Raw genomic sequence first — 55,630 nt, forward strand, 5'->3', positions numbered from 1 at the left:
TTGCGCTGTTCAAAAGTGAGCCGCCGTAAGGGCGGAACCATAGGCGGCCGTTACCTAAATAACGGATATACCCCAATCAAAAAACCTTGACCCCAATCAAGGGGCGCTCACCCCGTTTTCCGTAATCTCACTGCATCTTGTGTCTACTCATTAATAAATCACTATATGTGGTGCCTGGAGCCCTGAAAATGCAACCCACGCTCACCCCGCTGTTCAGCACTCGCCTACACAAGCGCGACGGCAGCCTCGCCCCCTTCAACCCGGAAAAAATCCGCCAGGCGCTGATCGCCGCCGGCACCGCCACCGGCGAATATCAACCCGCCGATGTCGACCTGCTGCTGGGCGCCGTCCTCGCGCGCCTTAAGGGCATCGAGCAGTTGGACGTCGAACAGATCCAGGACAGCGTCGAACGCGTACTGATGGACGCCGGCTACTTCCTCTCCATGCGCGCCTACATCGTCTACCGCGAACAACACGGGCGCCTGCGTCGCGACCGCAAGACCCTGGTGGAAGTCGCCACCTCGATGAACGAATACCTCGACCGAGAAGACTGGCGCGTACAGGCCAATGCCAACCAGGGCTATTCCCTCGGCGGGTTGGTGCTCAATGTGTCGGGCAAGGTCACCGCCAATTATTGGCTCGATGAGGTCTACAGCCAGCAGATCGGCCGCGCGCACCGTGAGGCGGATTTGCATATTCACGACCTCGACATGCTCGCCGGTTACTGCGCCGGCTGGTCGCTGCGTTCGTTGTTGCACGAGGGCCTCAATGGCGTTGCCGGGCGCGTCGAAGCGGGGCCGCCCAAGCATCTGAGCAGCGCCCTGGGGCAGATGGTCAACTTCCTCGGCACCCTGCAAAACGAATGGGCCGGCGCCCAGGCGTTCAGTTCGTTCGACACTTACCTGGCGCCCTATGTGCGCAAGGACCAACTGAGCTACGCCCAGGTGCGTCAGGCGGTGCAGGAGTTCATCTACAACCTCAACGTGCCGTCGCGCTGGGGCACCCAAACGCCGTTTACCAACCTGACCTTTGACTGGGTCTGCCCGGAGGATCTGCGTGAGCAAATCCCGGTGATCGGTGGTGAGGAAATGCCGTTTGCCTACGGCGACCTGCAGGCCGAAATGGAGCTGATCAACCGCGCCTATATCGAAGTGATGCAGGCGGGCGACGCCAGGGGCCGGGTATTCACCTTTCCGATTCCCACCTACAACATCACCCACGATTTCCCCTGGGACAGCGACAACGCCGACCGCCTGTTCGAGATGACCGCGCGCTATGGCTTGCCGTATTTCCAGAACTTCCTCAATTCCGATATGCAGCCCAACCAGGTGCGCTCGATGTGCTGTCGCCTGCAACTGGACGTGCGTGAGTTGCTCAAGCGCGGCGGCGGGCTGTTCGGGTCGGCGGAGCAGACCGGCAGTCTGGGGGTGGTGACGATCAACTGCGCGCGCCTGGGCTATCTGTTCAAGGGGGACACCTCGGGCCTGCTGCAACGCCTGGACAGCCTGATGGACATGGCCATGGAAAGCCTGGAGGTCAAGCGCAAGGTGATCCAGCACCATATGGACGCCGGCCTCTACCCCTACACCAAGCGGTACCTGGGCACCCTGCGCAATCACTTCTCCACCATTGGCCTCAATGGCATGCACGAGATGCTGCGCAATTTCAGCGGCGATGAGCAGGGCATGCACACCGAGCAGGGCCGCGCGTTTGCCCTCAAGCTGCTCGACCATGTGCGTGCCACGTTGCTGCGGTTCCAGGAAGAAACCGGCCACCTCTACAACCTCGAAGCCACGCCGGCCGAAGGCACCACTTACCGCTTCGCCAAGGAAGACCGCAAGCGCTACCCCGACATCCTGCAGGTCGGCAGCGATGTCGCGCCGTATTACACCAACTCCTCGCAATTGCCGGTGGGCTTCACCCAGGACCCATTCGAAGCGCTGGAGCTGCAAGATGAACTGCAATGCAAATACACCGGCGGCACCGTATTGCACCTGTACATGGCCGAGCGGATTTCCTCGACCCAGGCGTGCAAGCAGTTGGTGCGCAAAGCCCTGGGACGTTTCCGCCTGCCGTACCTGACGATCACCCCGACGTTCTCGATCTGCCCGGTGCACGGCTACCTGGCCGGTGAACATGAGTTCTGCCCCAAGTGCGACGAAGTGCTCGCCCTGGCCGCTGCGCGATAAAGCGTTTTTCAACCCTCAAGGAGCTACACCATGCAAACATCCCAGCCACAACGTCAGCGCTGCGAAGTCTGGACCCGGGTGATGGGTTACCACCGGCCGGTGTCGGCCTTCAACCCCGGCAAACAGTCCGAGCACAAGGAGCGTGTGCATTTCACTGAAGCGGCCGCCGTGGCCGGGCGCCAATGAGTCGAGCGCTACGGGTCGGGGGCCTGGTGCCCCTGACCACCCTCGACTATCCCGGCATGCTTGCCTGCGTGCTGTTTTGCCAGGGCTGTGCCTGGCGCTGCCGTTACTGCCACAACCCGGACCTGATCCCGCCGCGCGCAAGCACTGAGGTGGATTGGCGCCGGGTGTTGCTGTTTTTGCAACGGCGTCAGGATTTGCTCGACGCCGTGGTGTTCAGCGGCGGCGAACCGACCTTGCAGGAAGGCTTGCCGGCGGCCATGGATGAAGTGCGCGCGATGGGGTTTCGGGTCGGCCTGCACAGCGCGGGGATCAAACCGACCGGTTTTGCCAACGCGCTGCGCCATGCCGATTGGGTCGGTTTTGATGTGAAGGCGCTGGCCGAAGACTGCCGCTCGATCACCCAGGTCAAGGGCAGCGGCGCCGCCAACTGGCGCAGCCTGGAGGCCTTGCTGGCCAGTGGCGTGGACTACGAATGCCGCACCACGGTGCACTGGCACCTGATCGACCCCGCCCGCCTGCTACTGCTGGCCCAGCGTTTGCAAGCCAGTGGCGTAACGCGTTTCGCCGTGCAGCTGGTGCGCACGGCCAGCATGCTCGACCCGCACTTGGCGCGCGCGCCGGTACAGGCGGCACTGCCCGAGCTATGGGGCCGACTGCGGGCGTTATTCCCCGCGTTTGTACTGCGAGGGTGATGCACGCCCTCAACAGGATTTTTATAGATGCTGCCCATGTTGGGCAGGCTTTCATCAGGGATATCAGAATGAAGCAATTAACCACGGCTCAACGCATTGTCATCGGTTTCGCGATTGCGCCGTTGGCCCTGGTCGGCTTGGTGTTTTACGCCCTGCACGACCTGGCAACCCTCAAGCAGCAATCGGAACAGATCGTGCAACAGGACTGGCCGAAAATCGCGCCGATCATGGTGATTGCCACCGGTGTGCGCGATAACGGGCGCAACACCCGCGACCTGCTGATCGACCAGGACAACCCACAGGCCCAGGCCGCCATCGGCACTACGCGCCAGCGCATCACCGACGCTTTCGGCGCCCTCGAACCGCTGCTCGATACCGCCGAGGGCAAGGCCGCGTATGCCACCTTGAAAACCCATCGTGAAGCCTACGTGGCCGCGTTTACCCAGGTGCAGGCGCTGATCAGACAGGGCGCCCGCGAGCAGGGGCTGGCGCAGCTCAAGCAACAGGTGATGCCGGCCGAACTGGAAGTGTTCAAGAGCCTGGATGCCCTGATGACCCTGCAGGGCCAGGTGTTCGCCGAGCGCCGGCAGGCGGCGCAGAGCCTGTATGACGAGGCGCGGCGCAACATGCTCGGGCTGTTCGTGCTGTGCCTGGCGCTGGTGATAACGGCTGCGGTGATGGTTACCCGCAGCGTGCTCCGGCCCTTGGGCGGCGAGCCGTCTGAAGCGGCGCGGGTGTTGAACCATATCGCCGAGGGCGACCTGACCATCGTGGTGCCCGTGGGCAACAGTGCCGAGGGCAGCGTGATGCGCAACCTGCACCGGATGCAGCAGAACCTGAACCAGATGGTGCGGCACATCGCGGCGTCGGTGGACGGCGTGGCCAGCTCCTCCGAGGAGTTGAGCGCGGTCAGCGGCCAGACCAGCAGCAGCTTGCAGGCCCAGGGCCAAGAGATCGAACAGGCCGCCACGGCGGTGAATCAAATGACCGCCGCGGTCGATGAAGTGGCGCGCAATGCCGTGAGCACCAGCGAGGCCTCGCGTCTGTCCGAGCAGACCGCCCAGCGCGGCCAGGCCCAGGTGCAGCAAACCGTGGCGTCGATCAACACCCTGGCCAACGGCGTGGTGGAAACCTGCGAACGCATCCAGCAACTGGCCGTGCGCGTGCAGGACATCAGCGGCGTGCTGGAGGTGATCCGCAGCATTGCCGACCAGACCAACCTGCTGGCCCTCAACGCCGCCATCGAAGCGGCCCGCGCCGGGGACGCCGGGCGCGGTTTTGCCGTGGTCGCCGATGAGGTACGTGCGCTGGCCCATCGCACTCAAACCTCGACCCAGGAGATCGAGCAGATGATCGGCAATATTCGCCATGACACCGAACACGCGGTGGCGGCGATGCACAGCAGCAGTGAGCGGGTGCAGACCACCTTGGGCGTGGCGCAGCGTTCGGGGGAAGCGTTGGAGGAGATCACTCGGTCTATTTCGCAGATCAACGAGCGCAACATGCTAATTGCCAGCGCCACCGAAGAGCAGGCGCTGGTGGCGCGGGAGGTGGATCGTAACCTGGTGGGGATTCGTAGTTTGTCCCAGCAGGTATTGCAGGGCGCATTGCATACAGAGACGGCAGGGCACGACTTGGCGGGGATGGCGGGGGCGCTGCATCAGATGGTGGCGCGGTTCAAGGTCTAGTAACCGACCGGTATTGTTCGTCGATCACAGTTCCACTGTGGGAGGGGGCTTGCTCCCGATGGGGGAGTGTCAGTGAGTGCATCGTTTGCTGACCCACTGCCATCGGGAGCAAGTCGAATCGTCGCACCGGGGCCTGTCATAAATTTTGTGTTCGGGCATAACATGTTGATAGAGGTGCATGTATGCCGACCAAAAAGAAACCGGCCCGTGAGGCCCCGCGAGACCTTCCATCCATTCCCCAAGAGCTGATCGACCAGTTCGTCAGCGGCCCGATGAGTGCCGAAGCCATTCAGGATGCCTCGATGGCGTTCAAAAAGGCGCTGATCGAGCGAGCTCTTGGTGCCGAGTTGGGCCACCACCTTGGCTACCCTCAGGGCGCGGAGCGCCCTGAGGAATCGAGTAACCAGCGCAACGGCAAGAGCGGAAAAACGGTGCTAACCGATGACGGTCCGCTGCGTTTGGACATTCCCAGAGACCGTGATGGAAGCTTTGCTCCGATTCTGATCCCCAAACACGAACGGCGTTTTACCGGCTTCGATGACAAGATTATCGCGATGTATGCCCGAGGCATGACGGTTCGCGAAATCCGGGCGTTTCTCTCTGAACAGTACGGAACAGACGTCTCTCACGATTTCATCAGCTCAGTCACTGACGCAGTGTTGGAGGAGGTTACCGCCTGGCAACAGCGACCGCTTGAACCGATGTACCCGGTAATTTTCTTCGATGCATTGCGAGTCAAAATTCGCGACGAAGGCCTGGTTCGCAACAAAGCGATCTACTTGGCACTGGGAGTATTGCCGGACGGAACGCGAGATATTCTGGGCATTTGGATTGAAACAACCGAAGGCGCCAAATTTTGGATGAAGGTCTTTAACGACCTGAAAACCCGAGGCGTCGAAGACGTCTTGATCGCCGTAACTGACGGTCTCAAAGGCATGCCCGAAGCGCTGAGTGCTGTGTTTCCTGAGACGACGTTGCAGACCTGCATCGTCCACCTGATCCGTAACAGCCTCGATTACGCCCCGTGGGATAAGCGCCGTGAGCTGGCCAAGGCACTGAAACCGATCTATCAAGCACTCAATGCTGACGCCGCAGAACAAGCGCTACTGGCTTTCGAAGCCGGGCCTTGGGGTAAGCAATATCCGACAGTCGTATCGGCTTGGAAACGTGCTTGGGATCGAGTTATACCGTTCTTCGTGTTTCCCCCGGCAATACGCAAAGTGATCTACACAACCAATGCCATCGAGAGTATCAATGCCCAGTTGCGCAAGGTCATCAAAACGCGAGGCCACTTCCCAACGGATGAGGCCGCGACAAAGCTAATCTGGCTGGCATTACGAAATATCACCGCGAACTGGGGCAGTGCGGCTCATGATTGGAAGAACGCAATGAATCAATTTGCGATTCTGTACGGAGATCGATTTATCAGGCCGACCTGGTAAAGATAGGGCCTGCCTGACGGCAGGCCTTAACCGGCCCGAACACAAAAAATCTGACACTCTCTCGCACGCCCCTCCCACAGGTGGATCTGCCTACATCGGGTGGACCTCAGTCTGTTGCGCCGTTCAAACGCGAGCCGTTACCCAAACAACGGATGGGTACTCATCCCCAAAACTGCAACCACCCTCCAAATCCCACCACCCCGTTACTCACCAGAACACACAACCAAGCCGCCCACCGCGATTGCACCCCACCCAGCTGCCGCCACCCCAACCACAAACACCAGCCCATCGCGCCGAGCAAAATCGCCGCGCGAACCGGCTGCACCCAGCCCAACACCCACCCCTCATAGCGCAACAACTTCACCGTGGTCGCCGACAAGCCCAGGAACAACCCCGCACCACCCAAGGGCGTCAAGGTCAGGGCCAGGGGCCGAAACAGTGCGCGATCACCCGCTACGCGCGCGGCCAGGCGCAGCAGCAGCCAGCATCCGCCACCGAGCAGCAATGAGCTGCCCGCCAGATACAGCACGATGCAAACACCGTCGAGCCAACTGAAACTGTCATTGAGCTGCGGATAATGGGTCAGCAGCCACCACGGTGCATTGTCTTGCAGCGGCCATAGCCAATCATGGCTCACCAGCCATTCGGCCAGGCCCTGCTTGAGGGCGATGAACCACGGGCTGATGGTCCAGTGGAACGCGCCCATGGCCAAGCCGATCACGCCAAACAGCAGCAGCCGTGCATCCCACACCGAGCCGGGTTGGCGCGGTGCCTGGAGGATTTCCTGGTTGCACGAGCGCGCGATCAGTTGGACCGCCCCCCGTTGCCCGCTGCAGCGCCCGCACGCGTGGCACTCGCTGGCGCCTTGCAGGCGGCGGATGTCCAGCAGTGGCGCGCAGTTGGGTAATGGCAGGCGCGGGGCGCTATTGGCTTTCCAGCGTTGTTCATCCACCGCAAAGTGCACGGGCGCCAGGCGGGCGAGCAGGGCGAATACGCCGCTGACCGGGCACAGGTAGCGGCACCACACGCGTTTGCCGCGTACGAACAGCAGGCCGACGATCACCGCCGCCACGGTCGAGCCACCGAGGATCAGCAACGCAGCCTGAGCGTAGTCATACACGCTGATCAACTGGCCGTAGAGGGTGGTCAGACCAAAACCTACGGTGGGCCAGCCACCCCAGCGCAGCCAGTGTGGAATGCCCAGGCCACGGCCATGCCGGCTGGCCCATTCGCTCAATGAGCCTTCCGGGCAGAGCACGCCGCACCACAGGCGCCCGAATAACACCATCGACAGCAATACGAACGGCCACCAGACACCCCAGAACAGAAATTGTGCGAGCCGCGTCAGGTTGTCCAGCAGGCGCGCCTGGCTGTCCGGTAGCGGCAGCAGGGCGGGCACCACCAACAGCACGGCGTAGGCCAGCACCACCACCCATTGCACGGCGCGGATCAACCGGGCATGGCGGCGCATACCATCGCCCAGGGGCTGCAGCCAGTTCATGGCCGTGACCGGCGCAAGCCGTTGCCCACCGCCAACCAGTAGCCCAGCAGCACCAGCAAGGTGATCAGGCTGGGTGCGGCGCGGTAGCCGGCAAAGTCGGCGAGCAGCGCGCCCAGGCCATGGCTGTCACTGAGCAGGGCGCTGCTGTCCCAGCGGCTTTCGCCGACAGCGCTGTAGACCCAGTCGGGCATGTCCATGGCCAGCAGTTGCCCGCTGATGCGGTCCACGGCGGCGACCAGCAAGGCACCGCCCAACAGCAGCAACAGCGCTTCGCTGAGGGCAAAAAAGTGCGACCACGAGATAAAACGCCGACTGCTGCGCAACAACACCACCGTGAGACCGGCCAACACCAGGCCCAGCACGCCGCCGATGGCGAACAAGCCCAGCGCCGTATCGTGCAGCCGTGCGCCGGCACCGTACAGGAACACCACGGTTTCGCTGCCTTCGCGGCTCACCGCCAACAGCGCCAGCAGCATCAGCCCCCAACCGCCCTGATGGGCCAGGCGCTGGTCGGCTTCGCGTAGCAGGCTGTGCTTGAGCGTGGGCGCGTGGCGGTGCATCCAGAACACCATCTGCACCATCAACCCGCTGGCCAGCAGCGTCATCAGCGCTTGCAGCCATTCACCCTCGGCGCCGGTCATGGTGTCGCCGGCCCACAGCATCAACCCGGCCAGGCCCGCCGAACCCAGCAACCCCGCCAACACCCCGGCCCAAAGGAAACGGGCCAGGCGCGAATGGCCGCTCTGGCGGCTGATCCAGGCCTGCAAAATGCCGATCACCAACAGCGCTTCGACGCTTTCGCGCCACACAATAAACATCGCTTGATTCATCAACGGCTCCTAATCGGCGCGGATGCTGCCTTCGGGCAGTTGTGGGTTGAATTCATCGAAAAACGGGTACACGCCGGGTTGCAGGGGATGGATCACCACAAACGTGGTCACGCCGGGTGACAGCACTTTCTCCACGCGCAGCGGTGTGCTCTCGAATTCGGCAGGCCCAAGGCCCGTGTTCTTGAGCACGATCTTGAAGCGCTCGCCGGCCTTGACCACCAATTGCGGCGGGGTGAAATGACCGTCTTGCAGGCTCAGCTCATAGGTGGGCAGCGCTGCCGCCCACGCCGCGCCGTTCAGCAAAAAGCCGCCCAACAGCAGGGCGCGGCGCATCAGTAGCCGCCTTTTTTACCGATACCGGCATAGACGAATTCGTAATGCACCTCGCAGCGTTCGAACCAGGGCGCCACGCCGGTTTCCTTGTCGGTATGACGGCCCAGGGCGTGGTGACCGGTGGGCGGCCGCACGCTGAAGGTAAGGGTGTATTTGCCGGGGCCTTGCAGCTTGACGTTATCGCCATAGTGCGGCCCATCGTTGGCGACCATGGCGTGAAAGTCACCGCTGATTGGCGTATCGCTGCCCTGTTTTTTCAGCGAGAACGACAGGTTCAGATAGGGCACGAAACTGCCTTCCTGAAAGCCCTGGGCATTGTCCGCCGTGGCCCGCACATCGGCTTCCAGGTGCACGTCGGAGTCGGCGGTGGCGCGCATCATGCCGGCCGGGGCCATTTCAATCGGTTGCAGGTACACCGCGCCGATTTCCAGGCCGGGGCACTGTTGCGGTTCGCCGATGGGGTACTCCTTGGCGAGCGCCGCAGAGGTGGATAACAGCAGGGCGATGGGGAGCAGGGGGAGGGTACGCATAGGGGCTTCCAGACGGGTAAGTAAAGAGAGCCCGAGTCTAGGAAGGTCTGGCGTAAACAATAATGATTCTTGTCAAGTTCGCACGATATTTCATGCGTGCCAGGCTTGATATCGGTCAAGGCTGGGGGCGGGTATCAGGGCTAGGGTGGTGAGGTCGCCCTTCGGTAAGGAGCACTGCAATGGCCAAGCCTTTTCCGCTGCACCCCAAACACCCCGAACGCATCTGCTGGGGCTGTGATCGCTACTGCGGCGCCGCCGACCTGGCGTGCGGCAATGGCGCCGACCGCACCATGCACCCGGCCGAGATGCTCGGCGACGACTGGTACGAACACGGCGACTGGGGGCTGGCGCCCGAGCCGCCGAGTGCGGATGAGCCGTCAGCTGCCTGAGCGCGGTTTTTTCTGGGGTTCTTTATCGGAATCGGCAGGTTTGGAGGTCTTTTCCTGTTGTTTGTCGGTGTCCTGGGTTTTTTTGTCGCTGTCGGAAGGGCTGCTCGGGTAAGTCCCCGGCGGCAGGGCAGAACCGGCAGCGCTGTCGCCGGCCAAGGTGTTGGCCGCGCGTGTGGGGTTGTCACCAAACGCGGCGAGGGCGGGTGGACCGGACAGGGCTGTGAGGCACAGAGCAAGCAGCATCCTTTGCACGTACTTCATGGTTCAATCCTCTTCCTCTTGATCAAGAACCGGAGCCTTTCCAACAACCGGCCCCGGTGGCGGAACCAGGCGACAAGCAGCGTCAGGCCGCTATCGACTTGGCGCTCATGGTTTTTTTATACGCAGCTTTCATGGCTTCCATTTCGGCACCCAGCTCTTCGAGTTGCGCTTTGCCCAGCAGTTTTTTCGCTTGAGGGAACATCTCGGTTTCCTCTTCTTCGATGTGATGTTCCAGTAACTCCTTGACCACTTTGACCCGCCCGGAAAACTCGGTGGTGGAGGGCTCGGTCTGCTTCAAGTCAGGCAGTACCAGGGTGTCGACGGTGCGGTGCTCTTCCTTGGCTTCGTGGTACATGATGTCCTGTTCCTTGCCGCCGGCTTTACGGAAGGCGGGGTAGAGAATCTCTTCTTCAAGCTTGGTGTGCAGGGTGATTTCCATCTCCAGCTTGGCCAGCAGCTCGGTGCGCTTTTTCACACCGCGCTCGGTGGACTCGCTCAGTTGGGTCAGCAGCGCTTTTACACGTTCGTGGTCGGCTTTGAGAAGGTCGATGGCATTCATGATGAAACCTCACAGACTGGGTTCGGGCGCGTCGAAGTGCGCGCCTCGTCTGGTAGAAGATTGCATCAGCTGTACCAACTTGAGCGATTACATAAATCGTATTTTTATCAATGGGTTAAGTAGGTTCGGTGCGGGTTGGGATCGTGCAGCTTGCATGGTCGTGGCCGCAGCGGATTGCATTACACCCTGAGCGCTTGATGCCCTCGGTGCGTGGCCACCACGCCCCTTGGTAAATCCGATGGAACCCTTGGCGCGGATGCTTGACTTAACCCATAGACCTCAGGAGGTGAATCATGCAATTGGAATATGTCTGGATCGGGTTGGCGGTGGTTCTGCTGCTGTTGGAATTGTGGGCGATCAATGTGGTACTGCGCAGTACCGGCGGCTGGGAGACCAAAGGGTTATGGTTGGTGATTCTGATTTTCGTGCCGTTGTTGGGGCTGATCGCCTGGGCGATGTTCGGGCCCAAGCGCGAGATGGCGCAACAGCGTAAAAGCTGAGGGTTGAAGCCTTTGGCAAACAGGCGCCCCATGGGGCGCCTGTTTGCGTTCAGGGGCGCCGCAATCAGCCGGCCAGCGCCTGGGCAATCGCCGTGTTGAACGCAGGCAGATCATCCGGCGTGCGCGAGGTGATCAAGGTCCAGCCATTGGCTTTGCATTCCTTGACCTGAGCGTCGACCCAACCGGCGGCGCCGGCGTTTTCCAGGTCGATGCGCACGCTTTTATACGAGGTCAGCGTCTTGCCCTGGACCACGCCCGCGTCGATCAATGTCCAGGGGCCGTGACAGATGGCCGCGATGGTCTTGCCGGCGTCGGCGAACTCTTTGATCAAGCGCAGCGCCGCAGCGTCCTGGCGCAGTGTGTCGGCGTTGACGGTACCGCCGGGAATGACCAGCGCGTCAAAATCGCTGCTCAGCACATCCGACAGTTGCACGTCGGATTCCACGGTCTTGTCTTTTTCGGTATCACCGACAAAGGTCTGGGTGGTACCGCCCTTGCTCGAACCGTGGGTCACGGTCGCGCCAAACTCGCGCAGTGCTTGCAGCGGCTTGACCAGCTCATCGCGCTCGATGCCGGTGTTGGAGGTGATGATGAGGATTTTCTTACCGTTGAGTTGCGAGCTCATGGTCGAGGGTCTCCTGGTCGGGGATTAATGATCGTATTTGGCCTGCAGCTCCTTGGCCATTTTCAGATGGGCTTCAAGGGTGGGCAGGGTCTTGGTGGCGAATGCTTTCAGCTCGGCGTTATCCGAGGAAGCGGCTTCTTTCTTGAACAGCTCGACGGTTTTTTCATGAGCCGCCACCTGGTTGTTGGCGTAAGCCTTATCGAACGATTCGTCGCGCATTTCCAGGATGGCTTTCTTGGCCTTGTCGGTCAGGGCGGCATCATCCGGCACTTGGATATCGAGCTTTTTCGCCAGTGTCATCAGTTCCTGATTGGCCTTGGTGTGGTCGGTGACCATGTGTTGGGCGAAGGTCTTCACGTCGCCAGCGCTGCTTTTTTCCAGGGCCAGTTTGCCGGCCTCGATTTCGGTGATACCACCTTCGGCCGCGTTGTCGACGAAGTCGTTGGAGGTGGCGGCCATGGCGGTGGACATTGCGCCGGCGACCAGTGCGAAGGTCAGGCCCATCTGTTTGATCAGCAGAGTAGTCATGGTGGTTCTCCTTGAACGTGGTGGGATGCCGTTACCTGACTGTTGAGCGGATGCCTGGGCAAAAGGTTTAAATTTTTTTTGCGTTGATTTCGCGGCTGCAATTTCCTTGAACTATCGAAATACCCCAGGGCTCTGCTGCACAACGGTGCATGTTTTTTTGCGCCTCATTGCCTGGAGAGACTTCGTGACCGATCACAGAACTGCCGACAAAACATCCAACCCCATCAGCTCGGAACAAGCCCAGAAAGGCGCCGGCACCCCCGACAAGGACCAGGCGCTGGAGCGTCCAGATCCGAACACGGAAAGCGTCGACAAGGTGCTGACGCCCACGTCGATCAAGGACGCTGAGCGCCAGGCCGGTGCGATCAAAGAGCAAGCCGCCAAGGCTGAGCGCAAGCTGGGCCACTGAGGGGGATCGGCGCCACCGCCACGTCTAGCTACTCGACCTCAACCCGCAGCACTTCCAGCCCCAACTGCTCATACGCCTGCACGTTCGGCACATGCCACTCGGTAATCAACGTGTGAATACGGCTGCACGGCGCCACCACAAACGGCTCTACCGCGCCGAGTTTGTCCGCCATGGTTACCGCCACCACGTGGGAGGCGCTATCGAGCAAAGCTTGCTTGACCGCCACTTCATCAAAATGCAGCGAGCTCATGCCTACCTGCGGGTGCAGCGCGCACACGCCGGTAAACAGCAGGTCGGCCTTGATGCTCTGGATCAGGCGTATGGCGTCATGGCCGCCAGTGGAGAGCGTGGCCGGGTTGAGTTGGCCGCCAGCCAGAATCACCTTCACGTCACGATGGTCAGCCAGGGCGATGGCGATCATCGGCGAAGCGGTGACCACGGTCAGGCGTATGGAGTGCGGTAGTGACTGGGCGATCTGCAGCGTAGTGGAACCGGAATCGAACAGCACAATCTGGCCGTCTTCGACTCGGTTTGCCGCCAGTTGCGCGAGGTGGCGCTTGGCAGCGTTGGTCTCGCCGACGCGGGTGAAGAAGTCCTTGCCGGTATCTTTGGGCCGAGGCAAAGCGCCCCCGTGGACCCGTTGCAACAGGCCGGCGGCGGCAAGCTCGCCAAGGTCACGGCGGATGGTGTCCTGGGACACGGCAAAGTGCTCGACCAATTGTGCAGCGGTGACTTTGCCGTCGCGTTCCAGCAGCAACAAGATCTTCTGTTTGCGCAGGGAAGGCAGGTCAATGGCTTGATGGGAGTTGTGCATGTTTATGCGCTATTTTGCGGGTTTGTGCGAGGTTAGTCTGCCGTCGCTATAAACGCAATGGCTGGTTGGGCGACCGTTGGCCGGTTACTCTCTGGGCTCAGTTCAGGGAGAGGTGACCTAGATGTCGTTGATCACAACCATCGAAGACTTACGCAGGCTGGCGCAAAAACGTGTTCCAAGGATGTTCTACGATTACGCCGATTCCGGTTCCTGGACTGAGAGTACCTACCGGGCTAATGAAAGCGATTTTGCCGCGATCAAATTCCGCCAGCGGGTGGCGCGCAATATTGATGAACGCTCGATCCGCGCCAGCATGCTCGGCCAGGACATGGCCATGCCGGTGGCGCTGGCGCCCACCGGCCTTGCGGGCATGCAGCATGCCGACGGCGAGATTCTCACCGCCCGCGCCGCCGCCGCGTTTGGCCTGCGCTACACCTTGTCGACCATGAGCATTTGCTCGCTTGAAGACATTGCCGAACACGTCGGCCAGCCGTTCTGGTTCCAGTTGTACGTGATGCGCGACCGCGCGTTTATCGAACAGTTGATCGAACGGGCCAAGGCCGCAGGCGTGGATGCCTTGGTGCTGACCCTGGATTTGCAGATCCTCGGGCAACGGCACAAGGACTTGATCAACGGCCTGTCGGCACCGCCCAGACTGACCCTGCCGAACATCCTCAACATGGCGACCAAACCGCGCTGGGTGATGGGCATGCTCGGTACCCGACGCCGTGGTTTCGGCAATATCGTCGGGCATGTGAAGGGCGTTGCGGACATGAGTTCGCTGTCGGCGTGGACCGCCCAGCAATTCGACCCGCGCCTGAGCTGGGACGATGTGGAATGGATCAAAAAATGCTGGGGCGGCAAGCTGATCATCAAGGGCATCCTTGATGTGGAAGACGCGCGCCTGGCCGCCAATTGCGGCGCGGATGCGTTGGTGGTGAGCAACCACGGTGGCCGTCAGCTGGATGGCGCGCCGTCGAGCATCAGCCAGTTGCCGGCGATTGTCGACGCGGTGGGCGAGCGTATTGAAGTGTGGCTTGACGGTGGCATCCGCTCCGGCCAGGACGTGCTCAAGGCGATGGCCTTGGGGGCCAAGGGCACCATGATCGGTCGGCCGCATTTGTACGGTTTGGGTGCCTTGGGCGAGGCGGGCGTGACGAAGGCCCTGGAGATCATCGCTCGGGAGTTGGACGTGTCGATGGCGCTCTGTGGGTATAACGATATACGCGATGTGAATCGCCAGATTTTGTTGCCGGGAACATATCCAGAAAGCAACGGATGAGCAAAAAAATCGTAAAAAAATAAAAAGAGTTGTCCACGAAAACCGTGGGTATCTCTGTGGATAACTTTGCGAACGCCCGGCTGGCTTGGCGATTTAACCTACGGTTAATATTTGATCAACTTTCGATTTGGGCCAGCATGGGCAGGGTTTGCGCTTGACAGCCAAGCGCGAAGCCAGTGCCGAAAAGCACTTTATGAGTCGCCTTTACGGCCTGTGGAGTGCGTGACAACCTGCGCCGGCATCCTGGCCTGCATCAGGTGGTCGAGTGCCTGGCGATAGCTGCGACCGGCCAGGCTCATGCTGTTGTTATGGCTGGCGCCGGGCACCAATAACAACCGCTTGGGTTCCTCGGCGGCTTCAAACAATTGCTGGCTGAAACGCGGCGGCACATAGCGGTCATCAAGACCGTGTACCACCAACAACGGCATATGGATGTCGGCAATCTTGTCGATGGAGTCGAATTTCTGCGACAGCAGCCAACGGACCGGCAACGAGGTGTTGGCCACCGCCGTGGCCACATCCGCCAGGGACGTGAAGGTGGATTCGATCACCAGCCCGCGCACCGGCAGCGGCGTCTGCTGGCCCAGTTCAACGGCCAGGTCGATGGCCACCGCGCCACCCAGCGAGTGCCCGTAGATCAGGCGCTTGCTCGGGTCCGGCTGCAGCAGCTTGAAGCGTTCCCAAGCGATGCGCGCGTCTTCGTATACCGTCGTTTCCGAAGGCAGGTCACCTTGGCTTTGGCCAAAGCCGCGATAATCGATGGCCAGCACCGAATAGCCGAGTGCATGCAATTGCTCGATGCGAAACAACTGCCCGGTAAGGTTCCAACGCACGCCGTGCAGATAGAGCACTGCCGGTGCATCTTTGTTGCCCGCCGGGTACCACCAGCCGTGAATGTTCTGCCCCGACTTGAAACTGGCGGGCTTGAGTTCGAATTCCTGCACGGCCTTGGGCAAACCGCTGTACCAACTGGCGGTGCCCGGCTCGATGCGGAACACCAGCTCACGCTCCTTTTGTTGCAACACGCTACAACCCACCGGCAGAGCCGACGATCAACAACGCCATGCACAGTAAGGGCAGCCAGCGCAGGCGCAGGCGCGGCAGAAAACGAGAAGACATGAAGGTACCCAGGTGAAGGTGAAGCAGGGGTTTTACCAGATGGCCTACACCCACAGGTATAAATTCGACAGCCGTTGAGGGTGATTGCTTGCAAAGTGTTACAGCGTTGACAATGCTCCCCACTTTGAACAAAAGGCCTGACCATGGACAACAGCCCCGTTCGCATCACCGCCGAACAAACCCTCTCGGACAACTGGTACCTCCTCAAGAAATACAGCTTCGACCTGCGCCGCCGCGACGGCAGCTGGCAGGCCCAGACCCGTGAGGTCTACGACCGTGGCAATGGCGCGACCATCCTGTTGTACAACCGCGAGCAGCGTACGGTGTTGCTGATTCGCCAATTCCGCATGCCCACGTTCGTCAATGACTACCCCGGCTACCTGATCGAGACAGCGGCCGGGTTGCTGGACAATGCCAGCCCCGAGGAACGTATTCGCCTGGAGGCGGAAGAAGAAACGGGCTACCGCGTGGGGCATGTGGAAAAAATCTATGCCGCGTTCATGAGCCCGGGCTCGGTGACTGAGCGAATTCATTTTTTTATCGGCGAGTATCAGCCGGCGGATCGAGTTGGCAGCGGTGGTGGGCTGGAAGAAGAGGGCGAGGATATCGAAGTGTTGGAGCTGGGGTTTGAGCAGGCGCTGGGCATGGTGCAGAGCGGGGAGATTGTGGATGGGAAGACGATTATGTTGTTGCAGCATTTGGAGTTGCGGATGTTGAAAGAGGGGTGGTGAATCGGCAAATTCGGTTGATCGGGTTGTTGGCTTGTGGAGAGCGGGTTTGCGCTGTGTGGGGCTGCGAAGCAGCCCTTGAGTGGGTGGTTGTTGTTTGCACTGACTTGAGTGGCGTTCACATATGTGTGGGATAGAGCTGGATTCTTATTGGGCTTATCTCAACAAAACCTGCCTTTACAGCCATCATCGTGGTGCTTTTAAGCTCTGGTGTTCAGGTCTCCTCAGGGTAGTTTAAGGGGAGCGTGGGCTATAATTTTGGCGTTTTTTTAGCGCTGCATTAATTGAGATTGTGTGAGCAGAAGCTGCTTAATCAGAGCCCTAATTGATTGCGCGGTAAACTTTAAAACAGGGGAGTCCCAGTCATGGTTTTTGACGACTTTTATTTGAAAGTGTCCTTTTACATCGAATGAAGGAAACCAGCCTACGTCAAGTAATAGTCCGTCTGGGTACACCACCTGAAGCATATCCTCCTTCAAGTTGTGTACTTGATCTTCAATCGCGGAGTCTTCCAGCAAAGAAAGATCATCGTAGGTGATGTTGCCTTGTATGAAGTCTAATGAAATCACTTGATTAATCTCCGGAATGCTTGCTCTGAAATGGGGTGGCCGTGAATCGTTTTCGAGCTTAGTTCTACCCGGATCCAGCGACTTGGAGCCCCCTCGCTTGCGCCGATGCTTTCAGCGTACTCCATGACCTTCCAAGGTTTGCCATTCGTAGTCATCCTGCCGTTTTTATAGGCTTCCCTCTCTAGGCTTTCAATATCTATCCCTGGCCTGTATTTTGCCGGACCAGATTTTGTCGTTGCCAAAATATCTTTCCAAGGTATTTTCTTTGAAGGACTGTGCTTATAGCCATGGGCCGTCCATTCAATATCTTCAGGAGAAGGGAGCGGTGGTTGACCTTCATTCGCTTTCGCGCTGCTCGAAAAACTCTCAGAGCTTTTAGCCGGATCACAGTTGCCAGGACATTTGCTTAGCCCTAGCGGATCCACCCACCCCGTAGGGTTAGGCACGTACTGGTATGCGTTGATCCCACCCGCCAGCTTCACCGGATCCGGCGTCAGGTAGCGACCAATGTCCGGATTGTAGTAGCGATGGCGGTTGTAGTGCAGTCCGCTTTCCGGATCGAAGTATTGGCCTTGGAAGCGCAGCGGGTTGTCGACTTTTTTTACGTCGAGACGGCTGATTTGGCCGTAGGCGCGGTAGTGGGCGGACCAGACGATTTCGCCGTCTGGAGTGGTGAGTTCCTGGGGCGTGCCGAGGTGGTCGAGTTGGTAGTGGTAGGGCTTGGTGTCTTGTGGGCCGAAGCCTTCCAGCAGGGCGAGCGGCCTAAAACTATCGGGTTCGTAGAGGTAGCTGCGATGCCGATCCGCATGGTGTTCGGCGATCAGTTTGTCGCCTTGCCAGAAAAACTCGGTCGTTATGCCATCGACGGTTTTGCTGATGCGCCGCCCAAACGGGTCGTAGCGGTAACTCGCGGTTTGGCCGTTGGGCTGGGTGAGGCCGATCAATCGATGCTGGCAGTCGTAGCGGTACTCGGTAACGAGTTGATGGCCCTTGCCGCGCCGTTCACGGATCAGGTTGCCGAAGGCGTCATAGTCTTAGTGCCGGTCGCCCTGGATCATCAACCGATTGCCGGCGACGATGTCCGGGCCGGGGCGGTCGTGCATCAGCAGGTTACCGGCAGGGGTGTGGCCGAAGCGTTCTTGCAGGTCTTGCGAATGGTCTGCGCGGGTGAGGCGGCCTAGTGGGTCGTAGCGGTAGTGGTGTTCGCCTTTGCGGGTGTCGTTCAGGCGAGTGAGGTTGCCGGCTTTGTCGTAGTCGTAGTGGCGTTGGTAGAGGTGGTTTTCCTGTTGGGTGATGGTGTGGGCGTGCAGGCGGTGTTGGTCGTCGTAGTGGTAGTGGCTGAGGAGTTTGCCTTGGCGGTCGTAGGCGTAATCGACCGTGCTGCCGTCGGGTAAGGTTTTTCGTACAAGGCGGCCGGCGTGATCGCGCTGGTAAACGGTAACTAGCTGACGGCCATCGTCGCCGTGTTCGGTTTTTTCCTGCAGGTTGCCGTTGAGGTCGTAGACGTAGGCGGTGCGCTGGCCGTCGAAGCCGATTTCCTGCTGGATCAGGCCGTTGGGGTGGTAGTCCAGTCGGTAGATTTCGCCGATTTCGTTTTCGATTTCGGTCAGCAATAACCGCGCATTGTCGTAGCGGTAGTTGACCTGGGTGCCGTCGGCGTTGATGCGGCGGCTGATCAGGTGCAGGCCATCGGCGTATTCGTAGCGGGTGACGTGGCCGCGTTCGTCGCGTTCGGCGGTGATTTTTCCGTAGGGGTTGTAGCTGTATTCGCGGGTTGCGCCGCCCGGCAGTACAACACGCGTTAACCGACCAACGCTGTCCCATTGATACCCGGTCAGCGCGCCCTGTTCATCTTCGCGGGCAATTTCGCGGCCCAGATCGTCGTAGCGGTAACGCTTGATCCCGCCATTGGGCAGTTGTTGTTCAATGAGCTGGCCGCGTTCATTCCACACCAGCCGATGACAGCTGTGATCGGGATACCAAACGCCCGTCAGTTGGCCGTATTTGTTGTAGCTGTAGTCCGTCACCTCACCATCGGGATCGGTCCTGCGCGTCACGTCGCCCTGATCGTTACGCTCATATTTCCAAACCGCCTCGCCACGCCGCACCACCCGTACGAAACCGTTGTCATGCTCGTAGGATGTCGGCTCGTCATCGCCGGGAAACACCGCCACCAAGCGTCCGGCATCGTCGTACTGATACGCCGTCACCGCCCCGAGCGGGTCCTGCTCGACCGTCAGTCGCCCCTTGGCGTCGTAGGATTTGAAGTGCTGGGCGCCGTCCGGATCGGTGCGTTGCACCAGCCGTGCGCGGTCATCGTGGACATATACTTCCTGGCTGCCATCGGCGTTATGCACCGTGACACGGCCGTCATCCCCCCAGACATAACGCGTGTCCATCTGCGAAAAGCTGGCCCAGTGCCGCACGCATCGCGCCGCCTTGCCAGCGCGCTCCCATTCCCAAAAGAAGCTCGCGCCACCGGCCAAGCCCCGCTCAAGAATCACATGCTGTTCGTCGTACCGATAAACCTCGCTTTCGCCGACGGCACTGGTCGCCGAGACCAGTCGTCCTAACTCGTCATAGGCGTAGGAAACAACGTTTTGTTCGGTGATCCATTCGTAGGGCTGGCGGTCTTTGCTGCGCTGAATCTGGTAGTCCACCGCGACGATGCGGTCCCGTTCATAACGCAAGCACAACGAGCGGCCGGCGCCGGTATCCAGGCGCTCGATGCGGCCCAACACATCCCGCGCAATCCGCAGCCGGTTGTCATACGCATCACTGATCGAGACCAGCACACCGTCGCGAAAGTGATAAAAGCGCGACGCCTGGGCCAGCACCAGTTCGTCCGGCAAAGCACCTAAATAGATCGCCGCTTCGGCCAGGCTATTGGTGATCGCCGGCCGAGCAGAAGTCGGCAGTGGAAACGAAACAGTGCGGTTTTCATGGTCGGTCCACACCACCGAATCGCCCGAAACAGAAAGCCGCTGCGCCAGCGAATGACTCCAGCCAAACCCCAGCCCAACATCCACTTCCACCGCGCTGGTGCGGTACAAACGGGTCCACTCAAACGGCAATATCCCGTCTAAAACACCATCGGTGAGGGTGAGCAATTCCTCCCCAGTGACCATCGACACCGGGCAGCCATTGGTGACGGTCTTGTCCGCCGAAGCCGCCGCATCTCCGTTCGGGGTTTTCCCCGAAACAGGCACATCGTCGACATGCTCCTTTTGCTTCAGCACCGCGTTCTGCCGCGCCCGCCAGCGCATCTGCAGCGTGCCTTGCTTCACCCCACCGACGACCCCGCGCACCGCCACCGCTTTGTAGCGATCCACCGCTTGCATGAACTTCGCAAGAATCGCCAGCACGCTCTGAACAAAACCAACGGCCGCCTTCACAATCTGCGCGCCGTACCTGGCCAGCCGCAGGCTCAGATACGCCACAGCCGCCGCCGGCAATGCGATGGTCAGCACCGCGCCAATCACAAGGTCAATCAGCAGCGACACCACAAACCCAGCGGCCACTTGCGCAATCTCACTGGGCGGCAATGCGTCCAGCCAGATCATCGCTGTGCGCACCAGCAGAAACAGCGCCGCCTCGTCACTGGCGAGCAACATCGCCTGTTCCATGACCTTGGGCGCGTCGGTGGCGATCTGCGCCAATTTGGCGGCCTGATCACCGAGCTCTTCGACGTATTTAAGCGGGTCTTCAAGAACCGCCTGCACCCGCTTGACGCTGTCCCACACGTCCATGATCGCGGCCCAACTGCCCGCCAGCACGCCGCTGCCAATCGCACTCGCGGTGGACTGTTCCCAATAGGGCTTGAAGGTTCGCCACTGCTCGCGAAGCCACTGCTCCAGGTCCGCTGTCAGCCCGGCATAGGAGGTAAACAGTGCATCGACCTGTTCTGCCGACACGCCGCCCTGCACCCGCACTTGATAGCGCCCGCCGGCAGCGCAGTGGTGCGAGCCCTTGCCGTGCTCATCCAGCATGACTGGCGTGGAGCTGCCGTCATCCAGCCCGACCACCTCGACCGCAATGCCGCCAATCGGCACGTCATACAGCGACTCGAATTTGCTCTCGATCTTCAGCTCGCCGCCCGCACGGCAGCGGGCCACGGTGGAAAAATCCGCATCGGAAATACTTACCGAACGCTGCGAGTCCCCGACCCGCACCACCCGATCCATCCCCAACAAGGACGGTATATCTGCCGCGTGGCTCACCGAATCCAGCGCCCGCGAATACCAGGCACCCATCTGCTGGCGATAAATCACCAGGCTCTGATGAAAGCCATCCAGCTCATGTTCGATAGAGGCAATGTGGGAGGCGTGTGTCATCCGTGACGTCTCGGCAGAAGGCAAGGCGTCGGAGTCTGCCGCAGCAAAAAGCGGCTGGATGAACGGTTGGAAAAATCAGAATGAGCTGACCGACGACGGGGAAAAAACGCCTGAACCCGCCTCAACGAGCTACACGAAAAAACGACCCGACTGATTGCAGCAAGGGCTGAAAAAACACTCTCAAATAAAAATCGCTCTCATCCTTACCCGATTTTCCGACCTGGCCGTCATGGTTAATAGAACCTCCCTTACGCAGGATTTCCCATGTCGCGCCTCGCTCGTCCCTTGCATCCACTGGCCCTGTCAGTGGCGATGGCTTTTGCTGTTGTGCCGTTGCTGACTGTTCAGACTTCCGTCGCCGAAGAAAGCACCCAGGCTGTGCACAGCTTTCAGGTCCCGGCCGGTGACTTGAGCCAGGCGCTCAATAGCCTGGCCGAGCAGGCGGGGTTGGTGTTGGCATTTGATGCACGTTTGACCCGAGGCAAACGCAGCGATGGCCTGAGCGGGGAATACGCCATTGATGTGGCCCTGAACCAGTTGCTGGCCGGCAGTGGCCTGCAGGCTTTGAAGATCTCCGCCGACCGCTATCGCCTGGAGGCCATTGCGGATAACGGCGGCGCCATGGAGTTGCAGGCCACTACCATCAGCGGCGCCTACCAGGCCGAAAGCCCCACTGGGCCGGTGTCCGGTTATGTGGCGACGCGCAGCCTGTCGGGTACCAAGACCGACACCGCGTTGATCGAAACCCCGCAGTCGATCTCTATTGTCACCAAAGACCAGATGCGCGCGCAGAACGCCGAGAGCCTCAACCAGATCCTGCGCTACAGCGCTGCCGTGGTCCCGGAAACCCGTGGCGCGACGGCTTCGCGCCTGGACCAACTGACCATCCGTGGTTTCTCCCCGGCCACCTACCTCGATGGCCTGCGCATGCCATCGAGCCGTGACGCGTTGCCGCAAAAAGACGCCTTCGACCTGGAGCGCGTTGAAGTCCTGCGCGGCCCGGCGTCGGTGCTGTACGGGCAGGGCACGCCGAGCGGGGTGATCAACATGGTCACCAAGCGCCCGTTGGACACGCCGTTTCATGAAGTGGGCGTCGAATACGGCACCTTTGACAAAAAGCGCACCACCTTCGATTTGAGTGGGCCGATTGACGATCAGGGTGTTTATTCCTACCGGGTTGCCGGGCTTTTCGATGATGCGGACGGCCAGGTCGAGCACACGCAGACCCGCCGCCAGTCGCTGTCCACCGCTTTCACTTGGCGCCCTGATGACGCCACCTCGCTGACCTTGCTCGGGCATTTCCAAAAAGACCCCAAGGGTGCGTCCTACGGTTCGGTGCCGACCTGGGGCTCGGTATTGCGCAGCCCGACGGGGCGCAGCATCGATGTGGGCTTTTATGACGGCGAAAAGAGCTTCGAGAAGAGTGACCGCGAGTATTACTCCCTGGGCTATGCCTTCGAACATCACTTCGATGAGGTCTGGACGGTGCGCCAGAATGCGCGTTACCTGCGCAGCGAAGGCCAGTACCGCAGCCTCTACAACAACTACCTGATGGCGGATTATCGGACCATCCGCCGCTCGACCATCGCCACCGACGTGGACATGGACGCCTACACCCTCGACAACCAGGTGCAGGCCACATTCGACACCGGCCCGCTGCAGCACACTGCGTTGATGGGGCTCGATTATCAGAACACCCGCACCGACACCCTGTCGGGCTCAGGCACTTACACCGCCGGGCCGACCCTGGATATTTTCAACCCGGTCTACGGCGCGGCCGTTGCGGTACCGGCGTACACCACCGACGGCACGTCGCGCAGCGAACAGACCGGCGTGTACCTGCAAGAACAGGTGAAATGGGACAAATGGGTGCTGCTGCTGGGAGGGCGTTATGACTGGGCCAGCACCGATAGCAGCACCAAAACCCTGCGCACCGGGGCCAAGAGCCAGTCCTCCCTGGACAGCAAGGCCTTTACCGGCCGGGTCGGTCTGGTCTATCTGTTCGATAACGGCCTGGCGCCTTATGCCAGCTACTCGGAGTCGTTCAACCCGCAGTCGGGTACGGGGTATGGCGGTTCGGTATTCAAGCCGACCGAAGGCAAGCAGTATGAGGTCGGTATCAAGTACCAGCCGCCGGGTAGCAATAGCTTCATCACTGCCGCGATCTTCGACCTGCGCCAGACCAACGTGCTCACCACCGACCCGGACCCCACTCACCTGTGCGGCACCGGACGCTGCCAGAGCCAGGACGGCGAGGTGCAATCGCGTGGCTTTGAACTGGAAGGCAAGGCCAGCCTCAACGACAACCTGGATATCACCGCGGCGTACGCTTACCTCGATAACCGCATCAGCCAATCCAACAGTACCGTGAGCTATGCGCCCATCAGCGACATCGGCGTAGGCCCGGCGATCAATGCCGAGGGCACCACCACTTACGCGGTGCCGCGCCACACGGCCTCGGCGTGGGCGGATTACACCTTCCATGACGGCAACCTCAAGGGCTTCGGCATGGGCGCAGGTGCGCGTTATATCGGCTCCTCGTGGGGCGACACGGCCAATACCTTGAAAGTACCGGGTTACACCTTGTTCGATGCGGCGGTGCACTACGACATCAAGCACCTCCTCAACCTCAAGGACAACCTGCGCCTGGCGCTCAATGCCAGCAACCTGGCGAATAAAGAGTACGTCGCGTCGTGTTACTCGTACTCGTGGTGCTGGTATGGCTCCCAGCGCACGGTGCAGGCGAGCGCGACCTACCAATGGTAATGACGCGCCGATAAGGCAATTTAATGGCCCCTTTGTAACAAAATCCTCGCCAGAATCGCGTTCATTTTCAGGTGGTTAGGTGGGGATGCAAATGCGTAATGTTGGAATCATGCTGATCGCCTGCTCCCTGGCCGGCGGCGCGGCCGGTGTGCAGGCAAGGGAGCTGCGCGAGGGCGACAAGTACATGTGCAGTTGGGGCGCCGGCACCGCCGCCAGGGCCCAGGAACTCAAGCTGTCGGGGGTGTCGCTGTACGCCGCCCGGCAGAAGATCCAGACCCTTAAGTTCAATAAATCGTGGATGCGCATGATGGCCATGGGCATCACCGAGCAGACGTACGACAGCCGTTCAAGACTCAAGCCCGAAGCGATCCGCCAGAGCTTCTATCAAGACTGCGTGCGCTACAAAGTGGCGCGTAAATAGCGCCTGGTTATTGAGTTAATAACCCTCATATGTAAGCGGGTATATAGGCGGTAGTTGCACCAAAAAGTGGCATAAATAGGTTTCACTACCTTAAAAAACATGTGGTTATTGAAGGACTTACAGCGTTTAGAATCCGACGAAAGGATCAAAATAATCTTGTTACACGTTATTGCAGTGGTTACTATAGCCCGGCGTTCACCTCCCACGGTTTATGCATTTTTAAATCCCAAGTTTCCATCAGCTACTTGGGATTTTTTTTGCCTGCGATTTGCGCTCCGGCACTTTTGCCGCTGCTGACCATGCAGCCCCCGAGGGGTTGGACGGCATCCATGCCATATCGAACCTCATTGGCGAACTGCGCACCGAGATCAAGGCCGGGCGCCACGGGTTTGCGGTGCTGAGCTAGCCGTTGACGGTGCTGGTGGGGGCATCGGTTGCGCCGTAGTAACGCCAGCAGCAATGGCGATGCTCGGGCACGATCACGCAGCCGCTGAGGCTGACGATCAACAGGGCGGCAACCAGCATGGATAGACGACGGGACATGGTATTTCCTCTTGGTGTGCGCAGCGTTATTCCTTGAACGCCGCCACGGGGGAAAATCCGTCGCGATCCTTTCAAATATTTCATCAAGTCCCGCCAACACCCAGGCAATACTGCCCTCGACCCCCTGCCCGAAGAAAAATCCATGCCGCCGCGACGGATTTTTCGCTACCCGCCGTTCAACCCTACAGAGGCGTGTACGGGTACACGTCGATGAAGGAGTTGCCATGAAAGTCCTGACGCTATTGCGCTATGCCTTGCTTGCTCCACTGGCCTTTGCCGCGTTTGTCAGCACGCCGGCCTTTGCCCAGACCGAGATCATCATTCGCCAGGCACCGCCACCGCAGCGTGTGGAAGTGGTCCCGGTCGAGCGACCCGGTTACGCCTGGGACCGGGGGCACTGGCGCTGGGAAGGGCAGGGGTATGCGTGGGTGCCGGGCCACTGGCAGCCGGTGATGCGAAACGCACGCTGGGAGCCTGGCCACTGGGAAGCCCATGGCCCCAATTGGTATTGGCGTGAAGGGCATTGGGTCCGCTGATTTTTTGGAACTGCCCGATTGAAAGACATTGATCCGGACGTTGAGCTGCTGGCGCGTATCGGCAACAACGAACCTGCCGCCGTCAACGAGATGGTCACGCGCAAGCTCCCGCGTTTGCTGGCGCTCGCCAGCCGGTTGCTGGGGGATGCCGACGAGGCCAAGGACGTGGCCCAGGAAAGTTTCCTGCGCATCTGGCGGCACGCCGCCGGTTGGCGCAGCGGCGAGGCGCGTTTCGATACGTGGTTGCACAGGGTGGCGCTCAACCTGTGCCACGACCGTTTGCGTCGGCGCAAAGAGCGAGCTCTGCACGATAAAGACGTGCTTGAGCTGCCGGACAGTGCGCCATCGGCCGATGAGCAACTCGAAACCGCCGAGCGCAGCGCGCGCATGGCTGCCGCCTTGGCCGCGTTGCCCGAGCGCCAGCGCGAAGCCATTGTGTTGCAGTACTACCAGGAGCTGTCGAACATTGACGCCGCAGCCCTGATGAATATCAGCGTCGAGGCACTGGAAAGCCTGCTGTCGCGGGCCCGCCGCCAGTTGCGCAGCCAACTTGCCGACACACCCGGGCTTGCCCGCCCAGGAAGGGGAACCACATGACACTTGAACGCTTTGCCTACCTGGCCGATGCCTACGGCGCCGATCTGCGGCGCTGGCCTGCCGCTGAACAGGACGCGGCCCAAGCCCTGCTGGACAGCGGCAACCTTCACGCGCGCCAGACCCTGGCGACGGCGGGTTGGCTGGATCGGCAACTGGACAGCCATCAACCGGCATGCGCCGACCCGGCGCTGGCCCGGCGGATTCGTCAGTCGGCAACCGTACGCCGCTCTTTCTGGTCGCGCTATGCCGATTGGCTCTCGCCCGCGAGCCTTGTTGGCGCGGGCATCGCCGGTGTCGTCACCGGGATGTTGGTGGCGTCCTTGAGCATGCCGTTGCCCAGCCTGCCAGCCGAGATATTGCCCAGTGTCTTTGATCAGGGCGATGCGCAGGTCGTCTTCAACGTCAACGCGCAGGAAGCCGAACAATGACAGCCAGATCCCTTAAGCCTTGGTTGTTCGTGTCGGTGTTGCTCAACGTGTTTTTGATCGGTGGGGTAGGGGGCGGCCTTTATCACTGGATGACCGTTGCCGAGCCGGCTGAAGCGATGGTCAACCAACATGGGTTGCGCCAGGCCATGTTCAAGTTGCCGCCGCAGCGCCGCAAGGAATTGCGTCAACTGCTGCGGCACAACCGTGCCGACAGCCAGCCGCTGGTCATGGCCGGGCGTGAGGCGCGCATGGGCGTGATCAGGCAACTGCAGGCGCCGACCCTGGACCGCGACGTACTGGTGGCCGAACTGGCCAAGGCGCGCGAGGCGGATGCGGCGCTCCGGGCGTTGGTGGACACGACGTTGGCGCAGTTTGCCAGTGGGTTGCCTCAGGATGAGCGGCAAAAGCTGGTGGAGGCGTTGTATCTGCGCGGGCAGGCCAAAGGCAAGGCGCAGCAAGCGCTTGAAGCGGTGCATTGAGCGGCGAAAATATCCCAGCGCTTCGATCAACAATTCTTGATCGCCATCAAGCAGCTTTGCCTCCCCACCTTCCTATCATGGCCACCGCCAAGCCATGAGGAAGCGAGCATGTCAGAGACCTTCACCAAAGGCATGGCCAGGAATATTTACTTTGGAGGAAGCGTGTTCTTCTTCCTGATTTTCCTGGCCCTGACCTATCACACCGAACAAACCTTTCCCGCCCGCAGCAACGTTGACCAACTGACCGACGCGGTGGTGCGCGGCAAAGGCGTATGGGAGCGCAACAACTGCGTCGGCTGCCACACCTTACTGGGCGAAGGCGCGTACTTTGCGCCGGAGCTGGGCAATGTGTTCAAGCGCCGGGGCGGTGAAGAGGGCTTCAAACCGTTCCTGCATGCCTGGATGAAGATGCAGCCTCTGGGTGTGCCAGGACGCCGGGCCATGCCGCAATTCAACCTCAGCGACCAGGAGGTGGACGACATGGCGGAGTTCCTCAAGTGGAGCTCGAAGATCGATACCAATAACTGGCCACCGAACAAGGAGGGCTGAGCCATGCGCAGCGCCAATCCCTATCTGAAATTCCAATCCCAGGCCGTGGCCAAACCCTATTTTGTGTTTGCCTTGATGCTGTTTGTCGGCCAAGTGCTGTTCGGCCTGATCATGGGCCTGCAATACGTCGTGGGTGACTTCCTGTTCCCGCTGATCCCCTTCAACGTTGCGCGGATGGTTCATACCAACCTGCTGATCGTGTGGCTGTTGTTTGGCTTCATGGGCGCGGCTTATTACCTGGTGCCTGAAGAGGCCGACCGCGAACTGCATAGCCCCAAACTGGCGATCCTGTTGTTCTGGGTATTTGCGGTGGCGGGCGTATTGACCATCCTTGGCTACCTGCTGGTGCCCTATGCGGCGCTGGCCAAGCTGACCCACAACGAACTGCTGCCGACCATGGGGCGTGAGTTCCTGGAGCAGCCGACGCTCACCAAGATGGGCATTGTGGTGGTGTGCCTGGGCTTTTTGTACAACATCGGCATGACCCTGCTCAAAGGCCGCAAGACCACCGTGAGCATGGTGATGATGACCGGGCTGATCGGCCTCGCGGTGTTCTTCCTGTTCTCCTTCTACAACCCCGGCAACCTGGCGCGGGACAAGTTCTACTGGTGGTGGGTGGTGCACCTGTGGGTGGAAGGTGTGTGGGAATTGATCATGGGTTCGATGCTGGCGTTCGTGTTGATCAAGGTCACCGGCGTCGACCGCGAGGTGGTGGAGAAATGGCTGTACGTGATCATCGCCATGGCCTTGATCACCGGCATCATCGGCACCGGCCACCACTTCTTCTGGATCGGTGCACCGCAGGTGTGGCTGTGGGTCGGTTCGATCTTCTCGGCCCTCGAACCATTGCCGTTCCTGGCGATGGTGATGTTCGCCTTCACTATGGTCAAACGCCGCCGGCGCCAGCACCCCAACCGTGCGGCCACGTTGTGGGTCAAGGGCACCACCGTCACGGCATTCTTCGGCGCGGGGGTTTGGGGCTTTCTGCATACCTTGGCACCGGTCAACTTTTACACCCACGGCACCCAACTTACGGCGGCTCACGGGCATCTGGCGTTCTTCGGTGCCTACGCGATGATCGTGATGACCCTGATCAGCTACGCCATGCCGCGTCTGCGGGGGCTGGGTGAAGCGCCGGATGCGCGTGCGCAGACGGTTGAGGTGTGGGGCTTCTGGATGATGGTGTTGTCGATGGTGATGATTACCCTGTTCCTCACCGCCGCGGGTGCCGTGCAGGTGTGGTTGCAACGCTGGCCGGTGGACGGTGTGGCGCTGCCGTTTATGGCCACGATGGATCATCTGAAGGTGTTGTTTTGGGCGCGGTTGGGCAGTGGTGTGGTGTTTTTGGTGGGGTTGCTTTGTTACCTGTATAGCTTTCGGCAGCGTGGTCGGGTGGCTGAAGCAGCGGTGCGGATTGTTTACTGAGGGTGCTGCGATTCAGATGGGGTTGAGGGGGGGGGGCCGTGGCGGCCTTAGGGCCGACCAGGTTCTTTGGGTGTGAGTACATATCCGTTGCTGCGGTAATGGCGGCTATGGGTTCCGCTCTTACAGCGGGTCACTTTTGGAAGAGCGCCAAAAGTAACCAAAAACGCTTCGCCCCACCACTCGGCACCTCGCCTAGGCTCGGTGTGCCCGTAATCCGACAGTGATTTGGGGGGCCGCCGCCACGCGCCATCCATGGCGCGGGGCGGCTAAACCGGCATCCCTGCCGGTTTACCCCCCAAATCACTATCGAATTCCGGCCAGCGTGGTTAACGGGGCGCTCCAGATCAAAAACAAAGCGAGGCGGCCTTAGAGCCGACCTGATCAGTGAAGCGTACGCGGTGCAGCTTCTACTTCCTTAACTGCTGACGAAGTCAGCAATCTTTTGATCTGGCTTTTGCTTTTGCTTTTGCTTTTGCTTTTGATCTTAGGCGCCCCGTTAAACACGCTGGCCGAACGCAGGCTTGAATCCGTGGGTAACCCGGCAGGACGCCGGGTTAGCCGCCCCGCGCCATGGATGGCGCGTGGCGGCGGCCCACGGATTCAAGCCTGCGTTCGGGCACACCGAGCCTAAGCGAGGTGCCGAGTGTTGGGGCAAGAGCCTTTTGGTTACTTTTGGGCTCTTTCCAAAAGTGACCCGCTGTAAGAGCGGAACCCATAGCCGCCATTACCGCAGCAACGGATATGTACTCGCCCCAACCAAGAACCTGGTCGGCCCTAAGGCCGCCACGCAACCCCTCCCAACAATCGGAGCACACCCAATGGCCTTTACCCTGGAACTGGAAGAGTGGGTCGGCAGCGCCTGGCACCGCTTCATCACGCGCCGCGCCAGTGTGGCCTTCCCCGAAGCGCAGGTTCAATTGGCCGACCACCAGCGCAGCCTCGCCCTGCTGTTTCGCGCCCTCGGCGGTGCCGCCGGTATCACCCTGGAAGCCGCCGCCGAGCGCGATCTGCTGCTGCGGCGCAATGTGCTGATGCGCATCGCCGGCACCTGCAAGCAAGCACCGTTGGCCAGCTGTGACGGCAGTCGTCTGCGCCTGCCGGCGAGCCTCGCGGTGTTCCCCCAGGCCGCGCTGAACCGCGAACTCTATCGGTGGCTGGCGCTGCTGGCGGCGCAGTCGGGGCCGATGACACATTGGGCACGCGACAACCAGCGCTGGACCTGGCTGCTGTTGCAGCGTTACCCGGCACTGCGGCCCAGCTACCGGCGCCTGGTGGACGCGCACATTGCCCTGCGCCCTGAACCCGCCAGCTTGCCTCCCGACGAAGCGGCCGTGGAAAAAGCCTTGCGCAAGGCCCTGCGCGAGCCCGGCAGCGTGCGCCATGTGCCGCGCAGCGAGCGGGCCGCCTGGCCGTTGCCCCTGTGGTTGTACCCGCCCTTGCAACTGGACACGCCCCAGGGCGGCGCCCTGGATGACGACGGCGAAGACCTGGCGACCCCGCCAGGCCAACAAACCGGCGCCCCCAAGCGCGCCACGCGCCTGGACGACAACAGCCGCGACGGCGGCCTATTGGTGGTGCGCCTGGAAAACCTGTTCAGTTGGACCGAGCACATCGACCTTGATCGCTGGTCCGACGACAGCCAGGACCCGGACGCCGCACGCGTCGCCGAAGACCTCGACCAGTTGAGCCTGTCGCGCCAGCGCGTGCGCAAGAGTGGCGGCCTGAAACTGCACCTGGACCTGCCACCGGCCGACGTCGACGATATCCCTCTGGGCGAGGGCATCAAATTGCCCGAATGGGACTACCGTCAACAACGCCTGCAAGACGGCTTCGTCAACCTGCAACTGATGCAACCGCGCGACGCGCAACCCCAGCCGTTGCCGCAGCGTCTGGTTGCCCAGGCCCGGCGGCTGCGCCGGCAATTCCAGCACTTGCGCACTGACCGCCAGTGGCAACGCCAGCAACCCCAGGGCACGGAGCTCGACGTGCAAGCCTGGCTGGATTTTCATGTGCAGCGTCAGCACGGTGCCTGTGCCGAGCGCGGCCTGTTCATGGAGCAGCGCCACACCCACCGCGACCTGGCATGCCTGCTGCTGGCGGATCTGTCGATGTCCACCGATGCGCACTTGAACGATACGCAAAAGGTCATCGACGTGATTCGCGACAGCCTGCTGCTGTTCGCTGAAAGCCTGGCGGGGGCGGGGGATCGGTTTGCGCTGTACGGCTTCTCATCATTGCGCCGGCACCAGGTGCGCCTGCAGGCGCTCAAGGCATTCCAGCAACCTTACGATGATCAAATACGCGGGGCGATCCAAGGGCTGAAACCGGGTTATTACACCCGCATGGGCGCGGCGATTCGCCAGGCCACGAACCTGCTGGGCGCATGCCGGCAGCGGCGCAAATTGCTGTTGCTGCTCACCGACGGAAAACCCAATGACCTGGACCTGTACGAAGGCCGCTATGGCGTGGAAGACACCCGCCAGGCGGTGCTGGAGGCGCGGCGCCAAGGCTTGGTGCCGTTTTGCATCACCATCGACAAACAGGCCGGCGACTATGTGCCGTACATGTTCGGCGCCCACGGTTTTACCTTGATCCGCCAGCCCGAACAGTTACCGCAGCGCTTGCCGCAGCTGTACCGCCAACTCACCGAACGTCAGTAGAAACTGCGCGGCAGCCAGAAGAACATGGCGATGCAAAACAGCGTGAGGCCCAGGCAAAACCATTGGAAGCGACTCAGCCGCCGCGCCTGGGTGACGGCTTCGGAGGCGGGCAGGGGCATCGCGCAGCGTTCGCAGGTGTCGCGCTGCTCGGCATTGCGCTGTTGGCAATACAGGCACTTTTTCACTCAAATTGCTCCAGGCGCGGGCGGTCGAGTATGGCGATGTGGCGACCGTCCTGAGTGATGATCCGTTCGTCGATCAAGCGTCGGATAATCCGTGAGAACGTTTCCGGCTGGATCGACAAGTGCCCGGCGATCAATTGCTTGGCCATGGGCAACTCGAAGCGCGTCGCGTCGGCGTGCAGGTGCATCAGTTGGGTCAACAGGTAGCGCACCACGCGGTGGGTGGCATTTTTCAGCGACAGGGTTTCGATCTCATTGACCCGCTGATGCAGGCGCACGGACAACTTGGCCAGCAGGGCAAACGTGAGGCGGCTGTTGCTCTGCAGCAGGCGCATGTACGTGGCGTTGGACAGGCGATACAGCTGGGTGGGGCACACCGCTTCGGCACACGCCACGTAGTTGGGGGTGTCCATCAGCATCATCGCTTCGGCGAAGGTCTGGCGCTCGCCGATGACCTCGAACACTTTCTCCTGGCCGTCCGGGGTCAGACGGTAGATCTTCACCGCGCCGGCAATCACAAAATAGAACGCGTCGGCGGGCTCGCCCTGGCGAAACAACGGCTCGCCTTTGTCGACGCTGAGCAATTGGCTGCTGCTCATCAGCTCATTGAGTTGGGCCTCGTCCATGGGCTCGAACAGGTGATGGCTGCGCAGGATCTGGTGATGGACACGATGGAGCACCATCATTACCTCGGTACACAAGGGGGGAAGGGGCTCAAGGTTAATCCAGGGCGCCTTGGCGCAGCTTGATCTGCGACAAGGGCAACGCCCGCGCACCGGCGCAAAATTCGCGCAATGATGAGTGGAGGAGCCGTGGCATGCACGTACTGGATCGGCGCAAGGCAATGTCGATTACCCCGTTGTTTCGCTTGGCCTTCCGGCCATTTTTCCTCGGCGCGTGCCTGTTGGCGGCGCTGGCGATTCCCTTGTGGTTGCTGGCCCTGGGTGGCGCCACCGGCGGTTGGCAGCCGGCCGGCGGCTGGCTGGCGTGGCATCGGCATGAGTTGCTGTTTGGCTTTGGCGTGGCAACGATCGCCGGGTTCCTGCTCACGGCCGTGCAGACCTGGACCGGTCGCCCCGGCCTCAGCGGCGGGCCGTTGGCGGCGCTGGCCGGGCTGTGGCTGGCGGCGCGGCTGGGCTGGTTGCTGAACCTGCCATGGCCGTTGCTGGCGCTGCTGGAACTGAGTTTCCCGCTGGCCGTGGCCGGGGTGATGGGGTGGACACTGTGGCAGGTACGGCAGAAGCGTAACTACCCGATTGTGCTGGTGCTGGTGCTGCTGGCCGTGGCGGATGGGATTTCGCTGTACGGGCTGTTGCGTCAGGACGATGGCTGGCAGCGCCAGTCGGTGCTCACCGGGTTATGGCTGGTGGCGGCGATGATGGGCCTGATCGGCGGCCGCGTGATTCCGTTTTTTACCCAGCGCGGGCTGGGCCGGGTCGAGGCGGTAAAACCCTGGCCCTGGCTTGATCGCCTGTTATTGGGCGGCGCGATCCTGGTGGCGCTGGCCTATGCCGCAGGTCTGGCGGCTGCGCCCGGAGTGTGGCTTGGCGGCTTGTTCGCCGCCCTGGGCCTTGGCCATCTGTTGCGCCTGGCGCGTTGGCATGATCGTGGCCTGTGGCGCGTGCCGCTGCTGTGGTCGTTGCACCTGGCGTATGCCTGGCTGGCACTGGCGTGCCTGGGCATGGCGCTGTGGCACTTGGGGGCGCCGCTCAACCCGAGCCTGGCGGTGCATGCGCTGACCGTAGGCGCCATGGGCGGTTTGATCCTGGCGATGATCGCGCGGGTCAGCCTGGGCCACACCGGCCGGCCCTTGCAGCCGCCAAGCGGAATGACCCTGGCCTTTGTGCTGCTGAACCTGGCGTGTGTCTGCCGGGTGTTGATGGTGCCGGTGTGGCCGGTGGCGGCGTTGTGGTTGGCCGGCCTGTGCTGGTCCGTCGGCCTGGGGTTGTACCTGTGGCGTTATGGGCCGATGTTGTGGCAGGCGCGCGTCGACGGGCACCCCGGTTAGGAGAACCCCATGCTGTATTCGTGGCTGTTGATTGTGCATCTGCTGGCGGCCGTCGCCTTTATCGGCACGCTGTTTTTTGAAGTGGTGATTTGGCACAGCGCCCGGCAAGAACTGGCCTGGTCGGCGCAGTTCACCGCCGAGCAGGCAATTGCCCGGCGTTCACGCCAGGTACTGCATGGCGTGGTGGTGCTGCTGTACGGCGCGGGCATCGGTTTGGCCTGGCACTATTGGGGCATGCCGTGGACCGGACGTTTTGCGCTGCTGTTGAGCCTGAAAATCACCCTGGCCCTGAGCATCATCGGCCATTACGTGTTGCTGGCGTACTGGCTGACCCACCAACGCCTGAGCCCCCGGCGCGCGGTGTGGATCCGGCGCAGCATCCTGCTGCATATGGTGTTGATCGTGATCCTGGCCAAGTCGTTGTGGTAGCGGTTGTGCGGCGTCATGCCGCGCACGAATGTTGATCGCGATCAAGGGATAACGCAGCGGCAGTTCCCACACTGTGGCGAACTTTCTGGAGGACCGCGCCATGCCCCTGTCTCTTGCACAACTGCGCCGCAACTACACCCTGTATGGCTTGAGGGACGACCTGGTACAGGACGATCCCGTGGCACTGTTTGGCCAGTGGCTCGATCAGGCGCGCAAGACCGAAGTGCCCCCGGCCGAGGCCAACAGCATGGCCCTGGCCACGGTCGACCGTGACGGGCATGCCCATTGCCGCATCCTGTTGCTTAAGGGCTTTCGCGCTGACGGTTTTTTCTTCTTTGGCCATTATCAGAGCGCCAAGGGCCAGGAGCTGGCGAGCAATCCCCACGCCGCCATGACGTTTTTCTGGCCGGGGCTTGAGCGCCAGGTGCGCGTCGAAGGCCCGGTGGTACGGGCGGATGCGCAGCTGTCGGACGACTATTTCGACGCCCGTCCCGCCGCCAGCCAGTTGGGCGCCTGGGCCTCGCCGCAAAGCCAGCCGCTTGGCCATCGCAGCGAACTGGAAAGCCGCTTGCGCGAGGTCACCGAGCGTTTCGCCGGCCATCGCCCGCCACGGCCCGAGCATTGGGGTGGCTACTGCCTGCAACCGCGGCGCATCGAGTTCTGGCAAGGCCGCCCCGACCGCCTGCATGACCGTCTCGACTATCGCCTGCACGATGGCGCATGGCAGCGCACACGCCTCGCCCCCTAACGGCATACCTCCTCCGAGGAATAGGCCCTGCGCCCATTGCGGTGCAGGCTGACGACTACTTTTCTGACGTTTGGAGCCTCCATCATGGCCCATTTGAAACAACGGCATTTCGTCCCCCTGAACATCGCCGTACTGACCATCAGCGACACCCGCACCCTCGACACGGATACCTCCGGCCAGACCCTGGTGGACCGCTTGCTGGGCGCCGGGCATGTGTTGGTGGACCGTGGTTTGGTGACGGACGATATCTACCAGATCCGCGCGCAGGTCTCCCTGTGGATCGCCGACCCTGAGGTGCAAGTGGTGCTGATGACCGGCGGCACCGGCTTCACGGCGCGCGACAACACGCCTCAAGCGGTACTGGCGTTATTGGATAAACAGGTCGACGGCTTTGGCGAGCTGTTCCGCCAGGTGTCGCTGGCCGAGATCGGCATGTCGACCCTGCAATCGCGTGCCCTGGCCGGCATGAGCAACGGCGTGTTGGTGTGTTGCCTGCCCGGCTCGCCTGGCGCCTGTCGCACCGCGTGGGACCAGATCCTGCTCAGCCAACTGGACAGTCGCACCGGCCCGTGCAATTTCGTGCCGCACCTTAAACCGCAGGCCGCTCAAGTACTCGGCGTCTGCGAGGCGCGGTCATGAGCGTGTGCGACAGCGGCGACTTGCTGGCGGTGGACGCCGCCATCGAGCAGTTGCTGGCCCAGGCGCCGCCGCCACCGTCCACCGAAGTCATTGCGTTGGGCCAGGCCCTTGGCCGGGTGACCGCCGAAGAGGTGTTCTCGCCTCTGGACCTGCCGGGCTGGGACAACAGCGCCATGGACGGCTACGCCCTGCGTGCCTTTGATGTGCCGGAGCAGGGCGGTTACCTGATGCTGGCCGGGCGGATCGCCGCCGGTCACAGCAGCGATGTGCCGTTGCAAGCCGGGCAAACCGTGCGGATCTTTACCGGTGCGCCACTGCCGCCTGGTGCTGACAGTGTCGTGCCCCAAGAGCGTTGCCGTGTGTATGGCCAGCGCATCTGGTGCCCGCCGTTGCGCCTGGGTGAACACGTGCGCAAGCGTGGCGAAGAACTGCAACGCGGCCAGCGCGTGTTGAGTGCCGGAAGGCGTCTGCGCGCCCAGGAAATCGGCTTGTTGGCGGCGGCGGGCATCGGGCGGGTCAAGGTCTACCGGCCGCTGCGGGTGTGCCTGCTCAGCAGCGGCGATGAACTACGCGAACCTGGCCAGCCGCTGGCGCCGGGGCAGATTTACAACAGCAACCGTCACCTGGTCGCTGCGTTACTGCGCGGTTGGGGCGTGGAGGTGCATGACTACGGCGTGATGGCCGACGCCCTGGCGGCCAGCCGCGACGCCTTGGTGCTGGCGTCGTCCGAGTGCGACCTGCTGCTGACCACGGGCGGCGTGTCGGTGGGCGAGGAGGACCATCTCAAACAGGCGATTCAGGCATTGGGCAATGTGGATTTCTGGCGCCTGGCGATCCAGCCCGGCAAGCCCCTGGCCTTTGGCCGCGTGGCCGGCAAACCCTGGATCGGCCTGCCCGGCAACCCCACCGCCGCGCTGGTTACCGCGCTGGTGGTGGTGCGTCCGTTTTTGCTGCGCGCCCAAGGCGCGGAGCGGGTGCTGCCGGTGCCGGTCAACGTGATGGCCGGCTTTGAATGGCTTAAGCCCAACAAGCGTCGCCAATACCTGCGTGCCCGCTTGAAACCAGGCGTGGATGGGCAATTGCGCGCCATCCTTCACCCCCAGCAAAGCTCGGCGATGCTCACGGCGGCGTGTTGGGCCGATGGCCTGGTGATAATCGAGTGCGAGCAACAAGTGCTCAAGGGCGCGCCGGTCGCGTTCGTGTCGTTTGCCGATTTTGAATAAGGAGCTGTGATGCAACTGGTCTGCCCGGCAGGCAACCTGCCCGCCCTCAAAGCCGCTGTGCGCCAAGGTGCCGACGCGGTGTACGTGGGGTTTCGCGATGACACCAATGCCCGACATTTTGCCGGGTTGAACATGGACGACAAGCAGTTCGACGCCGCCGTCGCGCATATCCGCCAACACCAGCGCAAGCTCTACGTGGCGGTCAACACTTACCCGCAACCGAAGATCTGGCCGCGCTGGCAACGTGCGGTGGACCGCGCCGCCGACCATGGCGTGGATGCGCTGATCGCCGCCGACCCCGGCGTGCTCGGCTACGCGGCCGAGCGCCATCCGCAGATGGCGTTGCACCTGTCGGTGCAGGGTTCGGCCACCCATGCGGCGGCGCTCAAATTCTACGCCGAGCGCTACGGTATTCGCCGCGCGGTGTTGCCACGGGTGCTGTCGCTGGCGCAGGTCAAGCAAGTGGCGGCCAGCAGCACGGTGCCCATCGAAGTCTTCGGCTTTGGCAGCCTGTGCATCATGGCGGAAGGGCGTTGCCACCTGTCTTCTTACATCACCGGCGAGTCGCCCAACCTGTGCGGCGTATGCTCGCCGGCCAAGGCGGTGCGCTGGAGCGACGACGCCGAGGGCCTCAGCGCACGTCTGAGCGAAGTGCTGATCGACCGCTACACCCCCACCGAACCCGCCGGCTACCCGACCCTGTGCAAGGGCCGCTTCCTGGTTGGCGGCAAGCGCTTTCATGCCTTGGAAGAACCCACCAGCCTCGACACTCTGGACCTGTTGCCCGAGCTCAGTGCGATTGGCGTGGCAGCGATAAAAATCGAGGGCCGCCAACGCAGCCCGGCCTATGTGGAGCAAGTCACCCGCGTGTGGCGCGCGGCGCTCGACGCGTACCGCGGCGCCCCGGCCAACTTTGTGGTGCAGGAGCCGTGGCGACGCGCGCTCGCCGGGCTTTCCGAAGGCAGCCAGACCACTCTGGGGGCTTACCACCGTGCATGGCAATGAGGAAAAATCGATGAAACTCAGCCTCGGACCGGTGCTGTTTTATTGGGATAAGGACCACCTGGGGCGCTTTTATGCCGACATGGCCGGCTTGCCCCTGGACGTGATCTACCTGGGCGAAACCGTGTGCTCCAAGCGCCGTGCGTTTTCCCTGGACCATTGGCTGGGCCTGGGCCGTGAGCTGCAGGCGTGCAGCTCGGCGCAAATCGTGCTGTCGAGCCTGACCCTGATCGAAGCCGCCTCGGAACTCTCCAGCCTGCGCCGCCTGTGCGACAACGGCCAATTGTTGGTGGAGGCCAACGACATGGGCGCGGTGCAATTGCTGATCGAACGCAACCTGCCCTTTGTCGGTGGCCCGGCGCTCAACCTCTACAACGGCCACGCCCTGGTGCAACTGCTCGATGCCGGCATGCAGCGCTGGGTGCCGCCGGTGGAATGTTCCCAAGGCCTGATCGCCGATGTGCTGGCGCAAGTGCGCGAACTGGGCCGGCCGTTGCCCGAGGTGGAAATCTTCGCCTACGGCCATCTACCCCTGGCCTACTCGGCGCGCTGCTTTACCGCCCGTGCCGAAAACCGCCCCAAGGACGATTGCCAGTTCTGCTGCCTCAACTACCCCGACGGCATGGCCCTGACCAGTCAGGAGGGGCAGCCGTTGTTTACCCTGAACGGCATACAGACCCTGTCCGCCGACGTCACCAACTTGCTGGCTGATTATCCCGCGTTGGTGCATTGCGGCGCCGACCTGCTGCGCCTGAGCCCGCGGGCCGAAGGCATGATCGAGGTGGTACGCGCCTTCGACCAGGTGCGCCAGGGCGCTACGCCGCCATTGTTTGTCGAAGGCTGCAACGGCTACTGGCATGGCCAGGCCGGCATGCTGCGGGTCGAGGAGGTGGGGCTGTGCTAAGTCGCAAACAATGGCTGCTCAAGGGGGCGGACCGCGTGTTGCCGCTGATCCGCCGTGTGCCGTTCGGCATGCAGCGGCTGGCCTTGCAACAGGCCCTCAACCGCTGCCTGGCCGAGCCGTTGCGCGAGGGCGGCTTCGACCTGCTACGTGGGCGCTGGCTGTGTTTACGCATTCCGGACCTGGGGTTGTGCTGGTACCTGACCCTCGGGCGTGACGGGCTGCGCATCGCGCAACAGGCTGAGGCGCAGGTGACTATCCGTGGCAACTGGCGCGAGTTTTTGTTGCTGGCCAGCCGGCAGGAGGATCCGGATACGTTGTTTTTTCGGCGACGCTTGGTGATCGAAGGCGACACGGAGCTGGGGCTGGGGTTGAAGAACCTGATTGATAGTCTGGACCCCGACGTGCTGCCCGGCTGGCTGTGGCGGGGGTTGGAAAGGGCTGGGCGAGGCGTGGCGGTTTGATCGGCTGGGTAGACGCTGCGTTGCAGGGCATAATCGGCCCGATCACCCAATGCCGCGCCACGAACCTGACAAGGAAGCCCCGATGATTGATCCCCAAGTCCTACACCAACTGGCCCCCAATGGCGTGCTGCGTGCCGCCATCAATTTCGGTAACCCGGTACTCGCCCAACGCGGTCCACATGGCGAGCCCCAGGGCGTCAGCGTGGTGCTCGCCAATGCACTGGCCGAGGCGCTGGGTGTCACGCTGGAATTGATCACCTTCGAGGCGGCGGGCAAGGTCTTCGCCGCGTTGGCCGATGATGTGTGGCGCGTGGCGTTCCTCGCCATCGAGCCGGTGCGTGAACGGGAGATCGCCTTCAGCACGCCGTACGTAGCGATCAAGGGAACCTGCCTGGTGCCGGCCAATTCGCCGCTGACCCACGCTGCGCAGTTGGACGCACCGGGCACGCGTATCGCCGTGGGCCAGGGGGCCGCCTACGATTTGTACCTGAGCCGTACGCTGCAACACGCCGAACTGGTGCGTGCGCCGACGTCCGCGGCTGCGGTGGACTGGTTTATCGAACAGCGCCTGGAGGCGGCAGCCGGTGTGCGGGATTTCTTGCGTACCCGGGTTTCGGAGCAATGGCGCCTGCTGGAGGATGACTTCATGACCATCCGCCAAGCCATGGCGGTACCGGTGGCTCATGCGGCGGCTGCCGCGTTCGTCAATTCCTTTGTCGAACGGCAGAAAGCCAACGGTGAGGTGAAACGAGGGTTGCTGGGCAGCGGGCAGAGCGCTGAACTACAGGCGTCGTAGAAAGGATTTGACGATGTGCCGGGTGGCGTCGGTGGTGTCCAGTTGCTCCAGGGCGTTATAGGCATGCCACTGGCAGTCGACGATTTCGTTGCAAGGCCGCGCTTCGTCGATATTGATTACCGAGGCTTCAAACACATGGTGCAGCGTGTCGCGCGCCTTCAGCTCTTGCAAGTACAGCAACCCGTCAACGTTCAGCCCGGTTTCTTCTTCCAACTCGCGCTCGGCGGCGCCCACCGGGCGTTCGTCGCGTTCGACCTTGCCGCCGGGCAAGGCCCATTTCGATCTGGCCTTGCGCACGAAGAGGATATGCCCCTCGTTTTCGCAAATAACCGTTGCCCTGATTTTCATCGTCTGTGCCCCCGCAGCGGGATGAGTGTCACAAAAGTGTAATGCAATTGTCATGCTAAGTGGTTATGGCGCGCGGGCGCCTGTATGTGGATACTGCCCGACGGACCAAAACGCACGAGGAAAACTGATGAGCACCGTACGCTGGGGCATGATCGGCTGTGGCAGTGTCACTGAGGTAAAGAGTGGACCCGCTTTCTACAAAGCGCCAGGTTCGGCCCTGGTAGCGGTGATGGGGCGCCGTGAGGCCGCAGTGCGCGATTATGCTGCACGCCATGGCATTGCCCGTTTCTATACCGACGCTCAGGCACTGATCAACGACCCTCAAGTGGACGCGGTGTACATCGCCACGCCGCCTGACAGCCACCTGGAATACAGCTTGATGGTGGCGGCCGCCGGCAAACATTGCTGCGTCGAGAAGCCGATGGCGCTGAATGCCGAACAGAGCGCATTGATGCAACGCACCTTTGAGCGCGCCGGCCTGCACCTGTTTGTGTCTTACTATCGCCGCTCGCTTCCACGTTTCCAGCAAGTGCGCGAGTGGCTGCGCAAAGGGCGCATCGGCGAGTTGCGCCACCTCACCTGGACCTTATGCAAACCGCCGGCTGCCGAGGATGCCAGCGCCGCCAACTGGCGCACCGACCCGCTGATTGCCGGGGGTGGCTACTTTGCCGACCTGGCCAGCCATGGCTTTGACCTGTTCCAGTACCTGGCCGGAGACATCATTGAAGTCTCGGGCTTTACCGCGCGCCAGGCCGGACGCTATGCCGCCGAAGACGCGGTGACGGCGTGCTGGACGTTCAGCTCCGGCGCGTTGGGCATGGGCTGCTGGAACTTTGTCGCGGATCGCCGTGAGGATTGGGTCGAGTTGGTCGGCAGTCGCGGGCGTATCCGCTTTTCGGTGTTCGAAGACCAACCGCTGCACCTGGAAGGCGAGACCCACGAAGTGCTGGAAGTGCCATGCCACGCCCATATCCAGTGGCACCATGTGGTGGCCATGAACGCGCATATTCGCGGTGAAGCCGAGCATCCGTCGCTGGCGATCGAAGCGCTGAAGACCGACCGGATCCTGGACAAGGTGCTGCAACGTAACCCCTATTTGCCTGGGTAGTCGTGGTTGGCTGGTTTTTTTTCAAGGAATTGGACGGATGAAATATTGGATCGCGTTGTGGCTCGTAGTTGCCACCAGCGCAATGGCTGCCCCGCGCAACCAGGGTGCGCCTGGGGAGTTTGATTTTTATGTGTTGTCGTTGTCATGGTCGCCGACGTTCTGCCTGACGCACCCCGACAACGAACAGTGTTCAGGCAAGGGTTACGGTTTCGTACTGCACGGGTTATGGCCGCAATACGCACGGGGCGGGTGGCCGGCCTCCTGTGATTCGCAGTCGCGCTTGTCGGGTGAGGCGATAGACAAGGGCGCCACGCTGTTCCCCACGCGTTCGCTGCTCAAGCACGAATGGGCCAAGCACGGCACCTGCAGTGGGCTTGAACCGCTGGCGTACCTGGAAAAAACCGACGCGGCACTGGGGGCGGTGGTCATTCCGCCACAATTGCAGCCATTCAATACACCGCCTGCGTTGCCGGCCCGTGAGATCGAGGCGCTGTTTCGCCAGAGCAACCCGCGTATGGGCAACCATGGGCTGGCGGTGATTTGCAAAGGCAAGGTGTTGTCGGAAGTGCGGGTGTGTCTGACCAAGGACCTGGCCTTTGCTGGGTGCCCGCGCAGTGTGAAAACCCAATGCCGTGAGGGTGATATCCGCATTCCTGCGCAGCGTTAGGGCAGCATCGCCAGGCGATAGTGCTCATTAAAATCTTTGGCCAATTGCGCCAGTGTCATTGTGTTCAGGTGCTTCAACAGGGTGAGTTAGGCGAAGTGGGGTGGGGGCGTCGGTGGTCGATCAATGGCGGCGGATCAGCCTTGGTCTGAGTACATATCCGTTGCTGCGGTCGCGGCGGCTATGGGTTCCGCCCTTACGGCGGGTCACTTTTGGAAAAGAGCCCCAAAAGTAACCAAAAGGGCTCTTGCCCCAACACTCGGCACCTCGCTTAGGCTCGGTGTGCCCTCACTCCGGCTTGAATACGTGGGCCGCCGCCACGCGCCATCCATGGCGCGGGGCGGCTAACCCGGCGTCCTGCCGGGTTACCCACGGATTCAAGCCTGCGTTCGGCCAGCGTGTTTAACGGGGCGCCTAAGATCAAAAGCAAAAGCAAAAGCCAGATCAAAAGATTGCTGACTTCGTCAGCAGTTAAGGAAGTAGAAGCTGCACCGCGTACGCCTCAACGGTCAGGTCGGCTCTAAGGCCGCCTCGCTTTGTTTTTGATCTGGAGCGCCCCGTTAACCACGCTGGCCGGAATTCGACAGTGATTTGGGGGGTAAACCGGCAGGGATGCCGGTTTAGCCGCCCCGCGCCATGGATGGCGCGTGGCGGCGGCCCCCCAAATCACTGTCGGATTACGGGCACACCGAGCCTAGGCGAGGTGCCGAGTGGTGGGGCGAAGCGTTTTTGGTTACTTTTGGCGCTTTTCCAAAAGTGACCCGCTGTAAGAGCGGAACCCCATAGCCGCCGTTACCGCAGCAACGGATATGTACTCACCCCAACCCAAGTACATGGTCGGCCCTAAAGCCGCCACGCAAACAAGCTCTCTCGCTCGAAAAACGCCCCGTACTCCGTCGACAGACTCGTCAACCTAACCCAGGGCAATTTTGTTCAATACCCTTCCAGCCTAGCCCTATACCGTGGTGACCTCTTTACGCTCCTCATAAAAAAAGGTAACCCCAATGAGCTTGATCATCTCCATGGCCGCCTTCGCACTGGCCACCTCCATCACCCCGGGACCGGTCAATGTGGTGGCGCTGAGTTCCGGCGCCCGCTTCGGTTTTGTCGCCAGCCAAAAACACGTATTCGGCGCCGCCGTCGGCTTTACCCTGCTGCTGGTGTTGATCGGCCTGGGCCTGCATGAAGTGCTGGTGCGCTGGCCCCTCCTGACCCAATTGATCCAGTGGGGCGGGGTCGCCTTTTTGCTGTACATGGCCTGGAAACTGGCCGCGGACAATGGCCAGTTGGATGCCGATGGCAGCGCCACCGCGCCGTCGATGCTCTATGGCGCGATCATGCAGTGGCTCAACCCCAAGGCGTGGCTGGCGTGTGTGGCGGGGATGGGCTTGTTTGTCGCCGATGGCGATGCGGCACAAGTCTGGTTGTTTGCTGGCCTCTACCTGGTGATCTGCTACTGGTCGGTGGCGTGCTGGGCCTACGCCGGGACCTTTCTGCGTCGTTACCTGAGCAACCCGAAGGGCGTGCGGTTGTTCAACCGTTCAATGGCCGCGTTGCTGGTGGCCAGTGTGGGGTATTTGCTGATGGCTTGAGCCGGTCGCGATATTGCCCCGGCGTGGCGGCGACGTGTTGTTTGAAGGTGCGCTGGAAGTGCGCCTGGTCGGCAAAGCCGGCGGCCAGCGCCACCTCGGCGATCAACTCGCCCTGGCGCAGTTGGCTGCGGGCAAACTGGATACGCTGGTTCACCAGGAAAGCATGGGGTGTAAGCCCGTAATACTGTTTGAAGGCGCGGATCAGGTAAGACGGCGACAGCTCGGCCGCCAGGCAGATGTCCTCCAGTTTCAGCGCCTGAGTGCAGTGCTCGCGGATGTAACAGGCGGCCCGCTCCAGCTTGTGGTTGACCTCCCGCACGGGCGCAGGCGACGGGTTCAGACGCTCCTGGAGCTCGCTGAAATAACTCACCAGCGCGCTCTGTTTTTGCAGGAGTTCAGCCTGCTCATCCACCAGCATCCGATAGAGCTCCAGCAAGCCGTTGTACAACAGCGGGTCGCGGGTATGGGGGGTGTTGAACGGGCGGTAGCCCTGCTCGGTGCTGAAACCCAGTTGGTATTGCAGGTCGGTCAGCCAGGCCGTGTCGAGATAGAGCATGTGGTAGGACCAATGCTCGTTTTCGATGGGGTTGCAGGCATGCACATCGCCTGGGTTCATCAATACCAGCGTGCCGGCGCTGATCTCGAACGTCTGGGTGCCATGGTGGTAATAGCTGCGCCCCCGAGTGATTGCCCCGATGGAAAAATGCTCATGGGCATGCCGGGTGTAAGTCACGTTGCGCCCGTCGGCAATGGTCCGTGCTTCGACAAAAGCCAGCGCAGGGTCACGCCAGAAAAGCGGTGCGGTGGCGGCGGTCATGAGCGGGGCGTCCAGGCGATGAGCGGACAGCCAGCCTTATATAAAAACCGTGATTGTTCAAGTATCAGTCGGGCTCGAGCGCTGCGTTGCGCAGGTAATCGGCCCAGGGGTCACTGCCGCTGACCGCTTCTTGCAGGGTGAGCGGTTGCTTGGCTTTTGCTTGTAAGGCCAGGCTGTCGAGCAACATATGCTGCTCCAAGATGACATTCGCCAGGGCATGGGAGCGCGGGGAGTCAAAGGTCCGTGGCACGCGTCGCCCTGCGGCATCCAGGGGTGGCGGGTCGGCGATTTCACCCAGTTCGTGGCCAAGGTTGTCGATCAACAGATCGGTTATCGCTGAAGTCTGCGCCCATTCGGCCGGCTCGGAGCCGAATGCATAGGCTGGCCAGTCGAAGCGCATCCACGGTTGGTTGGTGACGGTGTCGACGGCGTGCAGGAGTTGTGTGTAGTCGAGGTCGGCTCGTTTGCGGATCAATAGGCGTCTGGGGAAGAACTCATAGAAGGCGCTGTCGCTGTAATACGAGACGTACACCAGCACGCCATATCGGCCCACAGTGGAGGGATCGCCGGGCCCCGAGCCGCGCATTTTCAAGCGGAAAAACTGCACGTAACCGTATTCCAGCGCTTCACGCCAACGCAGGGGCAGGTGAGACATGCCCTGACAGAGGTATTCCCTGTAAGCGGCTTTCAACTGTTCGAGTTTCTGATTGAACGCGTTGGAAAACAGCGTATTGATCTGCCCCAACAAATGAAACCGCTTGGCCATTTCCCGGTATTTGATAGCCCTGTCCGAGGAGTGCCAGTGTTTGGAGGTGGCATCCAGTTCGCCGGCCATAACCGACATGCTGTCGATAGCGGTACAGCTCTTTAAACGAACGCGCGGTGGGCAGCACGACAGGCGTCGCCGGAGCTGGCCATTGGCGCAGGCGTTTGACCAGCGCGCGGATCTGCATCTGGCTGCGCGGGCGCTTGATGGCGTAGGCCTGCAATGCACTCAACACGCTGAGGCTTTGATCGGCGTAGATGTCGAGCGCCAGGTGTTCGCCGAGCAGCGCCAGCCGCGACCAGCGCGTATCGGAGGCGACAGGCATGAGGGTTTTGCGCCGGTATGCGTAGTCGGGCGCCATGACATAGATGACCTTCAGTTGATGGTCGAAATACCCGGTTGCCGGTGTGTTTGAAGACTCGGGGTCGTTTTCATCCATAAGCGTCTGCACCAGCTGCGCGCCTTGCTTGAGACGTCCCACGCCAGGGCGAGGGGCTGAAAGTCATCCATGAGGGGGTTCCGTGTTGAGGAAACCCCGATGATCCCGCGAGATGCCGGTGCGTCAGTAGCAGGTGGTTCCTGCAATGGCGTGGCTTGTGTCAGTCAACTCGGCAGGAGGCAGCCAGGGCCAGGCTCCTCCCGCCGTTTCATCCGGTGGGTGCCAGAAACGCCGCCTCCAGCAATTGCCGCGTATACGCATGCTGTGGGTCAGCAAAAATGGTCCGCGCGTCGCCTTGCTCCACCACCTGCCCATGCTTGACCACCATCAACTGGTGACTCAGCGCCTTCACCACCGCCAGATCGTGGCTGATAAACAGATAGGTCAGGTTGTACTTGACCTGCAGGCTGCGCAGCAATTCGACCACCTGGCGTTGTACCGTGCGGTCCAGCGCCGAGGTGGGCTCGTCGAGCAGGATCAGGCGCGGCTTGAGCACCAACGCGCGGGCGATGGCGATGCGCTGGCGCTGGCCGCCGGAAAATTCATGCGGGTAACGGTGCCGGGATTGCGGGTCCAGGCCCACTTCCTTGAGCGCGGCAATGATCGCCGCTTCCTGTTCGGCCGGGGTGCCCATCTGGTGAATGCGCAGGCCCTCGCCGACGATCTCGCTGACGCACATGCGCGGGCTGAGGCTGCCGAACGGGTCCTGGAACACCACCTGCATTTCCCGGCGCAGGGGGCGTACCTGTTGCTGGGTCAGGCGGTCCAGTTGCTGACCTTCGAAGCGGATCCCGCCTTTACTGCCGATCAGGCGCAAGATCGCCAGGCCCAGAGTAGATTTGCCCGAGCCACTCTCGCCGACGATGCCCAGGGTCTGCCCCTGGGGCAGGCTGAAGTTGATGCCGTCCACCGCCTTGACGTAGTCGACGGTACTGCGCAAAAAGCCCTTCTTGATCGGGAACCAGACTTTCAGGTCATCGACCTCCAGCACCGGCGGCCCGATCTGGGTATCGGCTGGGCCGCCGCTGGGTTCGGCCGCCAGCAGTTCCTGGGTGTAAGGGTGTTGCGGCGACTGGAACAACGTCTCGCAGTCGGCCTGCTCGACGATGCAGCCCTGTTGCATCACGCACACTCGATGGGCAACGCGCCGTACCAGGTTCAAGTCATGACTGATCAGCAGCAACGCCATGCCCAGCCGCGCCTGCAACTCCTTGAGCAGCTCCAGGATCTTCAGTTGTACGGTCACGTCGAGGGCGGTGGTCGGCTCGTCGGCGATCAGCAGCTCCGGCTCGTTGGCCAGCGCCATGGCAATCATCACTCGCTGGCGCTGGCCACCGGAAAGCTCATGGGGCAGGGCCTTGAGACGTTTGTGCGGTTCGGGAATACCCACCAGTTCCAGCAGTTCCAGGGTGCGCAGGGTCGCGACTTTGCCGGTGAGCCCCTTATGCAGGCCGAGCACTTCGTTGATCTGCTTTTCGATGGAGTGCAGCGGGTTCAGCGAGGTCATCGGCTCCTGGAAGATCATCGCGATGCGGTTACCGCGAATATGCCGCAGGGTCTTTTCCTTGAGCGTCAGCAGGTCTTGCCCAGCGTATGAGAGGGTGCCGCTGGGGTGGCGGGCCAGCGGGTAGGGCAGCAGGCGCAGGATCGAATGCGCGGTCACCGACTTGCCCGAGCCGCTTTCGCCGACCAGGGCCAGGGTTTCGCCGCGCTTGATATCGAAGCTGACGTTATTGACGACCCGGTGGACGTGCTCGCCGGTGACGAACTCGACGCTGAGGTCGCGGATTTCGATCAGATTGTCCTGATTCATCTCATTTCCTCGGGTCGAACGCATCGCGAGCGGACTCGCCGATAAACACCAGCAAACTCAACATGATCGCCAGTACGGCAAAGGCACTCATGCCCAGCCACGGCGCTTGCAGGTTGGATTTGCCCTGAGCCACCAGTTCGCCCAGTGACGGTGAACCGGCGGGCAAGCCAAAGCCTAAGAAGTCCAGGGCGGTGAGGGTGCCGATGGCGCCGGTGAGAATGAACGGCATGAAGGTCATGGTCGAGACCATGGCGTTGGGCAGGATATGGCGGAACATGATCGCGCCGTTCTGCATGCCCAGCGCCCGTGCCGCGCGCACGTATTCCAGGTTGCGCCCGCGCAGGAACTCGGCGCGCACCACGTCCACCAGGCTCATCCATGAGAACAGCAGCATGATCCCCAGCAGCCACCAGAAGTTGGGCTGCACAAAACTGGCGAGGATGATCAGCAGGTACAACACCGGCAAGCCGGACCAGATCTCCAGGAAGCGCTGCCCGGCGAGGTCGACCCAGCCGCCGTAAAAGCCCTGCAAGGCCCCGGCGATCACGCCGATGATCGAGCTGAGCACGGTCAAGGTCAGGGCAAACAACACCGACACGCGAAAGCCGTAGATGACCCGAGCCAGCACGTCGCGGCCTTGGTCATCGGTGCCCAGAAGGTTCACCGAAGAAGGTGGCGCCGGGGCCGGCACGCGCAAGTCGTAGTTGATGCTCTGGTAGCTGAACGGGATCGGCGCCCACAGGGTCCAGGCGTCCTTGGCCTTGAGCAGTTCGCGGATATACGGGCTCTTATAGTTGGCCTCCAACGGGAATTCGCCGCCGAAAGTGGTCTCTGGGTAGCGCTTGAGCGCCGGGAAATACCAGCCGCCGTCGTAGTGCACCACCAGCGGTTTGTCGTTGGCGATCAGCTCCGCGCCCAGGCTAAGTACGAACAGCGTCAGGAACAGCCACAGCGACCACCAGCCACGCTTGTTGGCTTTGAAACGTTCGAAGCGGCGGCGATTGAGGGGGGACAGGTTCATCTCAATGCTCCCGGCTGGCGAAGTCGATGCGCGGATCGACCAGGGTGTAGGTGAGGTCGCCGATCAGTTTCACGATCAACCCCAGCAGGGTGAAGATAAACAGCGTGCCGAACACCACCGGGTAGTCGCGGTTGATCGCCGCTTCAAAGCTCATCAGGCCCAGGCCGTCGAGGGAAAAGATCACTTCCACCAGCAAGGAACCGGTGAAGAAAATACCGATAAAGGCCGAGGGGAAACCGGCGATCACCAGCAGCATCGCGTTACGGAATACATGGCCGTACAGCACGCGGTGGTTGGTCAGGCCTTTGGCCTTGGCAGTGACCACGTACTGCTTGTTGATCTCGTCGAGAAAGCTGTTTTTGGTGAGCAACGTCATGGTTGCGAAATTGCCGATCACCAGCGCCGTGATGGGCAAGGCCAGGTGCCAGAAGTAGTCGAGGATCTTGGCGCCCCAACTCAGTTCGTCGAAGTTGTTGGACGTGAGCCCGCGCAGCGGGAACCAGTCGAAGTAACTGCCGCCGGCAAACACCACGATCAGCAGGATAGCGAACAGGAACGCCGGGATCGCATAGCCGACGATGATCGCCGAACTGGTCCACACATCGAAATGGCTGCCATGGCGCGTGGCCTTGGCGATGCCCAGGGGGATCGACACCAGGTACATGATCAGCGTGCTCCATAACCCGAGGGAGATGGACACCGGCATCTTTTCCTTGATCAGGTCGATCACCTTGGCGTCACGAAAGAAGCTGTCGCCAAAATCCAGCCGGGCGTAATTCTTGACCATGATCCATAAACGTTCCGGCGCCGATTTGTCGAAGCCGTACATTTTTTCGATTTCCTTGATCAGCGCCGGGTCCAGGCCCTGGGCGCCGCGGTAGCTGGAACCGGCCACCGCCACTTCGGCACCGCCTCCGGCGATGCGGCTGGTGGCGCCGTCAAAGCCTTCGAGCTTGGCGATCATCTGTTCCACCGGCCCGCCGGGGGCGGCCTGGATGATCACAAAGTTGATCAACAGGATCCCGAACAGCGTAGGGATGATCAGCAACAGGCGGCGAATAATATAGGCCAGCATTTAATCGCCTCCGCTCGCCGTGTCGGCGCTCGTCTGGGGTTCTGGGGCCACTGCGGGGGGCACGTCGGGCTTGCTCCACCACGTGGAGATGCCAACGTCGTACAGCGGTGACACTTTTGGATGACCGAGGTTGTTCCAATAGGCCACGCGGAAGGTCTTGATGTGCCAGTTGGGGATCACGTAGTAGCCAAATTGCAGCACGCGGTCCAGAGACTTGGCGTGGGCAATCAGGCTGGCGCGGGTGTCGGAATCGATCAATTGTTCCACCAGTTGATCGACGGCCGGGTCTTTGAGGCCCATGTAATTGCGGCTGCCGGGTTTGTCGGCGCTGGTGGATGTCCAGAATTCGCGCTGTTCGTTACCCGGCGACGAAGACTGCGGAAAGCTGCCCACGAGCATGTCGAAATCCCGCGACCGCAGGCGTGTGACGAATTGCGACACGTCCACCCGGCGGATCACCAGGTCGATGCCCAGGTCCGCCAGGTTGCGCTTGAACGGCAGCAGGATGCGCTCGAACTCGGTCTGGGCCAGCAGGAACTCGATGGTGACCGGTTTGCCGGTGGTGTCGACCATCTTGTCATCGACGATCTTCCAGCCGGCCTCTTGCAACAACTGGTACGCCTCGCGCTGCTGGGCGCGGATCATGCCGCTGCCGTCGGTCTTGGCCGGTTCGAACGCTTCGGTGAACACCTGCGGCGGGATTTTGTCGCGCAGCGGTTCGAGAATCTTCAGCTCGTCGGGGCCGGGCAAGCCCGTGGCGGCCATGTCCGAGTTTTCAAAATAGCTGCGAGTGCGAGTGTAGGCGCCGTTGAACAGCTGCTTGTTGCTCCATTCGAAGTCCAGCAACAGGCTGATGGCCTTGCGCACGCGCACATCCTGGAACATTGGCTTGCGCATGTTGAACACGAAGCCCTGCATGCCGGTGGGGTTGCCGTTGGGGATCTCTTCCTTGATCAGGCGGCCCTGCGTCACGGCGGGCACGTTGTAGGCATTCGCCCAGTTCTTCGCGCTGAATTCCGCCCAGTAATCGAACTGCCCGGCCTTGAGCGCTTCCAGGGCCACGGTCGCATCGCGATAGTAGTCGGTGATGCGCTGGTCGAAGTTGTACAGGCCTTTATTGATTGGCAGGTCTTTGCCCCAGTAATCCTTGACCCGTTCGTAGCGCACCGAGCGCCCGGCATGGACCTGCGCCACTTTATAAGGGCCGCTGCCGAGGGGGAACTCCAGGTTGCCCTTGGTGAAGTCGCGCGTGGCCCACCAATGTTTGGGCAGTACCGGCAGTTGGCCGAGGATCAGCGGCAATTCGCGGTTGTTGGTGCGCTTGAACTTGAACAGCACACGCAACGGGTCCTCGGCGACCACTTCGTCGACATCGGCGTAATAGGTGCGGTACAGCGGGGTGCCATCTTTGATCAAGGTCTGGAAGCTGAACACCACGTCGTCGGCGCGTATGGGGTGGCCGTCATGGAAGCGCGCCTCGGGGCGCAGGTAAAAGCGCACCCAGCTGTTGTCCGGGGCTTTTTCGATTTTGCCGGCCACCAGGCCGTATTCGGTGAAGGGTTCATCCAGGCTCTGGGTGGCCAGGGTGTCGTAGATCAGGCTGATATTGTCGGCAGGCACGCCTTTGCTGATAAACGGGTTGAAGCTGTCGAAGCCGGCCAGGCTCGATTCGCGAAACGTACCGCCCTTGGGGGCGTCTGGGTTGACGTAATCGGTGTGCTTGAAATTGGCCGGGTATTTGGGCGGTTCGTTGTATAGGGTCAGCGCATGCTGCGGGGCCGCTTGGGCCGCGCCGCACAGCAAGAGGGTGCTGATCAGAGCGTTGCGCACATACATCATTGGGCTTTCTCCGAAGCTTTCAGCCACCACGCGCTCAGGCCCAGGCTGTAGGGCGGCGTGGTGACAAAGGCGAACCGGTTGCGGTACGCCAGGCGATGATAGTTGAGGTACCAATTGGGAATGCTGTAGTGCTGCCACAGCAGCACCCGGTCCAGGGCGCGCCCGGCGGCCAGTTGTTCTTCGCGGGTCTGCGCCGCCAGCAGTTGTTCCAGCAGGTGATCGACGATGGGGTTGGCGATGCCTGCGTAGTTCTTGCTGCCTTTGATCGCGGCCTGGCTGGAGTGGAAGTACTGCCACTGCTCAAGGCCGGGGCTCAAGGTTTGGTTGAGGGTGATCAGGATCATGTCGAAGTCGAACTGATCCAGGCGTTGTTTGTACTGCGCACGGTCGACGGTGCGCAAGCGCGCATCGATGCCGATGCTGATCAGGTTCTCGACGTAGGGCTGCAGGATGCGCTCCAGGTTCGGGTTGACCAGTAATATTTCGAAGCGCAGCGGCTGGCCTTCTTTATTGACCAGGCGCTGGCCCGACAGCTTCCAGCCTGCGTCGCCCAGTAGGGCCAGGGCACGGCGCATGGTTTCGCGAGGAATGCCGCGCCCATCGGTCTGGGGCAGGCTGAACGGCTGGGTGAACAGGTTGGCCGGCAGTTGCTCGCGGTAGGGCGAGAGCATCAGCCATTCATGGCCCACCGGCACGCCAGTCGCCGAGAACTCGCTGTTGGGGTAGTAGCTCAACGTGCGTTTGTAGGCATTGCTGAACAGGGTGCGGTTGGTCCACTCGAAGTCGAACATCATGCCCAGGGCTTCGCGCACCTGGGTCTGGCTGAAGGTGGGCCGCCGGGTGTTCATGAACAGGCCCTGGCTCTGGGTGGGGATCTGGTGCGCGATCTGCGCCTTGATCACTTCGCCACGGTTGACCGCAGGGAAGTTGTAGCCGTTGGCCCAGTTTTTGGCCTGGTGCTCAATGTAAATGTCGAACTCACCGGCCTTGAAGGCTTCGAAGGCCACGTCGCTGTCGCGGTAGAACTCGACTTCGACCTTGTCGTAATTGTAGAAGCCCTGGTTGACTGGCAGGTCCTTGCCCCAATAATCCTTGACCCGTTCGAACACCAGCTGCCGGCCGGGGGTGACTTTGCTGATGCGGTACGGCCCGCTGCCCAGCGGTGGCTCAAAGGTGGTGGCCTTGAAGTCGCGGTTTTTCCAGTAGTGCTGGGGTAGTACCGGCAACTCGCCCAGGCGCAGGATCAGCAGCGGGTTGCCGGCGCGCTTGAACACAAAGCGGATACGGTGACGGTTGAGCACATCCACCCGCGCCACTTCCTGAAGGTTGGTGCGGTACTGCGGATGGCCTTCGGTGAGCAAGGTGCGATAGGAAAATGCCACGTCATCGGCGGTGATCGGCTTGCCGTCGTGAAAGCGTGCTTGCGGGCGCAGGTTGAACACCACCCAACTGCGGTCTTCGCTGTATTCCACCGACTGCGCGATCAGCCCGTAACTGGACGTCGGCTCATCGCCCGAGGGCGCGTATTGGCCGGTGCCGACCATCAGCGGTTCGTTCAGCTCATTCACGCCGTATTGCAGGAAATTGGGCGTGGAAACCGGGCTGGAGCCCTTGAATGTGTAAGGGTTGAGCGTATCGAAGGTGCCAAATGCCATGACCCGCAAAGTCCCGCCTTTCGGCGCCGCAGGGTTAACCCAATCGAAGTGGGTGAATTTGGCCGGGTACTTGAGCACGCCGAACTGCGTATAACCGTGGCTCTCGGTAATCGTCGCGTTCGCGCAAAAGCTCAAGGCCAGACTTATTAGTAGAAGGAGGGGACGCTTCAAGTCAGAGATCCGATCCAGGCGGCTTGGGCTTTGTGATCGGTACAGTAACAGCTTGTTCCGGTTGGAAAAAGCCGGTGGGACGATGTAGGTCCAATGTGGGAGGGGCTTGCTCCCGATAGCAGTTTGTCAGTCACCAGATTCGCTGGCTGATACACCGCTATCGGGGTGCCCCCTCCCACATTAGCTCGCCAGTGTTCTCGAAGTCTTAGCGCGGCCCGGAAACCACCAGCATCTGGCCCGGCTTCAATGCCTGGCCGGTACGCGGGTTCCAACGCTTGAGATGTTGCATCTCGACGTTGAAGCGCTTGGCGACGATGTACAGTGAATCGCCTTTCTTGACCTTGTACTGCACCGGTTTCTTGCTGCTGGCCGCGGCGCGGCGCGTGTCCTGCATCACCAGGGTCTGGCCGACCTTGAGTGCCTGGCCGTTGAGCTGGTTCCAGCGTTGCAGGTCATGCACGTCGACCTTGTTGGCCTTGGCGATCAGCGTGAGGTTGTCGCCGTTGCGCACTTTGTAGCTACGGGTACGCCCGGCCACACGTGCGTTCTCGACTTCGTCGAACACCTGTTTTTTCGGGCGCATGGCCAGCAATTCTTCCGGCTTCATCGTCGACAGCGTGCTGGTGAGCAATTGTGCCTTGGAACTGGGTACCAACAGATGCTGCGGGCCATCCAGGGTGGTGCGTTGTTTCAGGGCCGGGTTGAGCTGGAACAGTTCGTCCTCATCGATTTCCGCCAGCGCGGCGACCCTGGACAAGTCCATGCTTTGCTTGACTTCAACCACTTCGAAGTACGGCGTGTTGGCAATCGGGTTCAGGTTGACGCCGTAGGCCTCGGGCGCCAACACCACTTGGGACAGCGCCAGGAACTTGGGCACGTAGTCCTTGGTTTCCTGGGGCAGGGGCAGGTTCCAGTAGTCGGTAGGCAGGCCGAGCTTTTCGTTGCGCTCGATGGCCCGGCTCACCGTACCCTCGCCAGCGTTATAGGCAGCCAGCGCCAGTAGCCAGTCACCGTTGAACATATCGTGCAGACGGGTCAGGTAGTCCAGGGCGGCGGTGGTGGAGGCGGTGATATCGCGGCGGCCGTCGTAGGCGCGGGTCTGGCGCAGGTTGAAGTAGCGCCCGGTGGACGGGATGAACTGCCACAGGCCGACCGCATCGCTGCGCGAATAGGCCATTGGGTTGTAGGCACTTTCGATCACCGGCAGCAGTGCCAGCTCCAGGGGCATGTTGCGTTCTTCAAGGCGTTCGACGATGTAATGGATGTAGAGACTGCCGCGTTCCCCTGCGTTTTCCAGGAACGACGGGTTGCTGGCGAACCACAGGCGCTGTTGCTCGATGCGTGGGTTGACGCCGAGGTTGTCCTGCAATTGAAAACCCCGGCGCATGCGTTCCCAGACATCCTGGGGCACTTCGGGGGTAGGCTTCTCTGAGAGCCAGATGGGTTTTTGCTTGATCTTGGCGGCAAGATTCGGTTTGGGTTGCACGGTGGATTGTGCGGCGAAATTTGTCGATTGGCAGCCCGCCAGCGTTGCGCAGACGCCCACCGCCACAGCTTGAGCCAGGCGGGTCAATGCGTCTGAATGGTTGGATTTACGAATAGATGACGACATTGGCTGGAAGTAAGTTCCGGGCAAAAATGTCGGGCGATTCTAGAAAGCGCTTCGGTTCCGGTCAACCATTCAGAAATTACGTATCAGATTGCGTCCCGTTAGAACGTATCTTTCCATGCCCTCAAGCTAGCAAACACCTCGGCCCCAGCGCGGTTGTCGCGCCCATTCCGTTCGTCCGCTTTTTGTTTAACAGATGTTTCGGTGGTACGTAAAAAGGGGTTGGTGCGCAATTCCAGGGCCAGTGTGGAGGGCAGCGTCATTTCGCCGCGAGCCCTTAATTGGCGCACGTTTTCGACGCGCTCGGCGATATCGGCATTGTGCGGTTCCACCGCTTGGGCAAACTTGAGGTTACTTTGTGTGTATTCGTGGGTGCAGTACACCAACGTGTCGGCGGGCAGCGCGGCCA

At 61.4% G+C, this 55,630-nt stretch carries 53 protein-coding genes and 4 pseudogenes (1 of these 57 running past the window's edge); 31 read left to right on the forward strand and 26 right to left on the reverse strand.

The annotated features are described in order from the left end of the window. Positions 1-188 precede the first annotated feature (188 nt). The 4 genes and pseudogenes from AB4O23_RS16025 to AB4O23_RS16040 all read left to right on the forward strand — a co-directional run. Positions 189-2,372 (forward strand): annotated as a pseudogene (locus AB4O23_RS16025) (ribonucleoside triphosphate reductase); the annotation flags it as partial. Next, positions 2,372-3,067, forward strand: a complete 696-nt coding sequence (locus AB4O23_RS16030; RefSeq protein WP_217855112.1) for an anaerobic ribonucleoside-triphosphate reductase activating protein — start codon at positions 2,372-2,374, stop codon at positions 3,065-3,067. The pseudogene AB4O23_RS16025 and the gene AB4O23_RS16030, both read left to right, overlap by 1 nt. Positions 3,068-3,135: 68 nt before the next feature. Then, positions 3,136-4,755 (forward strand): methyl-accepting chemotaxis protein, encoded by a 1,620-nt coding sequence (locus AB4O23_RS16035; protein ID WP_065878807.1) that lies wholly within the window; start codon positions 3,136-3,138, stop codon positions 4,753-4,755. A 182-nt stretch (positions 4,756-4,937) separates the two neighbouring features. Further along, positions 4,938-6,197, forward strand: a complete 1,260-nt coding sequence (locus AB4O23_RS16040) for an IS256 family transposase (RefSeq protein WP_015372597.1) — start codon at positions 4,938-4,940, stop codon at positions 6,195-6,197. Between the two features lie 160 nt (positions 6,198-6,357). Here AB4O23_RS16040 and AB4O23_RS16045 read toward each other — a convergent pair whose 3' ends face one another. The 4 genes from AB4O23_RS16045 to AB4O23_RS16060 are packed head-to-tail and all read right to left on the reverse strand — an operon-like array spanning position 6,358 to position 9,391. Next, positions 6,358-7,698: a 4Fe-4S binding protein gene (locus AB4O23_RS16045; protein ID WP_217855108.1), complete on the reverse strand. Its 1,341-nt coding sequence runs from the start codon at positions 7,696-7,698 to the stop codon at positions 6,358-6,360. Continuing rightward, entirely contained in the window at positions 7,695-8,528 is an 834-nt protein-coding gene (locus tag AB4O23_RS16050; protein ID WP_017527376.1) for an FTR1 family iron permease, read from the reverse strand. Before AB4O23_RS16050 ends, AB4O23_RS16045 begins: the two co-directional genes overlap by 4 nt. Before the next feature lie 9 nt (positions 8,529-8,537). Beyond that, positions 8,538-8,861 carry a cupredoxin domain-containing protein gene (locus tag AB4O23_RS16055; RefSeq protein WP_065878812.1) on the reverse strand — a complete coding sequence of 108 codons (324 nt, stop codon included), beginning with the start codon at positions 8,859-8,861 and terminating at the stop codon, positions 8,538-8,540. Continuing rightward, positions 8,861-9,391 carry an iron transporter gene (locus tag AB4O23_RS16060; protein ID WP_065878813.1) on the reverse strand — a complete coding sequence of 177 codons (531 nt, stop codon included), beginning with the start codon at positions 9,389-9,391 and terminating at the stop codon, positions 8,861-8,863. The genes AB4O23_RS16055 and AB4O23_RS16060 overlap by 1 nt, the downstream gene beginning before the upstream one ends. 179 nt (positions 9,392-9,570) lie before the next feature. Here AB4O23_RS16060 and AB4O23_RS16065 point away from each other — a divergent pair, with 179 nt between their 5' ends. After that, positions 9,571-9,780, forward strand: a complete 210-nt coding sequence (locus AB4O23_RS16065; protein ID WP_065878814.1) for a DUF3079 domain-containing protein — start codon at positions 9,571-9,573, stop codon at positions 9,778-9,780. On the opposite strand, the gene AB4O23_RS16070 is transcribed toward AB4O23_RS16065, so the two are convergent. Beyond that, positions 9,769-10,041, reverse strand: coding sequence for a hypothetical protein (locus AB4O23_RS16070; protein ID WP_065878815.1), 273 nt, complete (start codon positions 10,039-10,041; stop codon positions 9,769-9,771). The two genes, AB4O23_RS16065 and AB4O23_RS16070, sit on opposite strands and share 12 nt — an antisense overlap. An 82-nt stretch (positions 10,042-10,123) precedes the next feature. Then, on the reverse strand, positions 10,124-10,600 hold the full coding sequence (locus AB4O23_RS16075; RefSeq protein WP_065878816.1) for a hemerythrin domain-containing protein: 477 nt from the start codon (positions 10,598-10,600) through the stop codon (positions 10,124-10,126). A 293-nt stretch (positions 10,601-10,893) separates the two neighbouring features. Between AB4O23_RS16075 and AB4O23_RS16080 the strand changes: the two genes are divergently transcribed. After that, positions 10,894-11,100 carry a PLDc N-terminal domain-containing protein gene (locus tag AB4O23_RS16080; RefSeq protein WP_017527382.1) on the forward strand — a complete coding sequence of 69 codons (207 nt, stop codon included), beginning with the start codon at positions 10,894-10,896 and terminating at the stop codon, positions 11,098-11,100. A gap of 64 nt (positions 11,101-11,164) precedes the next feature. On the opposite strand, the gene AB4O23_RS16085 is transcribed toward AB4O23_RS16080, so the two are convergent. Both AB4O23_RS16085 and AB4O23_RS16090 read right to left on the reverse strand, forming a co-directional pair. Continuing rightward, on the reverse strand, positions 11,165-11,725 hold the full coding sequence (locus tag AB4O23_RS16085; RefSeq protein WP_017527383.1) for a type 1 glutamine amidotransferase domain-containing protein: 561 nt from the start codon (positions 11,723-11,725) through the stop codon (positions 11,165-11,167). A gap of 24 nt (positions 11,726-11,749) precedes the next feature. After that, positions 11,750-12,253 carry a DUF4142 domain-containing protein gene (locus AB4O23_RS16090; RefSeq protein ID WP_065878820.1) on the reverse strand — a complete coding sequence of 168 codons (504 nt, stop codon included), beginning with the start codon at positions 12,251-12,253 and terminating at the stop codon, positions 11,750-11,752. Positions 12,254-12,437: 184 nt separating this feature from the next. Between AB4O23_RS16090 and AB4O23_RS16095 the strand changes: the two genes are divergently transcribed. Beyond that, on the forward strand, positions 12,438-12,662 hold the full coding sequence (locus tag AB4O23_RS16095; protein ID WP_065878822.1) for a hypothetical protein: 225 nt from the start codon (positions 12,438-12,440) through the stop codon (positions 12,660-12,662). Between the two features lie 28 nt (positions 12,663-12,690). Here the strand turns inward: AB4O23_RS16095 and AB4O23_RS16100 are convergent, their stop codons facing one another. After that, a complete protein-coding gene (locus tag AB4O23_RS16100; RefSeq protein ID WP_017527386.1) occupies positions 12,691-13,476 on the reverse strand; it encodes a DeoR/GlpR family DNA-binding transcription regulator in 786 nt (261 codons plus the stop codon). Positions 13,477-13,597: 121 nt separating this feature from the next. On the opposite strand from AB4O23_RS16100, the gene AB4O23_RS16105 reads away from it, so the two are divergent. Continuing rightward, positions 13,598-14,758, forward strand: coding sequence for an alpha-hydroxy acid oxidase (locus AB4O23_RS16105; protein WP_017527387.1), 1,161 nt, complete (start codon positions 13,598-13,600; stop codon positions 14,756-14,758). Between the two features lie 191 nt (positions 14,759-14,949). Here AB4O23_RS16105 and AB4O23_RS16110 read toward each other — a convergent pair. Further along, positions 14,950-15,877 (reverse strand): annotated as a pseudogene (locus AB4O23_RS16110) (alpha/beta hydrolase). A 143-nt stretch (positions 15,878-16,020) separates the two neighbouring features. On the opposite strand from AB4O23_RS16110, the gene AB4O23_RS16115 reads away from it, so the two are divergent. Next, a complete protein-coding gene (locus AB4O23_RS16115; RefSeq protein ID WP_017527389.1) occupies positions 16,021-16,608 on the forward strand; it encodes an NUDIX domain-containing protein in 588 nt (195 codons plus the stop codon). Between the two features lie 266 nt (positions 16,609-16,874). Here the strand turns inward: AB4O23_RS16115 and AB4O23_RS16120 are convergent, their stop codons facing one another. Continuing rightward, complete coding sequence (locus AB4O23_RS16120) at positions 16,875-17,174, reverse strand: hypothetical protein (protein WP_017527390.1); 300 nt, start codon at positions 17,172-17,174, stop codon at positions 16,875-16,877. Further along, positions 17,171-21,508: pseudogene (locus tag AB4O23_RS16125) on the reverse strand (RHS repeat-associated core domain-containing protein). The gene AB4O23_RS16120 and the pseudogene AB4O23_RS16125 overlap by 4 nt, the downstream one beginning before the upstream one ends. A gap of 264 nt (positions 21,509-21,772) precedes the next feature. Between AB4O23_RS16125 and AB4O23_RS16130 the strand changes: the two are divergent. From AB4O23_RS16130 to AB4O23_RS16140, 3 genes and pseudogenes are all read left to right on the forward strand, one after another. Next, entirely contained in the window at positions 21,773-24,274 is a 2,502-nt protein-coding gene (locus tag AB4O23_RS16130) for a TonB-dependent siderophore receptor (RefSeq protein ID WP_460059978.1), read from the forward strand. 91 nt (positions 24,275-24,365) lie between these two features. Beyond that, on the forward strand, positions 24,366-24,695 hold the full coding sequence (locus AB4O23_RS16135; RefSeq protein WP_026067479.1) for a hypothetical protein: 330 nt from the start codon (positions 24,366-24,368) through the stop codon (positions 24,693-24,695). Between the two features lie 304 nt (positions 24,696-24,999). Continuing rightward, positions 25,000-25,101: pseudogene (locus AB4O23_RS16140) on the forward strand (DUF1652 domain-containing protein); the annotation flags it as partial. Here the strand turns inward: AB4O23_RS16140 and AB4O23_RS16145 are convergent. Next, positions 25,098-25,238 carry a hypothetical protein gene (locus AB4O23_RS16145; RefSeq protein ID WP_017530580.1) on the reverse strand — a complete coding sequence of 47 codons (141 nt, stop codon included), beginning with the start codon at positions 25,236-25,238 and terminating at the stop codon, positions 25,098-25,100. The pseudogene AB4O23_RS16140 and the gene AB4O23_RS16145 overlap by 4 nt on opposite strands. A gap of 224 nt (positions 25,239-25,462) precedes the next feature. Here AB4O23_RS16145 and AB4O23_RS16150 point away from each other — a divergent pair, with 224 nt between their 5' ends. From AB4O23_RS16150 to AB4O23_RS16180, 7 genes are all read left to right on the forward strand, one after another. Then, a complete protein-coding gene (locus tag AB4O23_RS16150; RefSeq protein ID WP_017530581.1) occupies positions 25,463-25,774 on the forward strand; it encodes a YXWGXW repeat-containing protein in 312 nt (103 codons plus the stop codon). 18 nt (positions 25,775-25,792) lie between these two features. After that, the gene (locus tag AB4O23_RS16155; RefSeq protein ID WP_135197023.1) at positions 25,793-26,371 is read left to right on the forward strand and encodes an RNA polymerase sigma factor; all 579 of its coding nucleotides are present in this window, start codon (positions 25,793-25,795) and stop codon (positions 26,369-26,371) included. After that, positions 26,368-26,799: a hypothetical protein gene (locus AB4O23_RS16160; RefSeq protein ID WP_065878831.1), complete on the forward strand. Its 432-nt coding sequence runs from the start codon at positions 26,368-26,370 to the stop codon at positions 26,797-26,799. Before AB4O23_RS16155 ends, AB4O23_RS16160 begins: the two co-directional genes overlap by 4 nt. Further along, the gene (locus AB4O23_RS16165) at positions 26,796-27,278 is read left to right on the forward strand and encodes a periplasmic heavy metal sensor (protein ID WP_017530584.1); all 483 of its coding nucleotides are present in this window, start codon (positions 26,796-26,798) and stop codon (positions 27,276-27,278) included. Before AB4O23_RS16160 ends, AB4O23_RS16165 begins: the two co-directional genes overlap by 4 nt. 108 nt (positions 27,279-27,386) lie before the next feature. Further along, a complete protein-coding gene (locus AB4O23_RS16170) occupies positions 27,387-27,827 on the forward strand; it encodes a c-type cytochrome (protein ID WP_017530585.1) in 441 nt (146 codons plus the stop codon). A 3-nt stretch (positions 27,828-27,830) separates the two neighbouring features. Next, positions 27,831-29,252, forward strand: a complete 1,422-nt coding sequence (locus tag AB4O23_RS16175; RefSeq protein WP_460069531.1) for a cbb3-type cytochrome c oxidase subunit I — start codon at positions 27,831-27,833, stop codon at positions 29,250-29,252. 818 nt (positions 29,253-30,070) lie between these two features. Further along, positions 30,071-31,912: a nitric oxide reductase activation protein NorD gene (locus tag AB4O23_RS16180; protein WP_065878835.1), complete on the forward strand. Its 1,842-nt coding sequence runs from the start codon at positions 30,071-30,073 to the stop codon at positions 31,910-31,912. Here the strand turns inward: AB4O23_RS16180 and AB4O23_RS16185 are convergent. Beyond that, positions 31,906-32,097, reverse strand: coding sequence for a hypothetical protein (locus AB4O23_RS16185; RefSeq protein WP_017530698.1), 192 nt, complete (start codon positions 32,095-32,097; stop codon positions 31,906-31,908). The genes AB4O23_RS16180 and AB4O23_RS16185 overlap by 7 nt on opposite strands. Next, complete coding sequence (locus AB4O23_RS16190; protein WP_065879140.1) at positions 32,094-32,777, reverse strand: Crp/Fnr family transcriptional regulator; 684 nt, start codon at positions 32,775-32,777, stop codon at positions 32,094-32,096. The genes AB4O23_RS16185 and AB4O23_RS16190 overlap by 4 nt, the downstream gene beginning before the upstream one ends. A 134-nt stretch (positions 32,778-32,911) precedes the next feature. On the opposite strand from AB4O23_RS16190, the gene AB4O23_RS16195 reads away from it, so the two are divergent. The 9 genes from AB4O23_RS16195 to AB4O23_RS16235 all read left to right on the forward strand — a co-directional run bounded on the left by AB4O23_RS16195 (position 32,912) and on the right by AB4O23_RS16235 (position 40,304). Then, entirely contained in the window at positions 32,912-34,102 is a 1,191-nt protein-coding gene (locus AB4O23_RS16195) for an NnrS family protein (RefSeq protein ID WP_065878837.1), read from the forward strand. A gap of 9 nt (positions 34,103-34,111) precedes the next feature. After that, positions 34,112-34,531, forward strand: a complete 420-nt coding sequence (locus AB4O23_RS16200; protein WP_068937263.1) for a hypothetical protein — start codon at positions 34,112-34,114, stop codon at positions 34,529-34,531. Positions 34,532-34,631: 100 nt separating this feature from the next. Further along, positions 34,632-35,279, forward strand: coding sequence for a pyridoxamine 5'-phosphate oxidase (gene pdxH / locus AB4O23_RS16205; protein WP_017530694.1), 648 nt, complete (start codon positions 34,632-34,634; stop codon positions 35,277-35,279). An 84-nt stretch (positions 35,280-35,363) separates the two neighbouring features. Further along, positions 35,364-35,918 (forward strand): molybdenum cofactor biosynthesis protein B, encoded by a 555-nt coding sequence (moaB, locus tag AB4O23_RS16210; RefSeq protein ID WP_017530693.1) that lies wholly within the window; start codon positions 35,364-35,366, stop codon positions 35,916-35,918. Continuing rightward, positions 35,915-37,141, forward strand: coding sequence for a molybdopterin molybdotransferase MoeA (locus AB4O23_RS16215; protein WP_017530692.1), 1,227 nt, complete (start codon positions 35,915-35,917; stop codon positions 37,139-37,141). The genes moaB and AB4O23_RS16215 overlap by 4 nt, the downstream gene beginning before the upstream one ends. Before the next feature lie 9 nt (positions 37,142-37,150). Beyond that, positions 37,151-38,146, forward strand: coding sequence for a ubiquinone anaerobic biosynthesis protein UbiU (gene ubiU, locus AB4O23_RS16220; RefSeq protein ID WP_017530691.1), 996 nt, complete (start codon positions 37,151-37,153; stop codon positions 38,144-38,146). 10 nt (positions 38,147-38,156) lie between these two features. Next, on the forward strand, positions 38,157-39,047 hold the full coding sequence (locus AB4O23_RS16225) for a U32 family peptidase (protein ID WP_017530690.1): 891 nt from the start codon (positions 38,157-38,159) through the stop codon (positions 39,045-39,047). Further along, positions 39,041-39,508, forward strand: coding sequence for a ubiquinone anaerobic biosynthesis accessory factor UbiT (ubiT, locus tag AB4O23_RS16230; RefSeq protein WP_017530689.1), 468 nt, complete (start codon positions 39,041-39,043; stop codon positions 39,506-39,508). Before AB4O23_RS16225 ends, ubiT begins: the two co-directional genes overlap by 7 nt. 82 nt (positions 39,509-39,590) lie before the next feature. Then, complete coding sequence (locus tag AB4O23_RS16235) at positions 39,591-40,304, forward strand: transporter substrate-binding domain-containing protein (RefSeq protein WP_017530688.1); 714 nt, start codon at positions 39,591-39,593, stop codon at positions 40,302-40,304. On the opposite strand, the gene AB4O23_RS16240 is transcribed toward AB4O23_RS16235, so the two are convergent. Continuing rightward, complete coding sequence (locus tag AB4O23_RS16240; RefSeq protein WP_017530687.1) at positions 40,290-40,652, reverse strand: NUDIX hydrolase; 363 nt, start codon at positions 40,650-40,652, stop codon at positions 40,290-40,292. The genes AB4O23_RS16235 and AB4O23_RS16240 overlap by 15 nt on opposite strands. A gap of 127 nt (positions 40,653-40,779) precedes the next feature. Between AB4O23_RS16240 and AB4O23_RS16245 the strand changes: the two genes are divergently transcribed. From AB4O23_RS16245 to AB4O23_RS16255, 3 genes are all read left to right on the forward strand, one after another. Beyond that, complete coding sequence (locus tag AB4O23_RS16245; protein ID WP_017530686.1) at positions 40,780-41,760, forward strand: Gfo/Idh/MocA family protein; 981 nt, start codon at positions 40,780-40,782, stop codon at positions 41,758-41,760. Between the two features lie 37 nt (positions 41,761-41,797). Then, positions 41,798-42,427, forward strand: coding sequence for a ribonuclease T2 family protein (locus tag AB4O23_RS16250; RefSeq protein ID WP_017530685.1), 630 nt, complete (start codon positions 41,798-41,800; stop codon positions 42,425-42,427). Positions 42,428-43,428: 1,001 nt separating this feature from the next. Next, complete coding sequence (locus AB4O23_RS16255; RefSeq protein WP_017528584.1) at positions 43,429-44,016, forward strand: LysE family translocator; 588 nt, start codon at positions 43,429-43,431, stop codon at positions 44,014-44,016. Here AB4O23_RS16255 and AB4O23_RS16260 read toward each other — a convergent pair. The 10 genes from AB4O23_RS16260 to gloB form a co-directional block, all read right to left on the reverse strand. Further along, positions 43,958-44,833 carry an AraC family transcriptional regulator gene (locus AB4O23_RS16260; RefSeq protein WP_065878841.1) on the reverse strand — a complete coding sequence of 292 codons (876 nt, stop codon included), beginning with the start codon at positions 44,831-44,833 and terminating at the stop codon, positions 43,958-43,960. The genes AB4O23_RS16255 and AB4O23_RS16260 overlap by 59 nt on opposite strands. Positions 44,834-44,897: 64 nt before the next feature. Next, positions 44,898-45,488, reverse strand: a complete 591-nt coding sequence (locus tag AB4O23_RS16265; protein ID WP_157788671.1) for a hypothetical protein — start codon at positions 45,486-45,488, stop codon at positions 44,898-44,900. Then, positions 45,460-46,038: a hypothetical protein gene (locus AB4O23_RS16270; RefSeq protein WP_135196823.1), complete on the reverse strand. Its 579-nt coding sequence runs from the start codon at positions 46,036-46,038 to the stop codon at positions 45,460-45,462. Before AB4O23_RS16270 ends, AB4O23_RS16265 begins: the two co-directional genes overlap by 29 nt. Positions 46,039-46,246: 208 nt before the next feature. After that, a complete protein-coding gene (locus AB4O23_RS16275) occupies positions 46,247-47,851 on the reverse strand; it encodes an ABC transporter ATP-binding protein (RefSeq protein ID WP_017528581.1) in 1,605 nt (534 codons plus the stop codon). Position 47,852: 1 nt separating this feature from the next. Then, complete coding sequence (locus AB4O23_RS16280; protein ID WP_065878847.1) at positions 47,853-48,872, reverse strand: ABC transporter permease; 1,020 nt, start codon at positions 48,870-48,872, stop codon at positions 47,853-47,855. A gap of 1 nt (position 48,873) precedes the next feature. Continuing rightward, a complete protein-coding gene (locus AB4O23_RS16285) occupies positions 48,874-49,947 on the reverse strand; it encodes a microcin C ABC transporter permease YejB (protein ID WP_017528579.1) in 1,074 nt (357 codons plus the stop codon). Then, entirely contained in the window at positions 49,948-51,786 is a 1,839-nt protein-coding gene (locus AB4O23_RS16290; protein ID WP_065878849.1) for an extracellular solute-binding protein, read from the reverse strand. It lies immediately after the preceding gene. Then, entirely contained in the window at positions 51,783-53,612 is a 1,830-nt protein-coding gene (locus tag AB4O23_RS16295) for an extracellular solute-binding protein (protein ID WP_068937267.1), read from the reverse strand. The genes AB4O23_RS16290 and AB4O23_RS16295 overlap by 4 nt, the downstream gene beginning before the upstream one ends. 205 nt (positions 53,613-53,817) lie before the next feature. Continuing rightward, a complete protein-coding gene (locus AB4O23_RS16300; RefSeq protein ID WP_017528576.1) occupies positions 53,818-55,224 on the reverse strand; it encodes a lytic transglycosylase domain-containing protein in 1,407 nt (468 codons plus the stop codon). 98 nt (positions 55,225-55,322) lie between these two features. Beyond that, positions 55,323-55,630: the 3' end of a hydroxyacylglutathione hydrolase gene (gene gloB, locus AB4O23_RS16305; RefSeq protein ID WP_017528575.1), read on the reverse strand. The gene runs 460 nt beyond the window's last position; only the last 308 of its 768 coding nucleotides appear in the window; its start codon lies off the right edge, out of view — the gene reads right to left on this strand; the stop codon is at positions 55,323-55,325.

This window comes from Pseudomonas sp. H2_A10, assembly GCF_054680085.1.

Coding starts and splice junctions, on each gene's coding strand:
- AB4O23_RS16040 (WP_015372597.1), top strand. CDS start 4,938: ATGCCGACCAAAAAGAAACCGGCCCGTGAGGCCCCGCGAGACCTTCCA.
- pdxH (WP_017530694.1), top strand. CDS start 34,632: ATGCCCCTGTCTCTTGCACAACTGCGCCGCAACTACACCCTGTATGGC.
- AB4O23_RS16165 (WP_017530584.1), top strand. CDS start 26,796: ATGACAGCCAGATCCCTTAAGCCTTGGTTGTTCGTGTCGGTGTTGCTC.
- AB4O23_RS16035 (WP_065878807.1), top strand. CDS start 3,136: ATGAAGCAATTAACCACGGCTCAACGCATTGTCATCGGTTTCGCGATT.
- AB4O23_RS16280 (WP_065878847.1), bottom strand. CDS start 48,872: ATGAACCTGTCCCCCCTCAATCGCCGCCGCTTCGAACGTTTCAAAGCC.
- AB4O23_RS16300 (WP_017528576.1), bottom strand. CDS start 55,224: ATGTCGTCATCTATTCGTAAATCCAACCATTCAGACGCATTGACCCGC.
- AB4O23_RS16055 (WP_065878812.1), bottom strand. CDS start 8,861: ATGCGCCGCGCCCTGCTGTTGGGCGGCTTTTTGCTGAACGGCGCGGCG.
- AB4O23_RS16075 (WP_065878816.1), bottom strand. CDS start 10,600: ATGAATGCCATCGACCTTCTCAAAGCCGACCACGAACGTGTAAAAGCG.
- AB4O23_RS16265 (WP_157788671.1), bottom strand. CDS start 45,488: ATGTCTCACCTGCCCCTGCGTTGGCGTGAAGCGCTGGAATACGGTTAC.
- AB4O23_RS16050 (WP_017527376.1), bottom strand. CDS start 8,528: ATGAATCAAGCGATGTTTATTGTGTGGCGCGAAAGCGTCGAAGCGCTG.
- AB4O23_RS16175 (WP_460069531.1), top strand. CDS start 27,831: ATGCGCAGCGCCAATCCCTATCTGAAATTCCAATCCCAGGCCGTGGCC.
- ubiU (WP_017530691.1), top strand. CDS start 37,151: ATGCAACTGGTCTGCCCGGCAGGCAACCTGCCCGCCCTCAAAGCCGCT.
- AB4O23_RS16060 (WP_065878813.1), bottom strand. CDS start 9,391: ATGCGTACCCTCCCCCTGCTCCCCATCGCCCTGCTGTTATCCACCTCT.
- AB4O23_RS16235 (WP_017530688.1), top strand. CDS start 39,591: ATGATTGATCCCCAAGTCCTACACCAACTGGCCCCCAATGGCGTGCTG.
- AB4O23_RS16270 (WP_135196823.1), bottom strand. CDS start 46,038: ATGGATGAAAACGACCCCGAGTCTTCAAACACACCGGCAACCGGGTAT.
- AB4O23_RS16135 (WP_026067479.1), top strand. CDS start 24,366: ATGCGTAATGTTGGAATCATGCTGATCGCCTGCTCCCTGGCCGGCGGC.
- AB4O23_RS16160 (WP_065878831.1), top strand. CDS start 26,368: ATGACACTTGAACGCTTTGCCTACCTGGCCGATGCCTACGGCGCCGAT.
- AB4O23_RS16115 (WP_017527389.1), top strand. CDS start 16,021: ATGGACAACAGCCCCGTTCGCATCACCGCCGAACAAACCCTCTCGGAC.
- AB4O23_RS16180 (WP_065878835.1), top strand. CDS start 30,071: ATGGCCTTTACCCTGGAACTGGAAGAGTGGGTCGGCAGCGCCTGGCAC.
- AB4O23_RS16250 (WP_017530685.1), top strand. CDS start 41,798: ATGAAATATTGGATCGCGTTGTGGCTCGTAGTTGCCACCAGCGCAATG.
- AB4O23_RS16100 (WP_017527386.1), bottom strand. CDS start 13,476: ATGCACAACTCCCATCAAGCCATTGACCTGCCTTCCCTGCGCAAACAG.
- AB4O23_RS16240 (WP_017530687.1), bottom strand. CDS start 40,652: ATGAAAATCAGGGCAACGGTTATTTGCGAAAACGAGGGGCATATCCTC.
- moaB (WP_017530693.1), top strand. CDS start 35,364: ATGGCCCATTTGAAACAACGGCATTTCGTCCCCCTGAACATCGCCGTA.
- AB4O23_RS16030 (WP_217855112.1), top strand. CDS start 2,372: ATGAGTCGAGCGCTACGGGTCGGGGGCCTGGTGCCCCTGACCACCCTC.
- AB4O23_RS16170 (WP_017530585.1), top strand. CDS start 27,387: ATGTCAGAGACCTTCACCAAAGGCATGGCCAGGAATATTTACTTTGGA.
- AB4O23_RS16215 (WP_017530692.1), top strand. CDS start 35,915: ATGAGCGTGTGCGACAGCGGCGACTTGCTGGCGGTGGACGCCGCCATC.
- AB4O23_RS16065 (WP_065878814.1), top strand. CDS start 9,571: ATGGCCAAGCCTTTTCCGCTGCACCCCAAACACCCCGAACGCATCTGC.
- AB4O23_RS16080 (WP_017527382.1), top strand. CDS start 10,894: ATGCAATTGGAATATGTCTGGATCGGGTTGGCGGTGGTTCTGCTGCTG.
- AB4O23_RS16285 (WP_017528579.1), bottom strand. CDS start 49,947: ATGCTGGCCTATATTATTCGCCGCCTGTTGCTGATCATCCCTACGCTG.
- AB4O23_RS16190 (WP_065879140.1), bottom strand. CDS start 32,777: ATGGTGCTCCATCGTGTCCATCACCAGATCCTGCGCAGCCATCACCTG.
- AB4O23_RS16195 (WP_065878837.1), top strand. CDS start 32,912: ATGCACGTACTGGATCGGCGCAAGGCAATGTCGATTACCCCGTTGTTT.
- AB4O23_RS16105 (WP_017527387.1), top strand. CDS start 13,598: ATGTCGTTGATCACAACCATCGAAGACTTACGCAGGCTGGCGCAAAAA.
- AB4O23_RS16150 (WP_017530581.1), top strand. CDS start 25,463: ATGAAAGTCCTGACGCTATTGCGCTATGCCTTGCTTGCTCCACTGGCC.
- AB4O23_RS16085 (WP_017527383.1), bottom strand. CDS start 11,725: ATGAGCTCGCAACTCAACGGTAAGAAAATCCTCATCATCACCTCCAAC.
- AB4O23_RS16260 (WP_065878841.1), bottom strand. CDS start 44,833: ATGACCGCCGCCACCGCACCGCTTTTCTGGCGTGACCCTGCGCTGGCT.
- AB4O23_RS16045 (WP_217855108.1), bottom strand. CDS start 7,698: ATGAACTGGCTGCAGCCCCTGGGCGATGGTATGCGCCGCCATGCCCGG.
- AB4O23_RS16200 (WP_068937263.1), top strand. CDS start 34,112: ATGCTGTATTCGTGGCTGTTGATTGTGCATCTGCTGGCGGCCGTCGCC.
- AB4O23_RS16245 (WP_017530686.1), top strand. CDS start 40,780: ATGAGCACCGTACGCTGGGGCATGATCGGCTGTGGCAGTGTCACTGAG.
- AB4O23_RS16225 (WP_017530690.1), top strand. CDS start 38,157: ATGAAACTCAGCCTCGGACCGGTGCTGTTTTATTGGGATAAGGACCAC.
- AB4O23_RS16255 (WP_017528584.1), top strand. CDS start 43,429: ATGAGCTTGATCATCTCCATGGCCGCCTTCGCACTGGCCACCTCCATC.
- AB4O23_RS16145 (WP_017530580.1), bottom strand. CDS start 25,238: ATGTCCCGTCGTCTATCCATGCTGGTTGCCGCCCTGTTGATCGTCAGC.
- AB4O23_RS16090 (WP_065878820.1), bottom strand. CDS start 12,253: ATGACTACTCTGCTGATCAAACAGATGGGCCTGACCTTCGCACTGGTC.
- AB4O23_RS16070 (WP_065878815.1), bottom strand. CDS start 10,041: ATGAAGTACGTGCAAAGGATGCTGCTTGCTCTGTGCCTCACAGCCCTG.
- AB4O23_RS16130 (WP_460059978.1), top strand. CDS start 21,773: ATGTCGCGCCTCGCTCGTCCCTTGCATCCACTGGCCCTGTCAGTGGCG.
- AB4O23_RS16275 (WP_017528581.1), bottom strand. CDS start 47,851: ATGAATCAGGACAATCTGATCGAAATCCGCGACCTCAGCGTCGAGTTC.
- AB4O23_RS16290 (WP_065878849.1), bottom strand. CDS start 51,786: ATGATGTATGTGCGCAACGCTCTGATCAGCACCCTCTTGCTGTGCGGC.